Raw genomic sequence first — 54284 nt, forward strand, 5'->3', positions numbered from 1 at the left:
CGATCCCGACCCGCAGCGGGTCGCGCGCGGCTGGCTGGCGAACATGTCGCGCGGCGCCGACGAGCGCTTCCCCGACTTCGCGGCCTGGGCGGCCCACCCCGACCGGGACCGGGACGGCCTGCGCCTGGCCGCACGGCCCGAGGAGGTAGAACCGCTCGTCGTCGCGCTCGCGGCCCGGCTCGACCGGGAACCGCGCCCGACGACGACGCCCGGGGTGCCCCTGACCGGCAACGGGCTGCGCCAGGTCCTCCAGAACGCCCTCTACGCGGACGCCGCCTTCCCCGCCTTCGCCCGGCTGGCCAAGGCCGCCCAGGACCCGGCGGGAACCCCCGCGCTCCCGCCCGAGCTCGCGCAGCCCTTCCGTGACGAGGACGCCGCGGTCATGGTCGGCGTCATCTGCAACGACGTCGCCTGGCCGCACACCTCCCCGGACGGCTACCGGGCCGCGGTACGGGAGGACCGCGCCCGGTACCCGCTCACGGCCGGCATGCCCGTCAACCTGCTGCCCTGCTCCTTCTGGAAGACCGCCCCCGAGGAGGCGCCCACCCGTATCACCGACGACGGGCCGTCCAACGTCCTCATGCTCCAGAGCCTTCGGGATCCGGCGACACCGCTGGCCGGAGCCCTGAAGATGCGGGAGGCCCTCGGCGGCCGCGCCCGCATGGTGACGGTCGCGCAGGGCGGGCACGGGCTCTACCTCGGCAACGGCAACACGTGCGGCGACCGGGCCGTCACCGATTTCCTCACCACGGGCCGGCGTCCCGCACGCGACACGCACTGCCCGAACTGAGCGCCCCCCGCCGGTCCCTGTCACCCCTCGGCCTCTCCCCAGGCCGTCTCGTCCGGGGTGGCGGGGTCGCTCGTCGCCGCGTACAACGCGCATGCTGTCCAGCGGGAGGGTCCCGGAGGGGGCGGTGGACTTCTCCTGCTTGTGCAGGTGCCCGGTGTCGCGCAATGCGTGACGGCGGACCCGAGTGGGCCGGGGGCATCGTCAGCACGGCGATGCCGTGCAACCCGTACGACGCCGTCGCCTCCGCCGGGGTGACGCCCGGTCCGGTCGGCCGCTGTCGGACGGGCCGCGAGCGTCTTCCCCGGGCCGTTCCGGCGCGGCCATGTCACTCAATACCCATCCGTACTTGTGGGTACTGCGGCCGAATGGCGCCGGATTTGATAGTTCTGGACAGGTCCGGTGTTGGAAACCTGCGGGAAGGACTGGGCATGTTCGATCTACTACGCCCGGAAACCGTCATGTGCCCCTTCTGCAAGGCCACCGCCGCCGACGGGGTGGTGCGCACGCTGCGGACGGGTGCGGGCTCCCTCTCGGTGACCTGGCACGCCCTGAACTGCCCGCACTACGCGGCCGACCGGATCCTCGCCGACAAGGAGGGCTGAGAGCCCGTACCCGGGCGGCGTCACACCGCCGTGCCCGCCTCCGCACCGCTGGGCTCGGCCTCCCGCGCCGCCCGGCGGCGCAGCGCGTCCTCGTCGGTGTCCGCGTCGTACGAGAGCAGTTTCGGCAGCAGCGCGGCCAGCACCGCCACCGAGGCCACACAGGCCAGACCACCGCTCCAGAAGGCCGACCGGGTCCCGGTCCAGCCGGCCATGGTGCCCGCCCGGACCTGGCCGAGCTGCGGGCCCACGCTGTACGAGAGCACCTCGATGCCCGCGAGCCGGCCGCGCAGCTCCTCGGGGATCGTCTGGTTCCAGATCGTGGCGCGGCCCAGCCCGCTGAGCATGTCGGCCGCGCCCGCCACGGCGAGGCAGAGCAGCACCAGCCAGATGCCGGGCGCCACGCCGGCCGCGGCGATCGCCAGCCCCCACACCGTGGCACCGAACACCACCAGCAGCCCGTGCCGGCGCACGCGGGACACCCAGCCGCTGGTCAGCCCCAGCACCATCGAGCCCACCGCCCCCGCCGCGTACATCAGGCCCAGCGCCCACACCGCGTCCAGCTCGTCCGCGAGAAACGGGAAGATCGTGTTCGGGAAGGCGAAGAACATCGCCGCGAGGTCCACGGCGTACGTCCCCAGCAGCACCGGCCGGCTCCACGCGTAGCGGGCGCCCTCGGCGATCCCGCGCAGCGACGGACGCTCGGCGCCCTCGACGGGCGGAGCCGGACTGAGCCGCGAACACAGCAGTACGGACCCGAGGAAGCCCACCACGGTGACGGCGTAGGCCGAGGCGTGACCGGCGTAGGCGACGACCAGGCCGGCCAGAGCCGGGCCGAGGATCGCGCCGAACTGGTAGCGCAGCCCGTTCAGCGCGGCCGCGGCGGTCAGCTGGTCGTGCGGCACGATCCGCGCCATCAGCGAGTCCAGGGCCGGGCGCTGCAGCCCGGCCAGGGCCGACACGCCCGCCGCGACCACGTACAGCGGCCACAGCAGCGGATCCGGCAGCAGGGCGTTCACCAGCAGCACCAGAGCCAGTACCCCGAGCGCCGCCTCGGTCAGCAGGATCATCCTGCGCCGGTCGACCGCGTCCGCGAGCGCACCCCCGTACAGCCCGAAGACCACCAGCGGGACCAGCTCCACCGCGCCCATCGCGCCGACGGCCAGCGGCGAGTCGGTCAGGTGTTTGATCTGCAGCGGCAGCGCGATCATCGCCATGAAGGAGCCGAAGTACGTCACCGTCCCCTGGTAGAACAGGAGCCGGAAGTCGCGGCTGGAACGCCACGGGGCCAGGTCGGGCAGTACGGCCGCCCATCGGGAAGTGCTCACGGGATGCCATCGTGCGCGGCCGCCCCCGACCCAGGCAAAGGGTTTTTTCCGGATTCGTGCCGGGCACCCCCGGCCGGACCCCTGACCCGGCCTGCGCCGCCCGGCCGCCCCGGACGGGCGAATCCGGGGCGCGGCGCGTGGCATCGCGGGCCCGCCGTGGCACCCATGGACCATGCCGCCGGTGTCACCCTTCCTGCGTACGGCCGCGTCGTACGCCTGGCGCCTGCTGGTCGTCGGCGCCGCCGTCTATGTGGTCTTCGCCCTGCTCGGCCGCTTCCACGAGATCGCCGTCGCGGTCTTCCTCGGCCTCGTCGTGACCGCGCTGCTGTGGGTGCCCACCCGGCGCCTGGCCCGGGCCGTGCCCCGGACGATCGCCGTCGCCCTGACCCTCATGGGCAGCGCGCTGATCCTGCTGGGCGTGCTGACCCTGGTCGGCGAGGCGGTGGCGGGGGAGAGCACGACCCTGGCCCGGGAGTTCCGCGAGGGACTGGCCAGCATCGAGGCGTGGCTGGAGAAGCCGCCCTTCCGGCTGAACCCGGAGGCGCTCTCCGACGTCCAGTCCCGGATCGGCGAGTACCTCTCCAGCCACCGCTCCACGGTGCTCAGCCAGGCGGTCAGCGGAGCCGGGCGGCTCGTCCATGTCCTGACCGTCCTCGCCCTCGCGGTCTTCTGCTCGTTCTTCTTCCTCCACGGCGGCGACCGGCAGTGGGCGTGGTTCTGCGACCAGCTCCCCGAGACGGCGCGGGAGCGCGTGACGGTCGCCGGGCGCGCGGGCTGGCGCACCTTCACCGGATACACGCACGGGATCGTCGTGGTCGCGGCGACGAACGCGGTCCTCGTCGGGCTGGCCCTGTACTTCCTCGGGGTCCCGCTGGCCGTCCCGCTGGCGCTCCTGGAGTTCTTCGCGGCCTTCATCCCCCTCATCGGGTCACCGGTCGCGCTGGCGGTCGCCGCGGTCGTCGCCCTCGCCGCGAAGGGGCCGCTCGTCGCGGGGATCGTCGTCGCGCTGATCGTGATCATCGGTCAGATCGAGGGACACCTGCTCCATCCGCTGGTGATGAGCCGGGCGGTCCGCCTCCACCCGCTGGTCGTGGCGATCTCGGTGGTCGCGGGCGCGATCGCCGCCGGCGTGGTCGGTGCCGTGGTCGCGGTCCCGCTGGTCTCCGTCGTCTGGTCGGTCCACTCGGCCCTGCGCGCAGCGCGGCGCGAGGATGGGCGCGGCGATCGGCGGCCCGCCGGCGAGTGAACCCGCCCGCCGCTTCCTGCACAATCGCCTGATGAGCGATGAAGACCCCTACCTGTGGCTGGAAGACGTATCCGGCGAGGACGCCCTCGCCTGGGTCCGGGAGCGCAACGCCGAGACCGTGGACGCGCTGACCGGCGGCCCCGGCTTCAAGGTGCTCGAACAGGAGATGCGCGAGGTGCTGGACGACGACGGGCGGATCCCCCACGTCGTCCGCCGCGGCCGCCACCTCTACAACTTCTGGCAGGACGCCGACCACGTACGAGGCCTGTGGCGGCGCACCACCCTGGAGGAGTACCGCACGGACCGCCCGGCCTGGGAGGTGCTCCTGGACCTGGACGCGCTGGCCGAGGCCGAAGGGGAGAAGTGGGCGTGGGCCGGCAGCCGGGTCCTGGCCCCCGAGCACCGCCGCGCCCTGGTCCTGCTCTCCCGGGACGGCGCCGACGCCTGCGTCGTGCGCGAGTTCGACCTGGATTCCCTGGAGTTCGTCACGGACGGGTTCACGGTCGCGGAGGCCAAGACCCGGATCGGCTGGATCGATGACGACCGGGTCTGGATCGGCACCGACTTCGGTGCCGGCTCGATGTCCACGTCCGGCTATCCGCTCCAGGTGCGCCGCTGGCACCGCGGCACCCCCCTCGACGCCGCCGAGCTCGTCTACGAGGGCCGCCCTTGCGACCTGTCCGCCTCCGGCTGGCACGACGACACCCCCGGCTTCGAGCGGGACTTCGTCCACCGGCAGATCGACTTCTGGAACCAGGAGCTGTTCCTCCTGCCCGAGGACTCCTCCGGCGCACCCGTGAAGATCGACGTACCGGACGACGCGAGCGCCTCCGTCCACCGGGAGTGGCTGACCGTCACCACCAAGACGCCGTGGCTCGGCCACCCCGCGGGCAGCCTGCTCGCCTTTGACTTCGCCGCGTTCCTGGCGGGAGCGCGGCAGGCCGAGGTGCTGTTCACCCCGGACGAGCGCACCGCGCTCGCCGGGCACAGCTGGACCCGCAACCACCTCATCCTCGGTACCCGGGCCGACGTGTCCTCCGGCCTGGAGCTGCTCACCCCCGGCCCCGGCGGCTGGCGGCGCGCGCCGCTGCCCGGTCTGCCGCCGCTGTCCACCGCCTCGGTCACCTGTACCGACCCGGACGTGGGCGACGAGTACTTCCACCTCGTCACCGGCTTCCTCCAGCCCTCCACCCTCTACCGGGGCACGGCCGGCGGCGAGGACGACAGCGAGCCCGTCAAGCAGAGCCCGGCGCTCTTCGACACCGCCGGTCTCACCGTGAGCCAGTTCTTCGCGGCCTCCGCGGACGGCACCCGGGTCCCGTACTTCGTCGTCGGACCCGCGGAGCGGTCCGGCCCCGGCCCCACGCTGCTCTACGGGTACGGCGGCTTCGAGATCTCCATGGTCCCGTCGTACAGCGCGGTCACCGGCCGCGCCTGGCTCGCGCGCGGCGGCACCTACGTCGTCGCCGGCATCCGCGGCGGGCACGAGTACGGTCCCGCCTGGCACCGGGCGGCGCTCGGCGCGAACCGGGTCCGGGCGTACGAGGACTTCGCCGCCGTCGCCCGGGACCTCGTCGCCCGGGACATCACCACCCCGGCCCAGCTGGGCATCGAGGGCGGCAGCAACGGCGGCCTCCTCATGGGCGCGATGCTCACCCGCGAACCGGATCTGTTCGGCGCGGTCGTCGCGCACGTGCCGCTGCTGGACATGCTCCGTTTCCACAAGCTGCTCGCCGGCGCCAGCTGGATCGCCGAGTACGGCGACCCCGACGACCCCGCCGACCGGCCCCACCTGGAGGACATCTCCCCGTACCACCGGATCCGGACGGACGGGCCCGCGTACCCGCCGCTGCTCCTGCTGACCTCGACCCGCGACGACCGCGTCCACCCGGGGCACGCCCGCAAGATGGCCGCCCGGCTGCGCGAGGCGGGCCACCCCGTGCTGTTCCACGAGCACATCGGCGGCGGTCACGCGGGCGCGACCGACCACCGGCAGACGGCCTTCAACGAGGCCCTCGTCCACACCTTCCTGTGGGAGCGCCTGACCCCGTCGAAGTGAGCACCGGGCCGGGCAGGCACGCGCGCACCGCGTGCCCGGCCCGGGCCCGGTCCGGAAGGATCAGGAAGCGACGGACCGGGACCGGGACCGGGCCCGGCCCCGGGGGAGGAGGGCCGCGGCGGCGAGACCGGCGAGTCCCAGGACCGCCAGGGTGGCCATGGCGGCGCCGTAGGCGTGGGTGCTGAGACCGGCGACGAGGATGGTGCCGGCGACCGCCGTGCCGAGGGAGGAGCCAAGGTTCGACACGCTGCGCGACAGGCCGGAGATCTCGCCCTGCCGCTCCTCGGGGAAGCTCGACTGCACGATGTTGACCGAGGGGGTCAGCATCACGCCGAGGCCCAGGCCGATCAGCAGCAGTCCGGGTGCGAAGGCCCAGGGGTTCGGGGAGCCGCTCACCATGGCGAGCAGCAGGGAGATACCGGCGATCGTCACGACGAAGCCCGTCATGATGAGGGCGCGCTGCGCGTACCGCTGCGCCAGGCGTTCGGCGGCCAGCGACGTGGCGAGCAGGCCCAGGGTGGCGGCCGTGAAGATCACGCCGGTCCGGATCGCGTCGTAGCCTCGCACGACCTGGAGATAGGCCGCCACGGTGAACGACGTCCCCATGAGCAGCAGCCACTGGATGTTCTGCGTGACCAGACCGAGGTTGGAGGTGCGGTCGCGGAACAGGCTCGTCGACAGGAGCGGCTCCTTCCCCGCCCGCTCCTTGGCGCGTACCCACCGGAAGAACCACAGCAGCACGAGCGCACCGAGGACGAGCAGCCCGGCCATCAGCCAGACGTTGTCGTCGGCGGCCAGGATCCCCATGACGACGAGAATGAGGCCGACGGCCGACAGGACGGCTCCGCCTGTGTCGAAGGGGCGCGTGGGATCCGGTGGCAGCGGGTCTTCGATCCGTCGGCTCAGCAGGATGATCACGGCGATCACCAGGGCCTGGAAGACGAAGGCGGCCCGCCAGCCGATGCCCGAGGTGATGAGTCCCCCGATCAGCGGCCCCGCGGCCGCGCCGACGCCGCCGAGCGCCATGATGGTCCCGAACGCGCGGGCGCGCGAGGAGACTTCGGTGAAGAGCAGCGTCGTGAGGATGTAGACGGGCGGGATGAGCAGCGCCGTGCCGACGCCTTCCAGGATCGAGTTGCCGAGGATGAGGACGCCTAGGCCCGGGGCGGCAGCGCTGAGCAGAGCGCCGACGCCGTAGACCGTGAGACCGGCCAGGAAGCACCGCTTGCGGCCGTACCGGTCGGTGAGTTTGCCTCCCGGGATCATCAGCGCGGCCATCACCAGGAGGAAGATTGTGATGGTGATCTGCACGCCCTGGACGGTCGTGTCCAGGTCCGTGCTGATGTCGTTGATCATCACGTTCATGTTGGAACCGGCGAAGCTGCAGATGAACTGCGCGAGGGCGAGCGGGGCCAGTACGCCGCGCCGTGCGCCCGGCGTCCGGCCCGGAGCGGCGGGCTCAGCCACCGGCGCCGCCGCCTTCCTCCGCCCTGTCCAGCTGCTCGTCCAGGGCGAGGGCCGCCGCGATCAGCGCGAGGTGGGTGAACGCCTGGGGAAAGTTGCCCAGTTGCTCGCCCGACGGGCCGATCTCCTCGGCGAACAGGCCGACGTGGTTGGCGTAGGTGAGCATCTTGTCGAAGGCGTACCGCGCTTCCTGCGGCTTGCCGGCGCGGGCCAGCGCCTCCACGTAGAGGAAGCTGCAGAGGTTGAAGGTGCCCTCCGAGCCGCGCAGTCCGTCGGGGGAGGCCTCCGGGTTGTAGCGGTAGACCAGGCTGTCGCTGACCAGTTCGCGGTCCATGGCCTCAAGGGTGCTGAGCCAGATCGGGTCGGTGGGGGAGAGGAACCCGACCCGGGGCATGAGCAGGAGCGAGGCGTCCAGCACGTCGGTGTCGTAGTGCTGGACGAAGGCCTTCTTGTCCGCGTTCCAGCCGCGCTCGACGATCTGCGCGAAGACGGTGTCGCGGACCTTCGTCCACCGGTCGATGTCGGCGGGCCGGGCGAACGCGGAGGCGAGGCGGATGCCCCGCTCGAAGGCCACCCACGTCATGAGGCGGCTGAAGGTGAAGTTCTGGCGGCCGCCCCGGGTCTCCCAGATGCCCTCGTCGGCACGGTCCCAGTGGTCGGCGAGCCAGTCCAGGACGTTCGCGTACGCCATCCACCCCTTGATCCCGCCCATGTCGCGGGTCTGGGCCAGGGCGTCGGAGGCCTCGCCGTAGATGTCGAGCTGGATCTGGTCGGCGGCCGCGTTGCCGGCGCGCACCGGCTTGGAGCCCGCGTAGCCGTCGAGGTGGTCCAGGATCTCCTCGGTCAGATGGGGTTCGCCGTCGATGCGGTACATGATCTGCAGGGGCTCGCCCGAGGCGGTGCCGCCGGCTGCGAGCCGGTCGAGCAGCCAGCGGCGGAAGGCGGCTGCCTCCTCGACGAACCCGAGGTCGGTCAGGGCCTTGACGGAGAGGGAGGCGTCCCGGACCCAGGCGAAGCGGTAGTCCCAGTTGCGCTCGCCGCCGACCTGTTCGGGCAGTCCCATGGTGAGCGCGGCGATCGGCGCGCCGGTGGGGGCGTAGGTGAGCAGTTTGAGGGTGATAGCCGACCGGTGCACGATGTCGCGCCAGCGGCCGCGGTAGGTGCAGGAGCGCAGCCAGGTGTGCCAGAAGGTGCGGCAGGCCTGCAGTTCGGCGCTGATCCCTTCGGCCGACAGCGGAGGCGGTGCGGGGCCGTCTTCCGCGTCGCTGGTCAGCACCACGGCGGCCACTTCCCCGGCGGCCAGGGTGAAGCGGGAGGTGAGGTCCTCGCCGTCGCGCCGCAGCACGATGGGGCCGGCGGCCGTGGCGACCTGCAGGTGCAGCTGCGTGCCCGGCCCGCGGAAGACGACCGAGGTCCGGTCGAGCTCCTCGAACGTGTGGGGTGCGCGCCCGTAGTCGAACCGCGGGCGGCACTCGAGGTCGAAGTCCAGGCTGCCCCGCACCACGCGTACCACCCGTACCAGCCGGTGTCGCGGTGTCGGCGTGGTGGTGTCCAGCGGAACCATGAAGTCGGCGACCTCGCCGACTCCGCCGGGGCCCATGTACCGGGTGACCAGCACGGCCGTGTCCGCCTGGTAGAGCTGGCGGACCACGGTTCCGGGCTCGTGGGCGAGGTCGGCGGCGAGCCGGCAGTAGCCGCCGCGCTCGCTGTCGAGAAGGGACCCGAAGACGCTGGGGGAGTCGAACCGCGGTGTGCACCACCAGTCGACCGTGCCCTGCGAGGACACGAGCGCGGCGGTCTGGAGGTCGCCGACCATTCCGTGGTCGGCGATGGGCGGGTATGCGTTCACACGTGGCTCCCTCGCTCGGACCGGGATCCGGCACGTGGCCGGGGCGGCGCCTTCCCGGCCCGTGTCCCGGTGCCGCGACAGCCCGGGATCGCCAGGGTCTGCGGCGGCCGGGGCTGCCACCGTGCTTCGTCACCTCCAGCGTGCACCGCGGCCGTGACCACCGCACTCCGGACGGCCGGGGGCCTGAACGCCTGCGGACGGCCGGGGCCTACGCCCCTGCGGACGGCGCCCCCTGCGCGGTACGGAGAGTCTCGACCCGCTTCTCGATCGCGGTGATCAGGGCCTCGACCCTGGCCCGGAAGATCTCATCGTCCGTCACCTCGGCCAGCTGTGTGCTCAGGCGGGTGATGTTCGGGAATCCCCCGGCGTCGACCAGGCGGTACTCGCGGCTCCAGGAGGCCTCGTCGGCCGCCCGGACGTCCGGGTCGAACAGCAGGTAGGCGGCGCGCTGGCCGACGTACGCGAGGAGCGAGTCGCCGACCATGCGGTAGTGCACGGCAGCCTCGGCGCCGTCGAGCCCGGCCTCCATCACGGCGCCCAGGATGAGCTCGACCACCCGGAACTCGTTCGGCCGCCGGGTGGTCCGGCTGGCCATGGTCGACCCGACCACCGGGTACTTCAGCGCGACCTCCAGCGAGCCGTCCGCGAGCGCCCGCAGCCGCCCCTTCCAGCCGAGGCCCTCCGGGATGCTGTCGAGGACCTCGCCCAGCGTGCGGTCGGCGACGGACAGCAGGAGTTCGTCCTTGTCGCGGAAGTGCCGGTAGATCGCCGTCGGGTCGGCGCCGAGCTCCTCGCCGAGGCGGCGGACGGTGAAGGCGTCCTCGCTGCCGCGGGCCGCGATGCGCAGGCTCGCCTCGATGATCGCGTCCGGTGTGAGCTGGCTGCCCGCGCGCTTGGACCGGGCTGGTGTGTCGGATGACTTCGGCATGGTGCGGTCAGTGTATCGATTTGGAACGGAGCGAGCGCAACACCGTTGACAACAATGTTGCGCTCCCGTTCACTCCTCCTCAACAAACAAGCCGTGCGGGTCCGCCCGCCGAGCCGGAGGATGCGTCGATGTCCAAGAACAGGCAGCGGGCCGACACCGTATTCGTGGGCGGAAAGGTGTTCACCGGGACCGGTCCGGCCCCCGTCGACGCCGCCGTCGCCGTGGCCGGCGGGCGGATCCTCGCCGTCGCCGCCGAGAACGAGGTGCGCTCCCTCGCGGACACGGGCACCGAGGTCGTCGACCTGCGCGGCGGACTGCTCGCCCCCGGCTTCCAGGACGCGCACGTCCACCCGGTCGTGGCCGGCGTGCAGATGCTCGGCTGCGACCTGAGCGCGGAGCGCACCATCGACGGCTACCTCGCGGTCGTGGCCGGACACGCCCGGCGGCACCCCGGCGCGGAGTGGATCCGCGGCGGCGGCTGGTCCATGGACGCCTTCCCCGGCGGCACGCCGACGCGAGCCATGCTCGACGCGGTGGTACCCGACCGGCCCGTGATGCTCACCAACCGGGACGGGCACGGAGCCTGGGCCAACACCCGCGCCTTCGAACTGTCCGGCGTCGACCGCACCACCCCGGACCCGGTCGACGGCCGGATCGAGCGCGAGCCGGACGGAACCCCGGCCGGCACCCTCCAGGAGGGGGCCATGGACCTCGTCGCCCGCCACGTGCCCATCGCCACGCCGGACGAGGCGTACGCCGGCCTCCTCGCCGCGCAGGAGCACCTCTTCTCCCTCGGCGTGACCGGCTGGCAGGACGCGATGATCGGCGCGTTCCCCGGCAACCCCGACAACTACGACGTCTACCTGCGCGCCGCCCGCGAGGGCTCGCTGCGCGCACGTGTCGTCGGCGCCCTGTGGTGGGACCGCGAACGCGGCCTGGAACAGATCCCCGAACTGGAGGAACGCCGCCGCGCCGGCCGGGTCGGCCGCTTCGGCGCCACCAGCATCAAGATCATGCAGGACGGCATCGCCGAGAACTTCACGGCCGGCCTGCTGGAGCCCTACCTCGACCGCTGCGGCTGCGCCACGGCCAACTCCGGCCTGAGCTTCATCGACCCCGGACTGCTCAGCGAAGCCGTGACCCGGCTCGACCGCTCCGGCTTCCAGCTCCACTTCCACGCGCTCGGCGACCGCGCCGTGCGCGAGGTGCTCGACGCGCTCGCCGCGGCCCGCACGGCCAACGGGGCCAACGACAACCGCCACCACCTCGCCCACCTGCAACTCGTCCACCCCGACGACATCGGCCGGTTCGCCGCCCTCGGCGCCGCCGCCAACATCCAGGCGCTCTGGGCCGCCCACGAACCGCAGATGGACGAGCTCACCATCCCCTTCCTCGGACCCGAACGGGCCGCCCTCCAGTACCCGTTCGGGGACCTGCGGCGGGCAGGCGCCCGCCTCGTCGCGGGCAGCGACTGGTCAGTCAGCAGCCCCAACCCCCTCTGGGGCGTGCACGTGGCCGTCAACCGCGCCGTCCCCGTCGAGGACCTCGACCCGGCCCGGGCCTGCGGACCCATGCCGCCGTTCTTCCCGGAACAGGCCCTGACCCTCGCGCAGGCGCTGACCGCCTACACCGCGGGCAGCGCCTGGGTGAACCACCTCGACGACGTCACCGGCACCGTCGAGGCGGGCAAGTACGCCGACCTCGTCGTCCTCGACCGCGACCCCTTCGCCCACCCCGCCGCGGAGATCGCCGACACCCGGGTGCTGCGGACCTACCTCGACGGCGAACCCGTCTTCACCGCGAAGGACTGAACACCGCGCACCCACCGGGCAGCCACCGGCCGGCCCGCCACCGGCCGAGCACCACCCACCCCTCCACGCTCATCCCTCAGGGAGCCAGACGATGTCACCAGACACATCGGGAACGCCGCCGCGCCGGCGCCGCGCCATCCGCAACGCCGCGGCGGCCGCCCTCGCCGCCGGCATGCTGCTCGTCACCACCGCCTGCACCGGATCCGGCACCGCCGACCGGGGCCGGGGACCGGCCACAGCCTTCCAGCTCACCGACAAGACCCCCGCCGCCGTCGGCGACGTGGACTCCTTCACCTGGTCGATCTACGCCGAGCCGACCACCCTCGACTACGCGCACGCCTACGACTTCCCGCCCAACCAGATCCTCGCCAACGTCTGCGAGAGCCTGCTGCGCTGGAACCCCGACCTGACGACCTCGCCGAACCTCGCGACCTCGTACACCAACCCCACCCCCACCACCTGGGTCTACCAGATCCGCCCCGGCGTCCGCTTCCACGACGGCACGACGCTCACCGCCGACGACGTCGTGGCCTCCCTGCGCCGCAACCTCGACCCGCAGACGGCGAGCGTCTGGGCCAACCCCTTCCGCAACGTCAAGTCGGTCGACCGCACCGGGCCGCTGGAGGTCACCGTCACCCTGACGCAGCCCGACTCCACCTTCAACAAGTACCTCGCCGCAGGCCCCGGCACCGTGGAGTCCGCCGCCACCCTCGCCAAGTCCGGCAACGACTACGGCAATCCGCAGACCGGAGTGAACTGCACCGGCCCCTTCTCCTTCGGCTCGTGGACCTCCGGCCAGTCGCTCACGCTGGAGCGCTTCGGCGACTACTGGAATCCGGCGCTCAAGGCCAGGGCGGGCCAGGTGAAGTTCGTCTTCCTCGCCGACGCGACCACCCGCGTCAACGCCTTCCGGAGCGGCGAGGTCGACGGCGGCTGGATGGTCCCGGCGGACGCGTACGCCGGACTGCGCGACACCACGGCCGGAAAGCTCTACTTCGGCCGCAACACCACCGTCGCCGAAGAGGTGGTCAGCAACCTCAAGGGCCCGCTGGGCGACGCCCGGGTGCGCCGGGCCCTCCTCATGGCCATCGACCGCGAGGGCATCCTCAAGGCCGGCGTCGGCGGCGTCGGGGAGGTCGCCCACTCCCTCGTTACCGACAACCTCTGGAACGAGGCGCCCGCCGCGACCCGCGAGGCGATCCGGCGCGACCTCCCCCGCTACCCCTACGACCCCGCCAAGGCCAAGGCGCTCGCCGCCGAAGCCGGAGTGAACGGTCAGAAGGTCGTGATCGCGACGAGCCCGCTGGACTCCCAGACGACGATCATCACCCAGGCCGTCGCCCAGGCCGCCACGGCCATCGGCCTCAAGCCCCAGATCGACTCCGTCTCCGCCGAGAAGTACACGACGCTCTTCACCGACCCGGCCGCTCGCGAGGGCATCGACCTCTTCCTGACCTTCTGGAACACCTCCATCACCGACCCGCTCGACATGTACGGGGTCCTGCGGACCGACGCGTTCAGCAACTACGGCGGCTGGTCCGACCCCGCCTTCGACGCCGCCGTCGACCGGGCCGTCGCCAGCTACGACCCCGTCGAACACACCGCCGCCAACGCCGAGGCCCAGCGCATCGCCCTGCGCGAACTGCCCTGGCTGCCCCTCTACACCCAGCCCGTGAGCGTCTTCCTCGGCAAGCGGATCACCGGCGTCCAGCCCTCCATCGCCTACCTGTACTACCCGTGGGCCGCCGAGATCGGCGCGAGCGGATGACGGCCGTCGCGGCACGGGCCGCACGCGTCCTGCGCAGACTGGCCGGCATGGCGGCGACCCTGCTCGTCACCTCCTTCCTCGTCTTCTCCTCGCTGTTCCTGGCGCCCGGCGACCCCGCGTCCTTCCTGGTGAAGGGGCGCAGCGCCGGCCCCGGGGAACTCGCCGAGATCCGCCGCCAGTACGGCTTCGACGAGCCGTTCCTCGTCCGGTACTGGCACTGGCTGGAGGGCGTCCTGCAGGGCGACCTGGGCCGCTCGTACCTCCTGCACCAGGACGTCGCCCAGGTCATCTGGTCGCGGCTGCCCGCGTCCCTGCTGCTGATCGGCGTGTCGGCCCTGATGATCGGGGTCTTCGGGATCGGCGCCGGCATCGTCGGCGCCCTGCGCCGCGGATCGCGCACCGACCGCTCCCTGATGCTGCTGGTGACGGTGGGGGCCGCCGCGCCCGCCTTCGTCGCGGCCCTCCTGCTCCGATCGGTACTGGGCGTGCAGCTCGGCTGGTTCCCGACCATCGGCAACGGCACCGGCCTCCTCGACCGGCTCCACCACGTGGTCCTCCCGGCCGCCGCCCTGTCCGTGACCTTCGTGGCGCTGGTGACCCGGGTGACCCGCTCCGCGATGCTCGACGAACTGCGGCGCGAGCACGTCGAGGTCGCCCTGAGCCGCGGTACTCCCCGCCGGACCGTCATCCGGCGCCACGTCCTGCGCAACGCGCTGGGCCCGATCGTGACCGTCTCCGCCCTCCTCGTGTCCGGCATGCTCGTCAGCACGGCGATCGTCGAGACCGCCTTCGGGATGTCCGGAGTGGGCTCCCTGCTCGTCCAGTCGGTGGACCAGCTCGACTTCCAGGTCGTCCAGGCGATCGTGCTGCTGGTCGTGGCCGCCTTCGTCGTGGTCAACGCCCTCGTGGACCTGGTGCAGCCGCTGATCGATCCGCGCACGGCGGCTGCGGGGAGTGCACGATGAGCGCACACCCCGCACCGGCGGCCGGGGCCGCCCGCCGCCCCCTGGCCCGGCTGCGCGTCCTCGGCGGCGGCCCCCTCCGGCGGGCCTGCCTGGCACTCCTGGCCCTCTTCGTCCTGGTGGCACTGCTGGCGCCGTGGCTCACCCCCCACGACCCGACGTTCGGCAGGCTCGGCGACACCCTCCTGGGCCCGGGCCCCGACCACTGGCTGGGCACCGACCAAGGCGGCCGCGACACCCTCTCGGCCCTGATCGCCGGCACCCGCACCAGCCTCGCCGGACCCCTCGCCGTCGTGGTCTTCTCCACCGTCCTGGGCATCGCCGTCGGCCTGTTCACCGCCTGGCGCGGCGGATGGATCGACGCCGTGACCGGCCGGGTCCTCGACATCGTGTTCGCGTTCCCCGCGCTGCTGCTCGCCATCCTCGCGGTGGCCCTCTTCGGCAAGGGGATGACCGCGCCCGTCATCGCCATGGCCCTCGCCTACATGCCGTACACCGCGCGCCTGGTGCGCAGCCTGGCGGTGCAGGAGAAGGCCCGGCCCTACATCGCCGCCTACCGGGTCCAGGGGCACTCCGCCCTGTTCGTGACGGTCCGCAGGATGCTCCCCAACATCGCCCCGACCCTGCTCGCCCAGTCGACGGTGAACTTCGGATACGCCCTGCTCGACCTCGCCGCCCTCTCCTTCCTCGGACTCGGCGTCCAGCCGCCGACCCCCGACTGGGGCGCCATGATCAACCAAGGTCAGGCCGCCGTCCTCCAGGGACAGCCGCTGTCCGCGATCGCCCCGGCCGTGGCGGTCGTCCTGGTGGTCGTCGCCTTCAACGTCGTCGGGGAGAGCCTCGGCGACCGGCTCGCCGGGAGGGACTCCTGATGCCGCTGCTCGAATACGACGCGCTCAGCGTCACCCTGCCCGCCACGGCCCGGCCGATCCTCGACGGCATCGACCTGCACGTCGGCGCCGGCGAGGTCGTCGCCCTCGTCGGCGAGTCCGGCTCCGGCAAGTCGGTGACCGCCCGTGCCGCCCTCGGCCTGTTCCCGTCCGGCGCCGGCATCACGGGCCGGGTGAGCGTCGCAGGCACCGACCTCGTCGGAGCCGACGCCGCGAGCCTGCGCGACGTACGCACCGCCAAGGCCGCGATGGTCTACCAGGATCCCCGCGCCGCCATCAACCCCGTGCGCCGCGTGGGGGACTTCCTCACCGAGCCGCTGCGCCTGGCCCACGGCTGGTCCAGGACCCGGGCCGCCGTCCGGGCGGCCGAACTGCTCGACGCCGTCGGCCTGCCCGACCCCGCCCGGCACCTGAACCAGTACCCGCACGAGCTGTCCGGCGGCATGCTGCAGCGCGTGGTGATCGCCGCCGCCCTCACCACCGAACCACGGCTCCTGCTCTGCGACGAACCCACCACCGCCCTCGACGTCAGCACGCAGGCCGAGATCCTCGCCGTCCTGGGCCGGCTCCAGCGCGAACGCGGCCTCGGCCTGCTCCTGATCACCCACGACATCGAGCTCGCGGCCGCCGTCAGCGACCGGATCTACGTGATGTACGCGGGCAGGATCGTCGAGTCGGGGCCCGTCGGAGAGCTCTTCGCCGCACCCCGCCACCCGTACACCGCCGGCCTGCTCGGCTCCTCCCCGCCCCTGCACGGCCCGCTCGCCCGCCTCACCCCCATCCCCGGTGCCCCCATGGGCCTGCTGGAGTCCGCCCCCGGCTGCGCCTTCGCCCCCCGCTGCCGGTCCGCCGAGCCGGGCCGCTGCGACCGGTCCGCGCCCCGGCCGGAGCGGCACGGGCCGGCCGAGGTGGCCTGCCACCGCACCGCCGAACTGCCCCCGCACCGCGTGGAGTCGCCGCCCGCGGCGGCCTCCCTCGCGTCCCGCAAGGAGGACCGTTGACCACCGACCCCGTTCCCCCGCTCCTGGAGGTCAGCGGCCTGCGGAAGACCTACCGCACGGGCGGCACCGAGGTCGTCGCCGTCGACGACCTCTCCTTCACCCTCCGGCCCGGCGGCGCCCTCGGCATCGTCGGCGAATCCGGATCCGGGAAGACCACCACCGCCCGGATGCTCATCGGCCTCGAACGCCCCGACGCGGGCCGGATCCTCGTACAGGGCCGGCCGGCGGCCGACTCCGTCCGCGGGAAGGCGGCTCGGCTGGCCCGGGCCAAGGCCGTCCAGATCGTCTTCCAGGACCCCTACCTCTCACTCGACGCCCGGATGGGCATCGGCGCGACCATCGACGGCGTACTGAGGCTCCACGGCTCCCGCGACCGGGCCGCCCGGGCGGCCCGGGTCCGGGAGCTGCTGTCCCAAGTGGGCCTCGGCGACCGGGAGGCGGCCGCCCTGCCCCGCCACCTCTCGGGCGGGCAGCGCCAGCGCGCCGCGATCGCCCGGGCGCTCGCGGTCGAACCCGCCGTCCTCGTGCTCGACGAGGCGGTGTCCGCCCTGGACGTGTCCGTCCAGGCACAGGTCCTCAACCTGCTGTCGGACATCCGGCGCGACACCGGCATCGGGCTGGTCTTCGTCAGCCACGACCTGGCGGTGGTCCGCTACGTCTGCGACGAGGCCCTCGTCATGTACCGGGGCCGGACGATGGAACACCGCCCGGTCGCCGAACTCCTCGCCGCGCCCCGCGACCCGTACACCCGGCTGCTGCTGGCGTCGGTGCCCCGTCCGGGCTGGGACCCCGACTCCATCGGCTCGCGCCGGCGGGCCCTCGACCCGAAGCGCCTTCCGGCGTAGGCCGGGAAACGCCGGGCGAACACCGCCGGAACGCCGGATGACGGGAGAATGGCGTCCCGGGGGCCTCGCAGACATCCGTTCGGGGGATTCGGGGCGCCTGGCGCACGCGGAAGCCGGCCGCGTGCTCCACGATCGGCGGGTGCAACCCCGGAAGGAGGACCCCATGAGCACCCCGTTCGCGTCCGCCGCTCCCTACTACGCCCGCTACCGGCCCCCGTACCCGAGGGAGTTCCACACCCTGCTCGCGGACCGCTTCGCGTTCGACGGCTCCCAGACGGTACTGGACCTCGGCGCCGGCCCCGGCACGCTCGGCCTGCCCCTGGCCCCCCTGGCCGACCACGTGTACGCCGTCGACCCGGAGCCGGCGATGCTCGCCGAAGGGGCACGGCTCGCCGAGGAACGCGGCGTCACGAACATCTCGTGGCTGCGCGGCGACGACGCCTGCGTCACCCGGCTGTGCCTGCCCCGGATCGATCTGTGCGTCATCGGCAGGGCCTTCCGCCGGATGGACCGCGAGCGGGTCCTCGCCGACCTCGACGAGGTGCTCGCTCCCCGGGGCGGGGTCGCCGTCGTCGAGTCGCTGTACCGGCCCGGCGACCCGCGGCCGGCCTGGCTGACCGTGGTCGAGGAGGTACGCGAACGCTTCCTCGGACCCGGTCGGCCCGGCCAGCCCGGCCAGCCCGGGCAGTCAGGCCGGGACGACTGGGACGATCTGGTCGACCGGCTGGCGAAGTCGCCGCTCTCCCGCGTCGAGACCCACCAGTGGGACCAGCCCGTCCGCCACACCGTGGACCAGGTGATCGGCCTCCAGCTCTCCTTCTCCTCGTCGGGCCCGGACCGGCTGGGCGACCGCATGGCCGCCTTCGAGACGGAGCTGCGCCGGGCCCTGCTCGACCACGACCCCGGCGGCACCTACGCCCGGACCCTCCGCATCGGGGCCGCCGTCGCCACCAGGCCCCGGCGCTGAACCCGGCCGGGCCGCGACGCGGCCGCCCTAGCGACCGAGCGCGGCGAGGAGTTCGCGTTCGCGGCCGGAGCTCAGGCCGGCCCGGCGGGTGCGGTCCAGGCCCTGGGCGCGCTCCCACTCCAGGAGGTCCGCGATCATCTCCGCCCGCGGCCGGTGCCGCAGCCCGGCCGCGCGCGCCGCGGCTCCGCTGCGGGCGCAGAAGCCCGCCCACTGCGGGTCCGGCATCCACATGGCCAGCGACTCCGGCCCCATGAACGGTGCGACCTCCCGGTCCAGCAGCCACTGCGGGTCCGCCTCCGCGACGTCCCCGCTGTGACCGCCCACGCGGCGCGACAGGTCGACCCACTCGTCGAACGGCACGACGGGCCCCACGGCGTCGAAGGTCCCGACCGTGCCCTCCTGCGACAGGTCCAGCAACCAGCCCGCGAGATCGCGCACGTCCACCACCTGCGTCGGCAGGCCGGGGGAGCGCGGTACGAGCATGGGCCGGTCCACCGCGCGGGCGGCGCGGGCCACCCAGTACCCGGAGCGCCCGGTGTGGTCGCCCGGGCCGCCGATCAGGCCGGCCCTGGCGACGACGAGACGGTCGCCGACCGCCGCGCGCACCGCGGCCTCGCAGGCGACCTTGGCCTCCCCGTACTCCTCCCGCCCCGCGTACTGCTGCCCGGTGGGCGCCAGGAGCGCCGCCGACTCGTCGGCACCGACCGCGCCGTGGTCGGCGTAGGCGCTGACGGACGAGACGTACGTCCAGTGCCGGGTCCGCTCGGCCAGCGCCACGAGCGCGTCGCGCACGAACGCCGGCTGCCACGACACCTCCAGCACGGCGTCCCAGTCGCGGTCCACCAGTTCGGCGTAGGCGGACCGGTCCTTGCGGTCCGCCGTCACCAGCCGTGCCCCGGGGGCGACTTCGCCGCTCTCACCGCGCGCCAGGCACGTCACGTCGTGCCCGCGCCCCACCGCCTGCCGCGTGATCTCACGGCCCAGCCACGCGGTCCCGCCCAGTATCAGAAGATCCATCCGCCCACCCCAGCACACCGTCGGTCCGACCGCGACCCCGGTTCGCGGTCGGCGAAGCACCGGGTCCGGGGTCCGGGGTCCGCCCCGGTCTCACAGGTCGCGCCGCATGCACACGCGGGGCCACCGGTCCAGGCCGTGTGCCGCCTCGCGCGCGCGGATCTCCCACAGGCCGGGAGTGAGCGCGCCCTCGCCGAGGGCGCGGAATCCGCAGCGGACGTAGTACGGGGCGTTCCACGGGACCTCGGTGAAGGTGGTGAGCGTCAGCGCGGGCACGCCCCCGCCCACCGCGAACCCCGCCAGGTGATCCAGCAGGGCGCGGCCGATGCCCCGGCGGGCCTGGTCCGGGTGCACGGACACCTGCTCGACGTGGAGGTTGCCGTCCACGTGTTCGGCGATCAGATAGGCGACCGGGGCGTCGGCCCCGTCCACCGCCACCCAGGCGAGCCCCGCCTCCCGGTAGAAGGCCAGCTCGCCGACCGCCGGCGGCTCGTCGTCGGCGATCTCCGGCATGCCGATGTCCCGGAAACAGCGCCCGGCGGCCCTCTCGATGTCCTGGAGAGCGGTCAGTTCCTCCGGACGTACCACGCGTACAGGCATGCGGTCATTGTCCGTACGGAGCCGCCCGGAGGCACGCGGGTTTCCGCGGTCCCGTCCGGCCGGGTCGGTGGGGTGTGTGCTCCGTACGAGTTCACTTCCGGTGCCCGTTCGGCCCCAGGACCGAGCGCATGATCATCAGGTTGGCTCTCCATCGGTTTGATACGGCTATGCCACGAAAGCGACGGACACAACCGACCAAGGCGTGGGGCGCGGTGGCTGCGGTGACGGGGGCCATGCTGGTCGTCGCCGCAGCGCCCGGCAGGGCGCCCGATGCGGACACCGCGGACGCGAAGCCGGCGGGCCGCCCGCGGGAAGCGGCGGTCACCCTGCTGGTGGGGAGAGTGCTGGAGGGAGCCCACGGGGCCGGCGAAGGGCGGTGCGCGGCCCGGGTGTTGCGGCGCGGGCTGTGCGACGGCTGGCAGGAGCAGCGCGTACGGGCCACCTCGCGCGGGAGGGGATCCGTCCTGGAGGAGCCCGCTGTCGCCGACGCCGCCTGGGCGGAGGTGCTGCCCACCGACGCCGGCGGCCCCCTGGAGATCACGCTCACCGAACCGGGCCGCATCACGGACGTGACCGTGCACGACGGGCACGGCCGCCACCTGTCCGGTGAACTCGGCCCGCACGGCGACCGCTGGCTGAACACCGAGTCGCTGCGCGCGGGGGAGACGTACACCGTGCAGGTCGGCGCGCAGGACGCGGCCGGCAGCCCGGTCGGTGTGACCATGGCCTTCCGGACGGCGCCACCCGCGGACGGGGGCCGGCTGACCGTCGAGTTCGGGCCGGGCCCCGGCACGTACGGAGCCGGGGAGATCGTGACGGCCGCCCTCAGCAGGCCCGTCCCCGCCGGCGACCCCGTGGCGCGGGCCCGGCTGGAGCAGGCGCTGGAGGTGACCTCGGAGCCGCACGTGGAGGGCGCCTGGCACTGGGTGGACGAGTCGACCCTGCACTTCCGGCCCCGTACGTACTGGCCCGCGCACACGGTGGTCCGTGTGCGCAGCGGACTCGACGGGGTCGAGGTCGGGGACCACGCCTACGGCGGCCCCTCCGAGGACCTGCAGTTCACCATCGGGGACCGGATCGAGGCCGTCACCGACTCCGCCACCCACCGGATGACCGTGCGCCGCAACGGACGCGTCATCAGGACGATCCCCGTCACCACCGGCAAGGAGGGGTTCAGGACCCGCAGCGGCATCAAGGTCGTCCTGCGCAAGGAGTCCAAGGTCCGCATGCGCGGCGACACCGTCGGCATCAAGCGCGGCACCAAGGAGTTCTACGACCTGCCCGTCTCCTACGCGACACGGGTCACCTGGAGCGGCGAGTACATCCACGCCGCGCCCTGGTCGGTCGAGGCGCAGGGCGAGGAGAACGTCAGCCACGGCTGCACGGGCATGAGCACCGAGAATGCCGCATGGTTCTTCGAGACGGTCCGCGAGGGCGACATCGTGGAGGTGGTCAACAGCGGCGGAGAGAAGATGGCCCCCTTCGACAACGGCTTCGGCGACTGGAACGTGGACTGGCGCAGCTGGCTGGCCGGCAGCGCACTCGCCAACGTGGACGCGGCCCCGCCCGCTTCACCGCCCTCCCCGTCCCGCCTGCACCCCACCACCTGACCGGGGCGCCCGGCGCCCGGCCTGGCATACGATCACCACATGATCAGAGGAGTGATGTTCGACTTCTCCGGCACGCTGCTGCGCATCGAGTCGACCGAGGACTGGCTCGGCGCGGGCCTGGCGGCGACCGGCATCCGGCTGTCCGACGAGGAGTTCCGCGAGACGGCGGGGCGGCTGACGGAGTACGGAGCCCTGCCGGGCGGCTGCGCTCCCCGGCAGGTCCCCGCGCACCTCGAAGCCGTGTGGCACGAACGGGATGTGAGTGCCGGTCGGCACCGGGCGGCCTACGGCGGCCTGGCGCTGGCGGCCGGCCTGCCGGCGCCGGAGCTGGCCGGGGCGCTCTACGACCGCCATATGAGCCCCGCCGCCTGGCGGCCCTACGCCGACACCGCACCGACGCTGCGCGAACTGCGGCGGCGGGGCGTGCCGGTGGCCGTCGTGAGCAACATCGGATGGGACCTGCGGCCCATCTTCCGCACGCACGGCCTGGACGAACTGGTCGACGCGTACGTGCTCTCCTACGAGCTGGGCGTCCAGAAGCCCGACCCGCTGATCTTCCGGACCGCCTGCGACGCACTCGGCCTGCCGCCCGCCGAGGTGCTGATGGTCGGCGACGACCGCACCGCGGACGGCGGCGCCGCCGCGCTCGGCTGCCCGGTCCACTTCGTCGACCACCTGCCGGTCGACCGGCGGCCGCACGGCCTCACCCCGCTCCTGGACCTGCTGGGGTAGCCGCCGGCTCCGCGTCGCCGTCGACGTTCCACCGGGAGGGCAGCGGCCCGTCGCAGAAGACGCACACGAAGTCGTCCTCGCGCACGATGCCGAGCTCCCGGCAGGCGGGGCACCTGCGGAACACCACCTCGTGGGTGTACCCGCCCGGGTGCCCGATCCCGGCCGCGTCCAGCGCGTCCGCCACGGCCCCCCACGAGCCGGCGTCGGGGCAGTAGCCGGTCGACTGGTTGCTGACCTCGCCCACCGCCCACGCGCCGGACGCCCGGGAGAACCCCATCTCACCGGCGGCCAGGACCGGCGCGCCGCCCGCACACACGACGTGCTCGCTGCGGCGCGGCGCGAGCCGCAGCACACCGGCGGTGTCGACGACGAACGTGAACGGCTCGGCGAACTCCCGCGCGGGCAGCGCCGAGACCCAAGCCCCGAAATCCGCCGCCGACCGGATGCCGGGTCCCCCGCTCCCCGGCCGGACCAGCGCCAGGAGCCCCGCGGGCCCCACGTACCGGTAGGCCCGGCGGGGGACCCCTCGTATGCCCATGGGGACACCGTAAAGGACGCGCCCCGGCCGGAGCCGGGACGGCCTGTACCGGCTGCCGTTCGGGACTCCCACCTGCCCGTCCTGTACTCGCCGCGCGCCCGGGCGCCGTACCCGCGCACCGCCTGAGAAGGCCCCCGCCGACACATCCCGGCGGTGGACTGTGGTGTCCGCGCACATGGGAACGGGCTCCGGGCGTCGCCGATGATTCCCGTCATGACGAGCGCCATCCCTCCCGGCTCCCACGGGACAGCAGCCGCCGCAGGCATCGACCTGACGGGCCGTACCGCCCTGGTCACCGGGGCCGGGAGCGGGATCGGGCGGGCGTGCGCCACCGCGCTCGCCGGCGCCGGGGCCCGCGTGCACGTGGTGGACATCGACGCCGCCGCGGCCGAAGCCGTCGCCGAGGCGATCGGCGGCCGGGCCCACGTGGCCGACCTGGCGCGGGCCGCCCCCGTCGGGGAACTCCCCGACGAGGTCGACATCCTGGTCAACAACGCCGGACTCCAGCACGTCGCGCCGCTGACCGAATTCCCCCCGGACCGGTTCGAACTCCTCCAGCGGGTGATGGTCCACGCCCCGTTCCTCCTGCTCCGCCGCATCCTGCCGCACATGTACGCCCGGGGCTGGGGCCGCGTCGTCAACATCTCCAGCGTGCACGGCCTGCGGGCCAGCGCGTACAAGGCCGGATACGTGACCGCCAAGCACGCCCTCGAAGGGCTGAGCAAGGTCACGGCCGTCGAAGGCGCCCCGCACGGGGTCACCAGCAACTGCGTCAACCCCGGCTACGTCCGCACACCGCTGGTCGAGCGGCAGATCGCGGCCCAGGCCGCCGCCCACGGCATCGACGCCGACCGGGTCGTCACCGAGGTGATGCTCGGCCGCTCCGCCGTGAAACGGCTGATCGAACCGGAGGAGGTCGCCGCCGCCGTCCTGTGGCTCTGCGGCCCGCACACCGGCTGCCTCACCGGAGCATCGATCCCCCTGGACGGCGGCTGGACCGCGGCGTGACAAATGTAATGGCCTGTCAAGGTGCTTCTCCTTCTGGAGGTTGATGCCTGTTTCGTCCTGGGGGAGGAAGTTCCGCCGCGGGCCGGCGCGAAGAATCGAGGTGTACCGGTCACCGGCCCCACCGGGCCCGCGTCGAGGAGCCGCCATGAGCCACACCCGTCCCGCCGCCCGCCCCGCGCGGCGGCAGCTGCGCCGCGCCGCCTCGGCGACCGCCGTCGCCGTTGCCCTGCTGGCGGGCCTCGCCCCCGCCGCCGGTGCCGCAACCGCTGAGCCGGACGCCGCCCAGGCAGCGTCCGCCGGCCGCCGCCTCGACCGGGCCGCGCTCCAGGCCAGGCTCGACGCGGTCCGGGACGCGGGCGTGTACGGCATCTTCTCCGCGGCCCGCAACGGCCGCGAGCGCTTCGACGGGGCCGCCGGCGTCGCCGACCTCTCCACCGGGCGCCCGGTCCGCGCCGACCTCCGCCACCGCGTCGGCAGCGTCACCAAGACCTTCACCGCCGTCGCCGTGCTCCAGCAGAACGCCAAGGGCCGAATAGACCTGGACCGGCCGGTCGGCGACTACGTGCCCGAACTCCTGCCCGGCGAGCGCGGCCGCAAGGTGACCGTGCGCATGCTCCTCAACCACACCAGCGGCATCGAGGACTACATCGCGGACGCCTTCCCCTCCCTCCAGCAGGGCACCACCGCGAGCCTGGACGACCACCGCTTCCGGACGATCCGCCCCACCGAGCTGATCGGCTACGGCGTGGCCCGGCCGCAGCGGTTCGAACCCGGCACCGAGTGGAGCTACTCCAACACCAACTACCTGCTCCTGGGCGAGATCCTCCGCAAGGTGACCGGCCAGGACCCCGAGAAGCTCATCGCCAAGGACGTCATCCGGCGGGCCGGCCTGCGGGACACCTACTTCCCCGGCACCGACCCCTACATCCGCGGCGCCCACGCCCGCATGTACGAGAGCTTCTACGGGCTCATCGACCCGCCGCGCGACTACAGCGTCTACAACATGACCTGGGGCGGGACCGCCGGAGCCCTCGTCTCCACGCCGCAGGACCTGAACACCTTCTACCGGGCCCTGCTCACCGGCGACCTCCTGCCGCGCCGCCAGCTGGACCAGATGCGCACCACCATCGACATCAAGGACGAGACGGGCAAGGTGACCCTGCGCTACGGGCTCGGCATCTACTCCATGGACACGCCGTGCGGCCCGGCCTGGGGCCACGACGGCGGAGTCTGGGGCGCCGGCACCCAGGCCCTGTCCAGCCCGGACGGCACCCGGCAGTTCGCCCTCGGGTACAACCTGATGAAGTACCAGCGCATCAACGAGGCCGGCACCGGACTCGACCCGCACCCGGCCGACGCCGCCATGACCGACTACCGCGACCAGGCCCTGTGCGGCAGGACGGCGCCGAAGCCGCCGCAGGCGCCGAAGGTCCCGAAGAACGAGTCCGTCGAGGCCCCGGCACCCCTGGTCCCGGCCCTGCCGGTGCTGCCCGCGCGCTGAGCCGGCGTACGTCTCACCCGGCCGCTCCCTCCAGGGGCGGCCGGAGGCGGAGACGGGCGGCGAGCACGGCGACGTCGTCCTCGGCGTGCTGCGCGTCGAGGCCGGCGCAGACCGCGTCCACCACGTCCCCGACCCCGCAGCCCGCGGCCATGCGCAGGGCGGCGAGCCGGGCCAGGGACGTGTCGATGTCCTCGCCGCGGCGCTCCACCAGCCCGTCCGTGTAGAGCAGGACCGTCCGGTCCGCGGTGAAGGGCAGGGCGACGGTCTCGTACCCGCCGACCCCGGTGCCCAGCGGCGGGCCGACGGGCACGTCGAGGAGTTCCCCCGCGCCGTCCGCGGTGAAGACCGCCGGCGGCAGGTGCCCCGCGCTCGCGTACGCCGCCGTACCGCGGGCGGGATCGACCCGGACGATGAGGCAGGTCGCGGGGCGGCGGTCGTCCTCCGCGGCCGACAACGCGTCCAGCTGGCGCAGCACGCGGTGCGGGGCGAGATCGGTGGAGGCCACCTCCCGCAGGATGGAGCGGTAGGCGTTCATGTCCACGGCGGCCTCCAGGCCATGGCCCATGACATCCCCCACCACCAGCAGGGTGCGGCCGAAGTGGAGTCGTACGGTCTCGAACCAGTCGCCGCCGACGAGGGCGCGGGAGCCGAGCGGCAGGTAGCGGCTGGCGACCTCCAGGTTCGGATGCGGCCGGCCGGGCTCCGCGATCAGGGCCCGCTGGAGGTCGAGCGCGATCTTCTCGGTGGCCGCCAGCCGGCGCGCGTGGCCGACGTGCGCGCACGCCAGGCGCGCCGCGAAGTGCAGGGTCGCCGTCTCGTCCGCACTGAAGGCGCAGTCGGCGCGGGCCGCGAGCAGCCGTCCGTAGACCTCGCCCCGGCCGGCCAGCGGTACCGACACCACGTGTGCGGCCGCAGCCGCGGCCGCGGTGGCGACGTCCGCGCGGTCCAGGAGGCCGGCTGTGTCACCTGCGGCGCCCACACGACCGGCCCGGCCGCTCAGGCCGCCCCGGGCTCCGCCGGTCAGCTCCACGACCGCGGCATCGCACGGGCCGCGGACCAGGAACCCCGTCAGCTCCCGCCAGATCGTTCCTTCGTCGGAGGACGTCCCGATCCGCTCGGCGGCCTCCTCCATCACGCGCAGCCGCGCCTGCGGGCCGTCCCGGTCCGACGCCCTGGCCCGGTGCCCCGCACCGCAACCGGTTAGGAGGCGTCCACCTGCAGTACGGAGAGGACGTTCCCGGCGGGGTCCTTGAACCAGGCGATCGGGGGGCCGCCCTCGTTGCGGGAGATGCCCTTCGCGTCCTGTCCGAAGCCGTCGTAGCGCTCGAAGTCCACGCCGCGCGCACCGAGGTCGTCGACGGCCCGGTCGATGTCGGGCACCGGGAAGTTCAGCACGGTGAAGCTCGCCGGGGTGTGGTTGTCCTTCGGGTACACCAGCACGTCGGCGCCGCCGCCGAGGTGGAGGGACAGCATCCCGTTGTCCTCGGAGACCCGCAGGCCGAGCGTCGAGCCGTAGAAGTCCTTCGCGGTGTCGATGCTGTCGACCGAAAATCCGCTGAATGCCTTGCTGTCTTCCAGCATGTTCTCTCCTTCCGCCTGGTCCCGGTTCCGGGTTCCGGCCGAACGCGGCCCTCCCCGCCCCATGGTCCCCCCGAACGCGGGCAGCCGCACGGGCGGGCGGGCGGCTCGGGGAGGCCCGGTCAGAGCATGGGGTCCACGGGTTCCTCGCCGCCCATGTCGAGGCGGAACGGCGGGTACGCGTCCGTCATCAGGGAGGCGTAGGCGGTGACGCGGAGCACCCACCGGTTGAGGCCGATGATCAGGTCGAACAGGTCGCGCGGGTACTTCTCGGTGAAGGCCAGGGTGACGACCGCGATCAGGGCGAGGAGCCCGATCAGACCGCCGGCCGACCAGCCGCTGTGCACGGCTCCGGTGAAGATGGCGACCACGAGGTACTGGGGGATGGCGAGCAGCCACCACTTCACCAGGACCAGGCCGCGGGAGAGCCGCTCCGGGTACGCGATGTCCAGCCGGGCCGGATAGTCGGGCTCGGGGCCGAGGCTGAAGGGCGGGTACCGGTCGGTGCCGAGGGCGCCGTACGCGTAGTAGGAGACCCGCCAGGACCAGCGGAGCACTCCGAGGTTGAAGTCGAACAGCGGGCGCGGGTAGCGCTCGGTGAAGAGGATCGCGAAGAACGCGATCACGCTGATCACCAGGAACGCGAGCCACAGGAAGGCCAGCACGACGTAGTGGGGGATCGCGAGGATCCACTTGACCAGCCACAGCCAGCGCGAGAGCGGTGTGTCCAGCCGGGCCGACACGGTGACCGGAGGACAGGGGGTCTGCATGGTCATGCCGCTCACCTCATCGCCTCGCCCGGCCCTCCTCCATCTTGCGTCCCGTCCGCGCGCACCGCACCCACGCGGGGATCGGCCGCCCTCCCATTCCGGCAAGTACTTGCTAGAGTGGAAAGTAGATGCCGGGTCGGCAGGTTCGAGGTGCCCGGCGACGACGGGAGGGGACGTGCCGTGAACGAACAGGCAGACGCGGCCGCATCGTTGCAGGGGATCGCGCGGATCGAGGCGAAGGCGCGGGGCCGGAGCGGCTGGTACACGGCCTACCTCTGGATGTTCGCCGGGTGGCAGCTCGTGCTCGTCCCCGCGGTGCTGCTGTGGCACGGGCCGGTGGGGGCGACCGTCAGTGCGCTGGCCAATGCCGCTGTGGTCGTCGGACTGTCGTGGTTCGCCACGCGGCAGCCCGTGGTTCCGCGCGGCCACGTCGCCACGCACCTCTCGGTGATCGGGGCGTGGGCCGCCGCATACGTCCTGGCGCTCGTGCTCGGGCTGACCGTCTTCCCGGACAGCGTCCCCTTCGCGGTCGCTGCCGCCCTCGTGTGCGCGCTGCCTGCCGCTGTCGCCGCCCGGCGCGAGGTGCGCGCCGTATGACGCCGGAACCGGCGGCTGTGGTTCGGGGGCCCCATCCGCGCCACGGGCTGGAGCCGCTCCTCGCGTCGGCCGTGCGGCTGTCGGTCGTCGCGGCCCTCGCGGCCGTGGAGAAGGCCGAGTTCGGCTCCGTGCGCGACCTCGTGGAGATCACGGACTCGGCTTTGTCGAAGCAGGTCTCACGCCTGGAGGAGGCGGGCTGGGTGACGGTGGAGAAGGGCCAGGTGGGCCGGCGCCCCCGGACCTGGCTGCGGCTGACCGGTGAGGGGGGCACCGCCTACCGGCGTCACCTGGCGGCGCTGCGGGCCATCGCCGGGTCGCTGGACTGATACGGCCTAGCGGGCGGGCAGGTGGCGGCGCCTCGGGCAGGCCTGGGCCGCGGCCAGCAGGAGCTGGATCTGCTCGCCGACCTGGGACGCCTCGCTCACGGGCGCGGGGAAGGGCAGGCGGAGGTCGCGCTGGTTTCGGGCGTACTCGCAGCGCAGGGTGATGCCGTGGCGGTCGACGGCGAGGGGCAGGACGCGGACGGCGCCGTGCAGGAGCCAGGGGTCGGCCAGCCGGGTCAGGCGGGTCACCGCGTCCTGGTGGGCGTCCGTCAGGTGCGTCAGCAGCGAGCCCTCGTCGACGGCCAGCGGGTCCGGCTGGGCGAGGACGAGTTCGTCGAGGCCGACCTTCACCGTCACCTCCTGGGTCGCCAGGGTGACACGCGCCGCGTCGAGGCGCAGGTCGACGTCGTCCGTCGCGGCGTCCTGTCCGGACCGGGTGAGCCAGCCGGACAGGGTCACCCGGGCCCGCACCCGGTCGCGCACGGCGACGGGTGCGATGTCGGTGAACTCCACCAGCGCGGCGAGGGCCCCGCGCGGCGCGCACGCCACGTGCGCCGCCGGCAGGCTGTCGGCCGGCAGCCGCAGCCGCACCTGGCCTCTCGCGTTGACGGAGTGCAGGCCGACCAGGTCGTAGCGCAGCCCGTTCGTGGTGACGGTCAGTGAAACCGCGCGGGCGAGCACGGAACGGGTCTGCTCGGCGAGGGTCGCCTCGGCCGCGGGCAGGGCGGCAGCACACATCGGAACCTCCGGTTAGGTAAGGCTTGCCTAAACTAGCGGATGGGTGGGTGGTGTGGCCAGCCTCGAAAGTCGGCCAATGCCCTGGGCAATCGCCGGGTCGGCGGCCGGGTTGTGTGCACCGGCGTACGCCCCGAGCCGGAGGGCGCGACCTCGCGCCGAGGGGTGGGCCCGCCCTGGCCGGTCAGCGCATGGCGCCGGGCCGATGTTCTCCCGTGCGCCCCCCATGTGCCCCTGCGGAGGCTCCTGCCACCGCGCGTACGGTTCCGGGCCATGAGCGGATACGCGATGGAATCGGCCACCCCGGCGGAAATCAGCACCCAGGTCCTGCCCCCCTCCGATCAGTGGTCCACGGCCCCCGTGGTCCCGGCGCCGGTGTGTCGCTTCGAGAACTTCCTCGGCGCGGAACGTGCCGCCAGCCTCCTGTCGTACGCGATCTCCCGGGAAGCCGACTTCTCCGCGGGGACGGTCCTCGACCCCCTCTCCGGCCAGGTCTCCCACAAGGGCCGCAGCTCCCTCGTCCTCCCCGTGACCAGCTCGGTGTTCAGCGCGCACCTGGCGGACTGCCTGCCGCTGGTCCAGGAGGTCCTCGGCCACCGGGCGGCGCTCACACAGACCCTGACGGTCCTGACGTCGCACGGCGAAGGCGGCCACTACGGCATCCACACCGACGCCTCACGGGTCCGGGACGTCGGCACGGCCCTCTCCGCCGTGTACTACCTCCACCGCAGGCCGCGCGGCTTCGGCGGCGGCCAGCTCCGGCTGTACGACACCCTGCTCGCCGACGGCGGAGCCCGGCCCGCGGAGTCCTACCGCACCATCGAGCCCGAGCACGACACCATCGTGTTCTTCCCGGCCGGCGCCTTCCACGAGGTCGTCCCGTCCACCTGCCCCAGCGGGCACTTCGCCGACCACCGCTTCACCCTCACGACCTGGATCAGCGGTACCGGGGCCGCGGCGGCGGTACCCGACGACCCGTTCCGGATCTGGCCGTGGCTGGCCCATGCGGCCGAACGCACCCGCCCGCTCAACGACGTCGAGCACGACCACGACGGCGCCAGCCCCATCGCCCTTCCGGCCGCCGCCCCGGCCACCCGTCTCACCCTTCCCACGCCCCGCCGGACGCCGTAGCGGCGGGGCCCCGCACGCGGTGCCGCACCGGCACCGCTCCGCAGGGGCGCACCCTGCTCGTGGCGCCGTACCGCCGACCGGCCGCGGCCCTCCGACTCGCCCGAAAGGTCCCGGGCGCGACAGCATGGAGGGAGAGCGGGCGCTCGGCGGGACGGCCTCGGGAGGAGGCGGTACGGACAGTGACCAGACATCGCTTCGCGTTCTGCGGGGCCCAGCTCGCCGCCGTCTACGTCGCCGCCGACCAGGACCGGGAACTCCACCTGGCCGAGCTGACCGGAAACCGGGGCATCCTCTACGGCCTCCCCGCCATCCTCGCCGTCGCCGGCCATTCCCCCGCCGCCAACGCCTTCCGCTCCGGCCGCCCCCTGTGGCTGACGCCCAAGGAGCTCGCCACCTTCATCGAGGAGGACCCCCACCACTTCCCCACCCGGGTCGGGGACGGCACCCCGAACTCACCGGCCCGGATCTCGCTGGGCGCCCTGCCCCTGGGACACGGCGACCAGGAGCTCGGCTGCCTCGTCGTCGCCGGCGAGGTCGGGGAGGGCTTCAGCGCCGACGACCGCAGCCTGCTGGAGCTGTACGCCGACCAGGTGGCCGCCGGCCTCGAATCGGTCGCCGCCCGCTTCGCCGGGCGCAGGGCCCCGCAGGCACATCTCGTCCAGTCCCTGGTCCCCGACCAGGGCGGCGCCTTCATCCTGGACCTGGGAACCGGCCGCATGGAGGCCCACGCCCACGTGCTGGAACTGCTGGGCCTGTCTCCCGACCAGTTCGACGGGCAGGTGGAGACCTTGCTCGCCTGCGCCGTCCCCGACGACATGCCCGCGCTGATGGCGGTCGTGGAGCCGGACCGGCTGGCCGCCGCCGGACAGCAGCTGGCGTTCCGTATCCGCCGCCCGGGCGGCGAGTTTCGCTGGCTGGGCCTGCGCTGCCGGGTCGAGGTGGACGCCGACGGCACACCGCAGCGCGTCCTGGGCGTGGTGGCCGACGCCTCCTACCTGCGGCCCAGCGCCGACGAGGTGTCCCTCGTGCAGCGGCTGTCCGCCACGCTCGCGGGAGCGGCGACGATCCGGGAGGTCAGCCGACTGGCGGTCGAAGCCCTGCGCGAGCCGCTCGGCGCATCCCGCGTCGCGGTCGGCGAGCTGGAGCCCGAGCGCCTCATCGTCACCGCCCTCGACCCCCCGGAGACCGACGCCTGGCCCGAGGTCTGGCGCGCGGAATGGCGCTCCGAATGGCCCGATGTGCCACTAGGTGACCTGCCCACCCTGCAGAGCGCGCTCCGCGCCGGCCACATGAGCCTGTGGCCGCCCGGCGCGGCACTCGAACCCGGACTCCTGGGCGTGGGGCCCGGCGGCCTCGCCGTGCTGCCGCTGCCCGCCGAAGGCAGGATGGTCGGGGTGTGCCTCGTGGGCTGGGACGAGGAGCACCGGTTCGCACCGGAGGAACGGTCGCTGCTGACCGCGACGGCGGGGCTGGTGGGGCAGGCACTGGTACGGGCCCACGCGCTGGACGCGGGCCACGAACTCGCCACCATGCTCCAGCGCAGTCTGCTGCCCCGTAAGCTCCCCGAGCTGCCGGGCGGGGTCGCCGTCGCCCGATACCTGCCCGCGACCGCCGGACTGGAGGTCGGCGGGGACTGGTACGACGTCATCCCGCTCGGCGACGGTCACGTGGCGTTCGTCATCGGGGACGTCCAGGGGCACAGCGCCGGAGCCGCCACCATCATGGGCCAGATGCGCACCGCGGTCAGGGCGTACGCGGTCGAGGGCCACCCGCCCGACGTCGTCGTCGCGCGCGCCAACCGTCTGCTCGTCGGCATGGAGACCGACCTCTTCGCCACGTGCACGTACGTGGACCTCGACATGGAGGAGGGCATCGCCAGGGTCGTGCGCGCAGGTCACCTGCCGCCGGTGGTGCGCCACCCCGACGGCGTCACGGAGGAGATGACGGTCGAGGGCGGGCCGCCCCTGGGGGTGCTCGCGGAAGCCGAGTTCCCCATGACCGAGGCGGGGCTGCTCCCCGGAACCCTGCTCGTCCTGCTGACGGACGGCCTGGTCGAGTCGGCCCGGCTGCCCCTGGAGGAGGGCATGCGGCGGGTGTGCGAAGCGCTCATCGAGGCCGACCCGGTCGACGCCGGAGGAGTGGCGGACGACCTGGTCGGGAGCGTGGGCCGCCGGGACGACGACGTTGCCTTGCTGCTGCTGCGCTACGACGGAACCGCGGGTCGGCCCAAACGGAGTCACTGGACGGTGTGGCGCCTGCCCAAGGCGGTCCTGCACGCGCGCCGCTTCACCGCGCGCACGCTGCGCTCCTGGGGCGTGGTGGAGGAGCTCGACACGGCACTGCTGATCGTGTCCGAGCTGGTCACCAATGCGATCGCGCACACGCAGGGCGAGGTGGGGATGGACCTGACCCTCTCGACGGACCGGCTGCGGATCGCCGTGAACGACGCCTCGCCGCGCAGCCCCGTCAAACCGGTGTCGGTGAGCTGGGAATCGACCGGTGGCCGCGGCCTGCTCATCGTCGAGGCCACGGCGACGGCCTGGGGCTCGGTGCCGCTCAGCGGCGGCAAACAGGTCTGGGCCGAGATCCCCTGGCGCGCGCGGCCCGGCTGACACCGGCACGGCCGGGGCCCGCCCCCCGGGAGGCGCGGCCGAGCCCATGCACGGGCAACAGCGTCCGCGGGCCCGCCACCCGGTGTACCCGGACCCTGCGCCGCGCGGTCCGGCCCGCCGGAGGCGGATGGCAGGTCAGGCCGCGACAGCCGGCCGGGCGCACTGGCGGCAGGCGCGCGCCGAAGCGGCGATCCTGGCGTGGAAGGCGATGGCGACCGCGCCCGCAAGGGCGCAGAGCGGCCAGCGCGACGTCAGGAGCGACGCGGCGGCGAACGTGAACGCGCTCAGCGCCAGGGCGACCGCGGCGGTGGTGCCCGTCCACGCGACCATGACCGGCAGCCGGTCGGGGGTGGAGAGCCGACGGGCGAGCCGGCCGGTGGCGCCCAGGAACACCGCCGCCGCCAGTGCGGTGGCCGCGGCGGTGCCGCCCAGGTGGGCGAGCAGTACCTGGGCCGCGTACGGCAGTCGGTGCGCCGTGGGGCCGGCTGCGGCGAGCAGGTACCAGCAGGGGAGCAGGAGCGGCGCGAGCAGCAGGATCCTGCGGGAGGTGTGCCGGGCCTGGACGAGGGTGAGTTCGCGCTGGAAGTCGGGCGCGAGCTCGGCCACGCCGCCGAACTGCCGCACCGCCTCCAGCGCCGCCTCACGATCGGGCTCGCCCCCGGGGGCCAGCTCCGCCGCGGCGTCGAGCAGTCCCTCGCGCAGCTCGGCGAGCATCCGGGTCTTCTCGCGCTCCGCGCCCTGCAGTACGGCGGCCAGCTCGGCCACGTGGGCCGCGATGGGGTCGGTGCCGTCCACGCCGGCTGCGGTGGCGCCCGCCCCGGCCGCCCCGCCGGACCCGCTCGCCCGGCTCACGTCGCCGTCCGCGGCTGCACCGGTTCGAGCACGGAGCCGATGGCGGCGGTGAACTCCCGCCACACCTTCCGCTCCGTGTCCAGGCTGCGCCTGCCGGCGTCGGTCAGCTCGTAGCAGCGCCGCCGACGTTCGCCCACGGACTCCCAGGTGCTGGAGAGCAGGCCGAGTCGCTCCAGCCGGTTCAGCGCGGGGTAGATGGTGCCCTTGCGGAGCTCCAGCACGCCGTTGCTGCGCTCCTGCACGGCGGTGATCACCGCGTAGCCGTGCAGGGGGCCCGATTCGAGCACGGACAGCAGCAGACCGTCCAGGTGTCCGCGTACCTCACTCGCCTTCATGGTTAGGCAGCCTACCCAAACCGTGGAGCCGTCGTATAGGTTGCCTGGCAACCCATTGTCGGCCGATCCATCCATCCCCGGAGTGCCCAGGTGACCAAACTGCTGCTGTCCGTCCACGTCCTGGCCGCGATCCTGGCCATCGGCCCGATCGCGGTCGCGGCCTCGATGTTCCCGCGGTACACCCGCACACCGTCCGAGGACGCCGAGGGGCTGCAGACGGCGAAGGTGCTGCACCGGATCTGCCGCGGCTACACGCTCGTCGGTGTCGCCGTACCTGTCTTCGGTGTCGCCACCGGAGCCCGGCTCGGCGTCCTGACGGACGCCTGGCTGCTGGTCTCGATCGTGCTCACCGCGGCGGCTGCGGCCCTGCTCGCCCTGGCGATCCTGCCCGGGCAGCAGCGGCTGCTCGGCGGTCCGGAAAAGGCGGGCGCGGCCCGGCTGGCCATGGTCACCGGCGTGTTCAACCTGCTCTGGGCGGTCGTCGTCGTACTCATGATCGTCCGCCCCGGCTCCACCACGGGAGCGTGACCGGCGTGCGCGTCCTGCGGATCGCGGCCCAGGTGGAAGCCGCCTCCCTCGCCCTCCTCCTGGCCAACCTCATCACCGTGCACACCGAGGCGGTCGCCTCCCTGGGCGGCCCCGTGCACGGCACTGCCTACCTGGTCGTCATCCTCACCGTCCGGCGGGCGTCCGCCGACCCGGCGGCGAGGTGGCAGGCCTGGATCCCCGGCATCGGCGGCCTGCTGGCCCTGCGCCAACTCCGGTGCGCCTGACCCCGGATGCCGCCCGGGGTGTAGGTGAACCACCGGTTCGCGGGGTCTGGGAGCATGGCCCGATGGAACGCAAGCGGCAGACCGTCAGCTCCGGCTCCCCGCTGGAACCGCAGATCGGGTTCTCGCGGGCCGTCCGGCCCGCGACCACGTTCGTCGAGGTTGCCCGCTTCATCGACCCTGCCTGGCTGGTCGAAATCGAGGTCGACGCCGTTCTGCTCCGCCCGGTGCACTAGGCCGTGCGGCCGTCTCGGCCGGCATGGCCGATTGCGGATCGGAGTTCGATCCGGCACCGCCGCGCCGGTCGCAAGGTCCCGTGGGCGGTGCCGTGCAGGTACAGGGGTTCCTCACCGGTGCGGCGCACAGGGGGCACGGCCCCCAACAGGTCGCACGCGGGGAGTCATTGTGGCGGAGCCGACGGAGCCGCCCGGGCGACGGCGACGAGTTCGACCTCGAAGCCGTCGGTGTTCTCGAGGTAGGCGGCGTAGGTGCGGTCGCCGCCGGCGTGCGGGTGGCGGTCGGGGAACATCAGGCTCCATCCGTGCTGCCGGCCCTCCGTGACCAGGCGGTCCACCGTCTCGTGGTCCTCCACGTGGAACGCCAGGTGGTTCAGCCCGGCCCGGCACCGGTCGTGGCGCTCGGCCGTGAGGGCCGGGGACTGCTCGAACACCAGATAGGTGGCTCCGAGCCGCCAGCTCCGCCCGTCGCTCCAGCTCTGGAACGGCACGTAGCCCATGGACTCCAGCAGCCAGCCGAAGGAGGCAACGGCCCGGCCGAGGTCCGGCACCCAGATCTCGACGTGGTGCAGCATCCCGGTGGTCGTGGACGGCGGCGGCATGTGGGACATCGCCCGCCACCTCCTTCCTCGTTGCGGCGCTGACGCGCCGACTGCGTCCCCATGATGGCGCATGCCGTCGGACGGGGTCGCGCAACCCTTCGGACACCCCGTGGGTCTTCCCGGGCGAGGCACATGGCGATGGGGGAGCTCCGTGGGAGTGCGCGGCGTGGTGAAGGATGTCGGCGAATTCCTGGTGGAGCTGGTCGGTGAAGCGGTGGCCGAGGCGGTGCTGAGCCTGCTCGCCTGTGCGCTGCTCGGCCTGCTGGCCCTGACCGTGTACGTGAGCTGGTCCTTCAGCCCCCGCGCCACCCTCGCGGGGGCGGGGTTGCTGAGCCTCGCCGTGGCGCACGGCGCCTGGCGGACCTTCCGCGCCCCGGCGAAGGGCCGCCGTCGGCGCGGACTCGCGGCCGTCACGACGGTCGTCTTCACCGTCACCGCGGCGGCGGCCGGCTTCCTGGCGTTCTACGCCTCCGGCTGCGGCTGTCTCTGAGTGGGCGGCCGCCCGGTGCGTACGGGGTGTCGGCGCACAGGGTCAGGTACCGCAGCGCGGGGTCGGTGTTCGTGACCAGGCTGCGGTGGCGGGAGCACGGGGTGCTCCCGTCCAGCACTCCGGTCAGCGGCGCGCCGGCTTCGCCCGGCGCGCTGTGCGGCACGGGTGCAGGCCTTCGGGTCGGCTCCGGCCGCTGGGCCCGGAGGGGCCGTGCGCGTCGGCGGGCCGGTTCGGCCGGGCGAAGCCTTCCACGCCGTGGCCGAAGAGGGCGTGCGTCTCCCGGTCGCGGTGTTCCGTCTCGCCCGTGGCGTGGAACAGGTTCAAGACGGGTTCAGGGCTACGAAGTGCCCGTGCAGGGTTTGCCGGGTCCGGCCCGGTCCCGCGCTCGAACAGCATCGCGTGTACGGGGCCCAGGAGGTACAGGACCGCGTCCAACTCCCCGTCGAACCGGCCGACCTCCGGCGAACCGGCTCAGGCGGGCGTGTCGCTCCGGGGTGACGCTCGGCTCAGGTCGGACTGTCGCCCTCGATCGGGACGGACAAGTGGTCGGCCAGGGTGGTGAGGGCCGCGCCCAGGGGGAGCGCGACCCGGGTCACGGCGTGGCGGTCGCCGCGGGTGGGGTCCCGGTTGACGATCAGGACCGGTTTGCCGGCCTGCGCCGCCTGCCGGACGAAGCGCAGGCCTGACATCACTGTCAGCGAGGAGCCCAGGACCAGCAGCGACGCAGCGCCGTCGACCAGCTCGCGGCAGCGTTCGACCCGTCCCGGGGGAACCGTTTCGCCGAAGAACACCACGTCCGGTTTCAGGACGCCGCCGCACTGCGCGCACGGCACCACCGCGAAGTCCCCGACCTGTTCGTCGGTGAGGTCGGCGTCGCCGTCCGGGTTCAGTCGGGCGGCCACCGGCTCGAAGCCCGCGTTGGCCTCCTCCAGCCGCCGCGCGAGCTCGCGGCGCGAGCCGACGGCGCCGCAGGCCAGGCATACGACCCGGTCCAGGCTGCCGTGGAGTTCCACCACGTCCTCGCTGCCGGCCGCCTGGTGCAGGCCGTCGACGTTCTGGGTGATCACCCCGGAGAGCAGCCCGTGCCGCTCGAACGCCGTGACGGCCCGGTGACCGGCGTTGGGCCTGGCGCGGCCGAAGGTCCGCCAGCCGAGGTGGCTGCGCGCCCAGTACCGGCGCCGGGCCCGGGCGCTCGCGGTGAACTCCTGGTAGGTCATCGGGGTGTGCCGGCGCAGGCTCCCGCCCTCGCCCCGGTAGTCGGGGATGCCCGACTCCGTGGAGATGCCCGCCCCGCTGAGCACCAGCACGCCGCCGGCCCGCAGCGCGTCGGCGACCGGCCCCGGATCCGTGGTTCCGGGCGGCAGGTCCTCGGTGGGCGTCCAGCTCAGAGTGGGGCGCGTGCGCATGCGACCAGCGTACGGAACGGGCGACGGACACCGGCCTGCCGGCGTTGCGACGCGGGTGGCCGGAACTCGTCCGGGCCAGGTGAACACAGGGCTACTTCCTGGTAACTTGCGCGAGTTGATCAAGGTCGGAGGCGTGGCCGACCCCCGCTCCCGGCCTGAGCCGCCCCCCCAGTCAAGGAACCACATTGGCACGCACCGTCCGTACGACGGCCCTCGTCTCCACCTCGGCCCTCGCCCTCGGCATGTCCCTCCTCGGCGCCGCCGCCCCCGCCCGCGCCGCAGAAGCGCCCACACCGCACCTGGACTCGGTCGAGCAGACCCTGCGGCGGGTCTCCCCGGGTCTGGAGGGCTCGGTCTGGGAACGCACCTCCGGCAACCGGCTCGGCTCCACCACGCCCGGCGGCGCCGACTGGCTGCTCCAGACGCCCGGCTGCTGGGGCGACGCGGCATGCACCGACCGGCCCGGATCGCGCCGTCTCCTGGACAAGATGCGCCAGGACATCGCCGCCGCCCGGGAGACGGTCGACATATCGACGCTCGCGCCCTTCCCCAACGGCGGTTACCAGGAGGCCATCGTCGCGGGCCTGAAGGAGTCCGCCCAGAAGGGCAACCGGCTCAAGGTGCGCGTCATGGTGGGCGCCGCGCCCATCTACCACTCCACCGTGATCCCCTCGTCCTACCGGGACGAGCTGCTCGCGAAGCTCGGCCCGGCCGCCGCGGCCAACATCACCCTCAACGTCGCCTCGATGACCACCTCGAAGACCTCCTTCTCCTGGAACCACTCCAAGCTGGTCGTGGTGGACGGCGGATCGGTGATCACCGGCGGCATCAACAGCTGGAAGGACGACTACCTCGAGACCACCCACCCGGTCGCCGACGTCGACCTCGCGCTGTCCGGCCCCGCCGCCGGCTCCGCGGGCCGCTACCTGGACTCCCTGTGGGACTGGACCTGCCGCAACAGGAGCAGCTGGAGCTCGGTCTGGTTCGCCGCTTCGCCCGGTGCGGACTGCATGCCCTCCCTGCCCCGGCCCGCCGCCCTGGCGGGCGGCGGGAACGTGCCCGCGCTCGCCGTCGGCGGTCTCGGCGTCGGCATCCGCCAGAACGACCCCACCTCGTCCTTCCGCCCCGTCCTGCCCTCGGCCGGCGACACCAAGTGCGGGATCGGGGTGCCCGACAAGACCAACGCCGACCGGGACTACGACACCGTCAACCCGGAGGAGAGCGCCCTGCGCGCCCTCGTCTCCAGCGCGACCTCGCACATCGAGATCTCCCAGCAGGACGTGCACGCCACCTGCCCGCCGCTGCCCCGCTACGACGTGCGCCTCTACGACGCCCTCGCCGCGAAGCTCGCCTCCGGCGTGAAGGTCCGCATCGTCGTGAGCGACCCGGCGAACCGCGGCACGATCGGCAGCGGGGGCTACTCGCAGATCAAGTCCCTCAACGAGGTGAGTGACGCCCTGCGCGGCCGGGTGGCCGCCCTGACCGGTGACGGCGGCCGGGCGAGGACGGCCATGTGCGAGAACCTCCAGCTGGCCACGTTCCGGGCGTCCGACCGGCCGACGTGGGCGGACGGCAAGCCGTACGCCCAGCACCACAAGCTGGTCTCCGTGGACGGATCGGCCTTCTACATCGGTTCCAAGAACCTGTACCCGTCCTGGCTGCAGGACTTCGGCTACGTCGTCGAGAGCCCCGACGCGGCCGGACAGCTCAAGAGCGACCTGCTGGACCCGCAGTGGCGCTACTCGCAGGCCACCGCGACCTACGACTACGCCCGCGGCCTCTGCCAGGGCTGACGCGACGCGACGCGCCGGCGGCGCGCCACCGCCACCGACGCGCCGCCGCCGGGTCGCCCTTCGTGGTGCCCCGGCGGTGTGCGCCGCCACCCGGCCTACAGCGCGGGAGGGCCCGTGTGCACCGAGGTGTCGGCATCCCGGAGCTCGGCGAGCAGCTCGCTCTGCCCGACCAGCAGTTCGGTGAGGATGCGTCGTGCGGCTCTCAGGAGTTCCGCCACATCGCCGCCGGCGAGGGCGTAACTGACCGTCGAACCGTCGCGTATGGAGACCACGATGCCGGACCGGCGCAGCACCGCCAGTTGTTGCGAGAGGTTGGACGGCTCGATCTCGATTTCGTTCAGCAGCTCGCGCACGGGTACGGGGCCGTTCTGAAGGAGTTCGAGTACGCGGATCCGGACGGGGTGTCCGAGCATCCGGAAGAACTCCGCCTTGGCCTGGTACAGCGGGACCTGCATGTGGCAACGCTCCTACCCGGGTTCTGACCTATGGACGGGGACGGCGTTCGGTTCCGCCGGCCCGCCCCCGGTGACCATGACCAGCCATTCTCCTGTACCCCGGCTCCGCCCCACGCTCCGGTGACAGCATTCGGATGTGCCGAGTTGAAGATTTCTTCAACTCCTGGGCAAAAAAAGAGTCGGGGTACAGGAAGGCGGCTAGAGCTCCAGATCCGCCTCGATGCGCTTGAGCTGGTGCCGGGCCATGGCCAGGTTCGACTTCGCCTTGTCCAGGACGATGTAGAGGAACAGGCCGTTCCCCCCGCGCCCCTTGAGCAGCCGGATGAGGTGGTACTGGCTGCCGAGGGTGATCAGTACGTCCTCGATGTCCTCCTTGATGCCCAGCATCTCCATGGTGCGGGCCTTCGCCCGGATCACATCGGTGTTACCCGCGGCGGCGACCGTCAGGTCGAGGTCCTTGCCGCCCCCCAGCGTGCCGAGGGCCATGCCGCTCGTGTAGTCGACCAACGCCGCCCCCACGCTCCCCTCGATCGAGGTCATCGCCTCTTTCAGGGACGTCTCCACGTTCACCATCGTTGCAGCCTCCTCGTTTTCACGGCCCTGGCCGGCTTCACGTCTCCGGCCTGGTTGCACGGGGGACGCTACGCGCTGGAGGCCAGGTACGTGGCGAACATCAGGTATTCCGGCAGGATATGGACCTCCGTCCGCTAGGGTGCGAGCCCGTGATCACCCGACTGCCCGAAAAAGAACGGGAGTCGGCGCCGGGGCGGGCTCCCGCGCCGGACGGGCAGGAGGCCCGGCGCAGGAGATCCGTGCAGTTCGGAGCCGGGCGGTACGTCGGCCGCGACCCCCGACGGCCCCAAGGTGCGTGCGCACCGCCCCGGTTGCGGGGTTTGGCCGACAGGCGCCGGTCACCCCGGCCGCGGGAGCGGGCCGCCTGGCCAGCGCCGGGTGCCCGGTCGCCGCTACAACTGGTACCCGCCGGACACCTCGATGTCCTGGGCGGTGATCCAGCGGCCGTCGTCGCCGACCAGCGCCGCGATCAGCGAGCCGACGTCGTCGGGCTCCCCGACCCGGCCGAAGGCGGTCTTCGCCGCGATGGCCGGTACGACCTCCGGGAAGCGGGTGAACGCGTCGTCGGCGAGCCGGGTACGGGTGGCGCCGGGCGAGACCGCGTTGCCGCGGATGCCGCGCGCACTGAACTCCTTGGCCATGTAGCGCGTCAGCACGGTCAGACCGCCCTTCATCGCCGCGTACGTCGCGTAGCCGGGCTCCAGCCCGGAGGTCGCGGACGCCGCGTTGCTGCTCACGTTGACGACGGAACCGCCGTCGGCCATCAGCGGCAGGAGCCGCTGGGTCAGGAAGTACGGGCCCTTGAGCAGGACGCGCATCAGCAGGTCGAATTGCTCCTCGGTGGTGTCCTCGATCAGCGAGGTCTGCGCGATGCCGGCGTTGTTGACCAGGTGGTCGAAGGTGTCGCGGTCCCACGTCGTGCGCAGGGCGTCGGCCACACAGTCTCGGAAGCCGTCGAAGCGGGAGCTGTCGCCGAGGTCCAGGCGGAGCGCGACGGCCGTGCCGCCCGCCTTCTCGACGGCGGCCACGGTGTCCACCGCACCCTGCTCGTTGCGGCCGTAGGTCAGGATCACCCCGATCCCGCGCGCGGCGATCCGGATGGCGGCGCTCTGTCCGATGCCGGAGCTGGCACCAGTGACGATGGCTACCTGCATGATGGCCCTCCTGGGAGTCCGATGGGATTCGATACCTCCATTGGACGCCTCTGACCTGCTGTTCCAGTAGAACGATCGTCCAGCAGACTTGCCTGATCCTCCCGCACGCGGGATGCCGGGGCGGATCCTGTGCTGCACTGGAACCATGGATCTGGAAGACCTGCGGACCCTGCTCGCCCGGCACGCGCGCCCCGACGCGACCACGTCCGTCGACGGGGTGCTCGTATCGAAGGTCGACCGGTCGGACGCACCGGAGCCGGCGACCACCGGCACCGTGCTCGCCGTCATCGCGCAGGGCGCCAAGCGCCTCGCAATCGGGGACCGGGTCCTGGAGTACGGCGCCGGGCAGTACCTCGTGGCCTCCGTGGACCTGCCGGTCACCGGACAGTTCCTGCGCGTCGGCCCCGACCGTCCGGCCCTCGGCTTCGGCCTGGTCCTGGAGCCCTCCGACATCGCCGAGCTCCTGCTGCTCGCCGGCCCGGGGGACGTCCCCCGGGCCGGAGGCACCGCCGTGCCGGCCCTCGCCGTCTGCGACGCGCCCGACGAACTGCTCGACGCGGTGGTGCGGTTGCTGCGGCTCCTGGACCGGCCCCGTGACCGTGCCGTGCTCGCGCCGCTGATCAAGCGCGAGATCCTGTGGCGGGTGATGACCGGGGAGCAGGGTGGCACCGTACGCCAGCTCGGTCTCGCCGACAGCGGCCTGAGCCATGTGGCGCGGGCGGTGGCGTGGATCCGCAGCCACTACGCGCAGCCGTTCCGGGTCGAGGACCTGGCCCGGCTCTCCGGCATGAGCCAGTCCGCCTTCTACCGGAACTTCCAGGCGGTCACCGCGATGAGCCCGGTCCGCTTCCAGAAGCAGATCCGGCTCCAGGAAGCCCGCCTGCTGCTCGCAGCCCGGCCCGGCGATGTCACGGGCGTCGCCCACCGCGTCGGCTACGACAGCCCGTCGCAGTTCAGCCGCGAGTACCGGCGGCAGTTCGGTACGCCTCCCAGCCGGGACGCCACCCGCCTGCGGCTCGACGCCCCGGGAGCCCCGGCAGGAGAGCCGGCCGTCGTCAACGGGGGTGTTGTCAGTGGTGATCGGTACGGTCGGCACACTTGATCGCTGAGGAGCGCCCACCATGAGATCTCCGGCCGAGCTGGACCACGTCCGCTGGCACGACCTGACCCACGCCCACGGCCCTGCCGAGGACGTGCCCGAGCTGATCAGGGCGCTCTACGCGGACGAGGACGACACGGTCGGCGAGGCGGTCCACGAGCTGTACGGCACCATCCACCACCAGGGCACCGTCTACCCGGCCTCGGCCCCCGCCGTGCCCTTCCTCGCCCACGCCGTGCTCCACGCCCCGGGCAGGCGCGACGAGTTGCTGATGCTGCTCGCCGCCCTGGCCGAGCACGACCCGGAGCACACCGAGTCGCCGTCCTGGCCGGGCAGTTCGGTCGCCGCGATCTGCGCCGAGCTCGCCCGCGTGCTCCCGGACCTGCTCCCCTGCCTGGGTGACCCCGAGCGCTCGGTCCGCAGGGCTGCGCTCCGGGTGGTCGCCGCCGCGGCCGGTCAGCTGCCGCCCGAGGTGCGGGCCACGGCCGAGCGCCGGGTCGACGAGCTGTACGCCACCGATCCCGTCGCGGCGGTACGGGCGGACGCCCTGGTCGTCCTCGACCGGTTCGGCCGCGAGAGCGCGGCGTTCGACAGCCCGCTGCCCGAGGTCAGGCTTGCCGCCGCCATGCTCGCCGCCGAACGGTCCGGGCCGCCGTACGAGAAGCAGCTGGTGGAGGTCCTCGCCGAGGACGGTGCCGAAGCGGACCCGGGCGACGACGGTTTCCCCTGGGCGGGCACCACGTCGCAGGAGGACCGGCTCACCGGCCTCCTCATCCGCGACGCGGACGCGGGACTCGCCGCGGCCGCCCGCTGGATCGCGGCCGGAGACCCCGGTGCACGCGGATCCCGGCTCGGCCGGCAGATCGCGGAGACCTGGCGCGACCGGGAGGCCGAGGTGCTGGCCCTGATGCTCGCCGCCCTGCCGCACCAGCGGGACACCCGCGCCGCGGCCCACTGCCTCACCACCATCGGCGCATGGATCGAGCGCCTGCCCGAGCCCGGCGCCGACCTCAGGGACGCGCTGTACGGCCACGCCCGCGGGGAGGAGGAGACCGCCGCACCCGCGCTCCTCGCCCTGGTGCGCTCACGCGACCCCCGCGCCCTGGAGCTGGTGCTGGGCGACCCCGGCCCGGAGGCCCTCAGTGCGGCCGCCTCGTGCTTCCCCGAGGCCGCCGACCGGCTGATACCCGCGATGCGCCGTACGCTGGCCGCCGGCGCCACGGGAAACGGGGCCATCGCCCTGATCGACGCCCTGGCGCAGTGCGGCGCCGCCGCACGGCAGGCGCAGCCGGAACTGCTCGACTGCCTGCGCACCCGCCGCGCGGCCGTCGTCGCCGCCCGCCGGATCGGCCGGGGCGGCGTCGTGACACCGGAGATCACCTCCCTGCTCCACGATGCCGCGCAGAGCACCGACTCCTCGCTCAGCGCCGCGGCCGTCGTGGCCCACCACCGGCTGACCGGCGAGGCGGCACCGGCACTCCGCGTCTTCGAGGGGCTGCTCACGGCGCAGGGTCCCGTTCACTGGCACCTGAGCAGCCTCCAGTCGCTCGGCAGCGCCGCAGCTCCACTGCTGCCGCTCGTCGAGCCGCTGCTGGCGGCCAGGTACGAGTGGACCCGTATGGCGGCCGCCGAGGCCCACCACAGGATCACCGGTTCTCCGGAGCGGGCCGTCCCGATCCTCGCCGCCCTGGTCGGCCCCACCCCGGTCGGGCTGTGCGCGCTGAAGGCCCTCGCCGCCATCGGCGGGGTCCCCGATGAACTGCGCCCGACCCTGCGGTCCTTCGCCTTCTCGCCGCTGCGACTGCTCTCCGCGATGCCCTTCTCTCAGGTGCACCCGGACGAAGAACTCCGCACCCTCGCCCGGGCCTTGCTCACGGCCGACTGACCCGCCCCGGTGCGGTCGCAGTGGTGCGCCGGCGTGCGATCACCGTGGGGGAGAGGTGCGATGGAAGCACGCAGCACCGAAGTCCCCCACCAGCCGGGAGGCGAGACCTGTGACCACACGTCCTGAAGCCGTCACCGCCGTCACCGCCGTCACCGCCGGCACTGTCGGCGCGGCCCGCCGCAGGGCGAGGGCGGTGAGCGTTCTCGGGGTCCTCTGCCTCCTGCTGGCCCTCGCCCCCGCGGCGCGGGCCGGCTCCGGCGGCCTCGCCGCCCCCGCACCGCCCTGCACCCCGGGATGGCTGTGCGGATGGACCGGCCCCGCGTACACGGGTGTGGCCAGCCTCGTGGCGCAGGACATGCCCCGGTACCCCGAGACGACCGCCTACGTCGGCTTCAACGACGCCGCGTCGGTGTGGAACGCGGGCAGGACGTGGAGCGCGGACGGCGTGCGCCGGGGCCGTTGCGTCACCGTGTACAACAAGCCCGACTACTCCGGATCGCGCCTGACGGTCCAGCCCGGCCAGGGGATTCCGCAGCTCGCGGCGTCCTTCGGCCACGTACGCTCCAGCCGCTTCCACACCTGCCGGCTGTCCTGAGCCCGGCCCCGCCACGGCATGGACGCCGCGCCGTGCGGCGGGGTGGCCGATATCCTGATGTCCTCCCGGGGGCTCTCCTCACGAAGGGCAGCACGATGAACCGGCAGACCAACCGGCATCGGCGTTACCTGCTTCTCGCGGCACCGCTCCTCGCCTCCGCGGTCGGCCTCACCCCGGCCTTCGCGGCCCAGGGCCGCCCACAGACCGAGCCGGGAGCCGCACCCGCGGCACCCTCCTGCGAGCTGGTCGTGGCCGGCGGTGGCAAGCCGGGCGGCGACCCGCGCTACAAGCTCCACCTCGGAGGGTTCCCCGCGAAGCAGCCGGTCCGCGTCGACGGACCGAAGACGTCCTTCCGGGCCACGGTGAACGGCAAGGGCGAACTGGACCGGTCGGGCGTCAACCACGGCGCGTACCGCGTCACGTTCAAGGCCCGCGGGTCCCAGAAGGACGTACGCGTCACCTGCGCCGCCCCGCCCGCCGACAAGCAGGGCAGCGGCAAGCAGGGCGTGAAGGTCGGCAAGGTCGAGGTGGTCGTCCTGACACCGCCCGGAACCGTCATCGACTGCGCCAGCCCGACGACGGCGGAGTTCGACGGCAAGATCACGGCCACCGGGCCGGGAAAGGTCCGGTTCCACTGGACCTTCACGGGCGGGTCCAAGCCGGTCTCACCCGGCTCGGCCGACTTCCCCGCCGGTACCACGACGCAGGCCCTGCTGCACGTGGCCGAGGTACCGGCCCGGCCGAACGCCTCGACGGTGACCGTCTACGCCACGCTGCACCTGCCCGATCAGAAGAAGAGCGCACGGAGCGGACCGGTGACGTTCACCTGCGAGAAGTAGGGACCGGGAAGTGACATAGCCCGTCCCCGGCGTCACTTAACGTGTTTAAAGCGATGGATAGTGGAAACGCTGAGTAGCCACAAGGTGTAAAGGTCAAGGCGAAAGGCGGGATTCATGTCCATGAGCATTGCAATCATCCTCGTCGTGGTGGCGATGGCCATCGCCGCGATCGCGCTCGTCCCGGAGGTTGCACCCGCGCAACCCGACCAGACCGCAGCGCGATCCGGTGGCGAGGAGCCCGGCAGGACCGACCCGGGCCGGCCCCCTGCCCGCCGACTGCGCACCATCCCACCGCAGCAGACCAGGGAACACCGGCGCAGCTTCGGCTGATTCGGTGAGCCCGGTCGCCCGCCCGCCCGCCCGGCCCGCTCCGGGCGGGCGGGCGGGCGTTACGCCGCCCCACGGGAGGCGGTGGACAGGGACCGGTGCAGGGCCAGCACGCTCAGCCCGAACATCACGACGCCCAGCGGGACATGGAGCCCCGGCACGTGCGCTATGCCGATGACCACCTGCAGCGAGGCGAGTGCGAGGAAACCGGAGGCGTGCAGAACCGGCCGCGGCGATCCGCCGCCCGGCCGCCACGCCAGCACCGCCGCGAGCACGTACAGCATCGACGCGCCGTACATCACGCGCGCTCCGACACTGTGCAGCACCTCGCCGTAGGACGTGGACAGCAGCAGGCCCGCGGTGACCGCCTGGAAGAGCAGGGACAGGGTCTGCAAGGCGATCGCGACACCCTGGAAGGTGAGCCTGCCCGGTGCTGTCGTCGTCTGCGTGGTCATGATCTGGTCCCCTCTTCTGCCTCACGGCTGTGGATCATTGGTGTCTCGACGGTCTGACGACGTGGCCCCGCGAAATGTGAGGCGGGGCCCGCCTCACATTTCGGGGCCGTGTCCCGTCGTAGCGGCGAGAGAGGAGCGCACGTGACGAGCGAGGGAGCAGCCACCACCATGAACACCCCATCCGGGCCCGGGCCCGGGCACCGCGAGGCCACGCCGGAGCTGAACGCGATCGTCGGAGAGCGGCGCCGGCTGATCAACCTCGGCTACCGCCTGCTCGGTTCGCTGGCCGAGGCCGAGGACGTCGTACAGGAGACGTACACCCGCTGGTACGCGATGTCCCCGGAGCAGCAGGAGGCCATCGAGTCGCCCGGCGCCTGGCTGACGACCGTCGCCGGCCGCATCTGCCTCGACGTGCTCGGTTCGGCGCGGGCCCGGCGCGAGCGCTACGTCGGCGCGTGGATACCCGAACCGCTGCCCGACCGCGGGGAGTGGTTCGCCGGGCGGACGGGCGGCGGCGGTTGCGAACCGGCCGACCCCGCCGACCAGGTCACCCTGGACGAGTCCGTGAACATGGCCTTCCTCGTCCTCCTGGAGTCGATGACGCCGGCCGAACGCGTGGCGTTCATCCTGCACGACGTCTTCCGGTACCCCTTCGCCGAGGTCGCCGAGATCGTCGGCCGCACACCCGCGGCCTGCCGGCAGTTGGCGTCGTCGGCCCGGCGACGGATCGGCGAGGGGCGGCCTCAGCCGGCTCCGGCCGCCGGCCAGGCCACTCTGGTACGGCACTTCAAGGAGGCGTGGGAGTCCAAGGACATCGAGGCACTCGTCGGACTCCTCGACCCCGGCGCCGTCATGACCGCCGACGGCGGTGGCATGGTCGGCACGGTCCTGCGCCCCGTCGAGGGCGGCAGGAACATCGCCCAGTACCTGATCCACATCGCCGACAAGGCCCGTGGGCTGGAGCTCCTGGAGCGGACGGTCAACGGCCGGCCCGGCCTCGTCGCCCAGCACACCGGCGTACCGGTGACGGTGGCCGCCTTCGAGATCACCGAGGGCCGCGTCAGCCGTATCTGGGCGGTCCGCAACCCGGAGAAGCTCCGCGCATGGACCGAGAGCTGAGCCGGGAATGAGTCCCGCCGATGGTGCAGGCGGTGGGCCCGCGGTCGACGCGGGCCCACCGCCTGGCCGCCGACTACCCCGTGGAGCCCAGACGCGGGGGCGCCGGGCGGCGGTACGCCGGGGGCCCGAGGGGAGGCCGTGCCGCCGCGGTCGCCGCGCGCAGGAGACGCTCCACGGCGCGGGAGCGGTGGGTGAGCCTGAGACGGCGCCCCTGCCGGGGCCACCAGTCCAGGGCGGCCAGGAAACCGGAGTCGCAGAAGGTGACCCGCGAGCAGTCCAGCACCAGGCCGGTATGGCCGTTGTCGGCCGCCGAAGCCAGGAACGCCCGCAGCGGAGCCGCGCTGAAGTGGTCGATCTCGCCCGCGAGGTGGACGACCAGGGTGGTGCCGAGGGTGGTGCAGGAGTGGATGAGTATGACGCCGGGCGCGGTGTCCGCGCCCGAGTCGTGCACGGTGAGCGGGGCCTCCGCCGCGAGAGGGGCGGACAGTATCGGGGCGGTGCTTGAGGTATTCACGTCCCCATCAACGCCTCCCGGAGGGGGTCGGGAAACGAATGGCGCGTCCCATTCACCCCATGCGACCAGCGGAGATCCCCGGTCGGGGGAAAGATTCCACCCGGACGGGGCAGGCGGGTGCCCGTACGGGAACCGAACTCCCCCGACCGGGCGCGGCTGCGGCTGTCGTGCCCGGTCGGCTCGACGACGTTCCGGTCAGACCCGCCAGGTCAGCCATGGGTCCTCACGGCAGTCCTGTTGGAAGGCGGGATCGCTCGTACCGCCCCCGACCCGGGCCGCCACGCACTTGCCGCTGTTGACGTTGACCAGCTGCCACGCGTCCGAGGCCGCGTGGAAACGCATCGTCCACAACTGGTCGGGGAACAGCCCCTGCCGGTCACCGCACAAGTACTGGGTGACGGTGGCGTCGTTGGTGACCCGGGCCGCGTCCACGGACAGGCACAGGCCGCTGAACCGGTTGCGGATCGAGTACACGGTCCCCGCCGGTCCGCTGGACTCCTTCGTGAGGTGCCACAGCTGTTCGTGCTGCTCACCGCAGTCGGCCAGGGCCAGGGGATCGGCCGGCGTGGTGCTGTCCGGCGGTACGGACAGACACCTGCGGCTGCCCGTGTTGGCCAGCCGGACCAGACCGGCGGCCGGTACGGACGGTTCGGCCCCGGCGGGGGGCGTCTGCGGGGCCGAGGGGGCGGGCGGGGTCGGCCCGCCGCCGCCCGGCGCAGGAGCGTACGGGGACGCCGGCCCGGACGCGGGCGGCGTCGGACCGGTCGCCCGCCCGGACGGCGCCGGCGCGGACGCGGACGCGGGGGCGGAGCCCGACGGCCCGGTGGACGGGGTCCCGGAACCGGGCGCGGGACCGGCCGGCGCACCGCCGGGGAGCGGCGCGTACGGCTGTACGGGACCTGCCCCGACCGGAACGACCAGTGGCTGCCGGCCCCCGAGAACGACCAGTACCACCGCGGCGATCGTGACGACGCCCAGCACCGCCGCCGCGACGAGACCGGTACGGCCGGGCGCGGGCCGGCCGGCAGGCGGGACGACCACGGCGAGCGGGCCGGCGGAGCCGGGGAACCGGGAGGCCTCGGCCGGGGTGGCGGGCACGGCGGTGACCGGTGCCGCCGTCGGGCGGTCGGTGCGCTCCAGGACCACGCCCTCGATCGGCCCCTCGTACGCGCGGCGCTCCTCGTCCAGGTCGTGCTCCAGGCGCTGCACCTCCGACCGGGCGTACTCCAACACGTCGGCGGTCCGGGCGAGTTCGAGGGCCGGCCCGCCTTTCCCCGGGAGCAGTGCCCTGCGTTCGTAGGCCGTGGGAACCGCCGGTGGTGCCGTGCCCCGGAGCGAGGTGATCCGCAGGGCCGCCGCGCGGGCGGCCCACACCGCCGCGAGCTGCTCCATCGCACGGTCCAGCAGCCCGCCCGCGGTGTCGCCGACCCCGTGCTCGGCCGTCGGCTGCGGCTCCGCGGCAGGCGCCTGTGCCTGCGCCTGTGCCTGCGCCGCCGGGCCGGCCTGCCGGGGCCGGTCCGCGGTGTCCTCCTGCTCCGCCAGCAGGGTGGCGATCACCGTGGCCAGCTTCCGCACGATCCGTTCCGACTCCGCCAGATCCGCCTCCGCGCGCCGCAGCGCCTCGTCCAGCCGGGGCGGGGGCCCGGCCTCCGCCCCGGCGGCCAGGGCCGCGTCATGCAGTCGCCCCGCCCGGCGCAGCATGGCCTCGCGGCCCCGCCCGTCGCGCACCCGGTCCCGTACCACCGCGTTGAGCCGGCCCCTCGGGATGATCCGTGCCCCGGAGCGGTACTCGCCCCAGCTGGTCTTGCCCCCGCCGTACCGCTGGGCCATCTCGCGCACGGTGAGCCCGGCGGTGAGCTCGACCAGGAACCGGGCCAGCTCGTCCGCCGGCCCCGTCACACCTTTCATGGCCCCCTGCGGGCGTCCCGCTCGCGCCATGCTTCCCCCTGATCCGTCCGCGGACAACCGAGGTTGTCCGACCTCCTGCGACCGGCTGAGCAGCCCCTTCGTCCCCGGGCCCCACCGGACAACTCCGCCACCCGGCAATGTCCGGGACCACGGAACACCGGCCGCTCGGCACCGTCCAGCGGAAGGCGTGCGGTTGTCTCGAATCCACCGCGCAAACGTCCACCCGCCCGGCATCGCCCGGACCGGCCGGCCGTCCGAGATGAGGAAGAACGGTCCACGGACCACCGGACGACAACGGACATCGGAGGAATTCCATGGCTCTGGCCATCAGGACCAGGCTGGCCCTGGCGAGCGCGCTGGCCGGCTGCGCGCTGGCGATGACGCCCACCTCGGCGTCGGCGACCGAGATCCACCAGGACCTGGGGACGCTGACCAACTACACGTCCGACGACAAGTGGAAGAGCACGGTCAACGTGAACGGCCGATGGAACACCTCGTGCACCCGAGTGGCGGCGCGCAGCGGTGTCAACGGCTGGCCCGCCCACCCGTGGCGCACCTCGATCCGGCGTGCGAGCGACACCTCCGGGGTCTTCTGGAGCTCGTACCTGGCGGGCGCGGGCAGGCTGTGCATCGAGAACAAGGACACCGGCGCCTGGGCCGACTACTACACCCGGGTGACGGCAGGTCAGACGACCAGGCTGTCCGGGATCTTCGTCGACCACTGGGCCTGGTAGCGGTCGACGGCGTGCGGAAGCCGATCTTTGCCAGGGGACTGCCGGTCACGCTCGTGGTCCTGACGGCGCTGGGCTGCACAGGCCCCGCCGGGGAGCGGCCGGCGGGAGACCCCGGCCGCTCCGACCGGGGCCGGGCCGCCGTACTGGCGGAGGGCCAATGGGCCGGGAGCGAATGGCAGTTGGTACGCAACCGGAAGGACTCCGGATCCTCTTGCGTGGGGGTCCGGCTGGCCGGGCTGGACAGCATGCTCGAATGCGACATGACGGTCGGGGAGAGCGCCTTCAACGTGGCGATCCAGAAGTTCCCGGACGGCACCGTGGTCGCGTTCGGGCTGGCCCGGCCGGACGTGCGCGAGATCCGGGTGGAGCGCAGGGGCACGGGTACGGAAGGGGTCGCGACGATCGCCGCCCCCGAGGGCGGCGGGCCGAGGCTCGTCGTGGTGCTGGGCAGCCCCGAGCGGCCGGTGGTGGACATGTCGTACACGGCCGGTGGCGAGCACCAGTCCCTGCGCACCACGTTCAAGGACGTCAACGACGAGACCGACGGAGGGGAACCACATGCGTAAGACCACGATCCTGACCTCGACCGTGGCCGTGCTGGCCACACTGGCCCTGGGGACCGGCCCGGCCGGTGCGGCGCCGACCGGGGCCGCCGGCACCCGTGCCGGCGACGTCGCCGCCGCCACGCCCGGGTGCACGACGTTCCGGTTCTGGCGGGGCGAGGGGCGGACCGAGGGGGAGATCTGCGACGGCCACGCCACGGGCTGGGTCCGCGACGACAAGGCGGACGGACGCTGCCCGTTCACCCGCTTCTACAGCCTGTGGGACGACCAGACGGTGGACGGTCCGCAGGTCGGCCCCAAGGGCGCGGTGCGGTACTTCACCGTGTACCCGCCCCGGGGACAGGTCTTCGCCCGCTACGCCTCGATCGAGTGGCGCAGCTGCTGACGGCCCCGCCGTCGGCATGAGCCGGTGCTCCGGGGCGCTGATGCCCCGGAGCACCGGTGCTCCGGATCCGGCCCTCCCGGGGGAGGGGGCCGGCCCCGGTCGCGCGGTCGCCGAGCTCCCCGCTCAGGCGTGGTCCGTGCGTTGCCAGGTCAGGGACAGGGTCAGGCCGTGGCCCGGGTGCAGCGGTTCGAGCCGCAGGAGGTCGGGGGCGAGGAGGGTCGCGCGGCGGCGCAGTTCCCGGCCCGGGGTGAACGGCCACGTGCCGACGGCGACGCGGTGCACGGCTTCGTCGCCCTCGGTCCTGAACCGCCCCGTGTAGGCGAACGTCCGCCCGAGGCGCAGGGGGCGTTCGAGGTGCATCTCCATCACCGTCGACACGGTCCCGTCCGCCGTGTAGACGAGGATGCCGCTCGCGGCGGCGGGGACGGGCCGGGAGCGCCAGAGAACGCTCGAGCCGGTGAGCTCCCAGGAACCCACCAGCGCGCCCAGCGGCAATCCGCTCATGTGCCCAACCCCGTGTGTGTCGCGGCCGCGTCGCGCAGACCGCGGAGCGGTTGCGCCCTGCCGATCATGGCGTGAGCCGCCGCGTCCGCGCGCGGGGCGCGCCCGTCGGCAGTGCCTGTATTCCTTCTGCGGTGCACGGATCGTCGAGCGGCCGGGGGCGGGTCGGCCAGTGTTCAGGGGCGGGGGAGTGCCCCGGCCACGACGGTCTGGGAGACGCCGATGGAGGTCCGCCCGTCCTCGATGTCCCACAGCGTGTTCTGCAGCAGCCGTGCCAGTGTCCAGCCGGCCGCGCGCGGACGGTCCAGTCCGAGCGCCTCGGTCAACAGGTCGAAGCGGCGCCGTACCACCCGGCGCGCGTCCCCCGCGGCGTGGAGCTTGTCCCAACCGGTGTCCAGCGCCGGCCACAGGTCGAAACCCGGATCGCCGACAAGGGGTTCGGGGTCGATGGCCAGCCACGGCTCGCGCCCGGCGGCCAGTACGTTGCCGTAGTGCAGGTCCCAGTGCAGCATCCGGTCGCCCGGCTCGCCGACCAGCTCGGCGACGGTCGAGGCCCAGTCGCGCAGCCGCCGCCGGTCGGCGGGGTCCGTCAGGGCGGTGGCGGCCGCCGGCACGGACGCCACCATGCCGCGTGCGGTGTCACCGAGGCGGCGCAGGCCCTCGGGCGCGGGTACGGAGTGCAACCGGCCCATGATCGCGCCCAGGATGCCCATGGCCACGTCGTCGTCCTCGACGCACGCCAGGGTGCGTGAGGGGTCCAGGCGTTCCAGCAGCATGGCGCTGCTCTCCGGGTCGTGGTCGAGCAGCCGGACGATGCCGGCGCCGTTCCACGCCCGCAGCCCGATCAGCGCGGCGGTCGTCTCCTCGCGGGGCATCTGGAGTTTGAGTGCGGCGCAGGTGCCGTCCGTGCGGCGCACCGGCACCACCAGCGAAGCCTCGCCGGAAGCGATGCCGCCGTCGCGCTCCAGCCCCCACCGGTCGAGGAGCTCCGCCACGCGTACGGGCAGCCGGGCGATCCAGGCCAGCTCCTCGGCACCACCGTTCCTCGTGTACGACGCGACCAGGGTGTCAGGAACCTCGATGCCCTGCGGTAAACCCATGCGGGTGTCCTTTCGGGGAGGGTGCGGCCGTCCCGATGTCGAGGGCCTGCTCGCGGCGGCCGCGGCCACCGCGGGGGGCTAAGGGACCCGCCACACGTTGGCGAAGGCCGCGTTCTCGATGGAACGCCGCTGGCGCACGGCCTCCAGTTCCATCACCGCGTCGTTGACAGCCGCCACCACCGTCGCCACCGCTTCGTCGTCCGGGCCCGCATCGTCGTGGGGGCCTTCACCCCGGCGGATGCCGATGGCCGCGGCGAGACCCCCGAGGACGGGCTCGTCCGCCTGCCAGCGGCTCTGCGCAAGACGCCGGGCGGGTGTGTCGACGAGCTCCATGCGCT

The 54284-nt window shown here is 73.4% G+C and carries 57 protein-coding genes (2 of these 57 running past the window's edge); 33 read left to right on the forward strand and 24 right to left on the reverse strand.

Annotation, left to right across the window (positions count from 1 at the left end):
* Window positions 1-790, forward strand: the 3' portion of a protein-coding gene (locus E6U81_RS04185; RefSeq protein WP_136228695.1) for an alpha/beta hydrolase. The gene continues 722 nt to the left of window position 1, outside the view; the window shows 790 of its 1512 coding nt (coding positions 723-1512); its start codon lies beyond the left edge, outside the window; it ends in the stop codon at window positions 788-790.
* Window positions 791-1218: 428 nt separating this feature from the next.
* Window positions 1219-1392, forward strand: coding sequence for a hypothetical protein (locus E6U81_RS39630; RefSeq protein WP_158714903.1), 174 nt, complete (start codon window positions 1219-1221; stop codon window positions 1390-1392).
* Window positions 1393-1412: 20 nt separating this feature from the next.
* Here E6U81_RS39630 and E6U81_RS04190 read toward each other — a convergent pair whose 3' ends face one another.
* Complete coding sequence (locus tag E6U81_RS04190; RefSeq protein ID WP_136228696.1) at window positions 1413-2717, reverse strand: MFS transporter; 1305 nt, start codon at window positions 2715-2717, stop codon at window positions 1413-1415.
* 172 nt (window positions 2718-2889) lie between these two features.
* Between E6U81_RS04190 and E6U81_RS04195 the strand changes: the two genes are divergently transcribed.
* The gene (locus E6U81_RS04195; protein WP_136228697.1) at window positions 2890-3963 is read left to right on the forward strand and encodes an AI-2E family transporter; all 1074 of its coding nucleotides are present in this window, start codon (window positions 2890-2892) and stop codon (window positions 3961-3963) included.
* A 31-nt stretch (window positions 3964-3994) separates the two neighbouring features.
* Window positions 3995-6022, forward strand: a complete 2028-nt coding sequence (locus tag E6U81_RS04200) for a prolyl oligopeptidase family serine peptidase (RefSeq protein ID WP_136228698.1) — start codon at window positions 3995-3997, stop codon at window positions 6020-6022.
* A gap of 60 nt (window positions 6023-6082) precedes the next feature.
* Here E6U81_RS04200 and E6U81_RS04205 read toward each other — a convergent pair whose 3' ends face one another.
* From E6U81_RS04205 to E6U81_RS04215, 3 genes are all read right to left on the reverse strand, one after another.
* Window positions 6083-7489, reverse strand: a complete 1407-nt coding sequence (locus E6U81_RS04205) for an MFS transporter (RefSeq protein WP_136228699.1) — start codon at window positions 7487-7489, stop codon at window positions 6083-6085.
* The gene (locus tag E6U81_RS04210; RefSeq protein ID WP_136228700.1) at window positions 7482-9335 is read right to left on the reverse strand and encodes a glycoside hydrolase family 15 protein; all 1854 of its coding nucleotides are present in this window, start codon (window positions 9333-9335) and stop codon (window positions 7482-7484) included. Before E6U81_RS04210 ends, E6U81_RS04205 begins: the two co-directional genes overlap by 8 nt.
* Window positions 9336-9543: 208 nt before the next feature.
* Entirely contained in the window at window positions 9544-10263 is a 720-nt protein-coding gene (locus tag E6U81_RS04215) for a helix-turn-helix domain-containing protein (protein ID WP_136228701.1), read from the reverse strand.
* A 128-nt stretch (window positions 10264-10391) separates the two neighbouring features.
* On the opposite strand from E6U81_RS04215, the gene E6U81_RS04220 reads away from it, so the two are divergent.
* From E6U81_RS04220 to E6U81_RS04250, 7 genes are all read left to right on the forward strand, one after another.
* Window positions 10392-12074 carry an amidohydrolase gene (locus tag E6U81_RS04220; RefSeq protein ID WP_136228702.1) on the forward strand — a complete coding sequence of 561 codons (1683 nt, stop codon included), beginning with the start codon at window positions 10392-10394 and terminating at the stop codon, window positions 12072-12074.
* Window positions 12075-12165: 91 nt separating this feature from the next.
* The gene (locus E6U81_RS04225; RefSeq protein WP_240803620.1) at window positions 12166-13842 is read left to right on the forward strand and encodes an ABC transporter substrate-binding protein; all 1677 of its coding nucleotides are present in this window, start codon (window positions 12166-12168) and stop codon (window positions 13840-13842) included.
* Window positions 13839-14807 (forward strand): ABC transporter permease, encoded by a 969-nt coding sequence (locus E6U81_RS04230; protein ID WP_168714547.1) that lies wholly within the window; start codon window positions 13839-13841, stop codon window positions 14805-14807. Before E6U81_RS04225 ends, E6U81_RS04230 begins: the two co-directional genes overlap by 4 nt.
* Window positions 14804-15676, forward strand: coding sequence for an ABC transporter permease (locus tag E6U81_RS04235; protein WP_136228704.1), 873 nt, complete (start codon window positions 14804-14806; stop codon window positions 15674-15676). The genes E6U81_RS04230 and E6U81_RS04235 overlap by 4 nt, the downstream gene beginning before the upstream one ends.
* Window positions 15676-16695, forward strand: coding sequence for an ABC transporter ATP-binding protein (locus tag E6U81_RS04240; RefSeq protein ID WP_136228705.1), 1020 nt, complete (start codon window positions 15676-15678; stop codon window positions 16693-16695). Before E6U81_RS04235 ends, E6U81_RS04240 begins: the two co-directional genes overlap by 1 nt.
* Window positions 16692-17540, forward strand: a complete 849-nt coding sequence (locus tag E6U81_RS04245) for an ATP-binding cassette domain-containing protein (protein ID WP_136228706.1) — start codon at window positions 16692-16694, stop codon at window positions 17538-17540. The genes E6U81_RS04240 and E6U81_RS04245 overlap by 4 nt, the downstream gene beginning before the upstream one ends.
* Window positions 17541-17703: 163 nt before the next feature.
* Window positions 17704-18507 carry a class I SAM-dependent methyltransferase gene (locus tag E6U81_RS04250; RefSeq protein WP_136228707.1) on the forward strand — a complete coding sequence of 268 codons (804 nt, stop codon included), beginning with the start codon at window positions 17704-17706 and terminating at the stop codon, window positions 18505-18507.
* A 27-nt stretch (window positions 18508-18534) separates the two neighbouring features.
* Here the strand turns inward: E6U81_RS04250 and E6U81_RS04255 are convergent, their stop codons facing one another.
* Window positions 18535-19524: an NAD-dependent epimerase/dehydratase family protein gene (locus E6U81_RS04255; RefSeq protein WP_136228708.1), complete on the reverse strand. Its 990-nt coding sequence runs from the start codon at window positions 19522-19524 to the stop codon at window positions 18535-18537.
* Between the two features lie 90 nt (window positions 19525-19614).
* Window positions 19615-20121 (reverse strand): GNAT family N-acetyltransferase, encoded by a 507-nt coding sequence (locus tag E6U81_RS04260; RefSeq protein ID WP_136228709.1) that lies wholly within the window; start codon window positions 20119-20121, stop codon window positions 19615-19617.
* 167 nt (window positions 20122-20288) lie between these two features.
* Here E6U81_RS04260 and E6U81_RS04265 point away from each other — a divergent pair, with 167 nt between their 5' ends.
* Together E6U81_RS04265 and E6U81_RS04270 are read left to right on the forward strand one after the other, a co-directional pair.
* Window positions 20289-21731: an Ig-like domain-containing protein gene (locus tag E6U81_RS04265; RefSeq protein ID WP_240803621.1), complete on the forward strand. Its 1443-nt coding sequence runs from the start codon at window positions 20289-20291 to the stop codon at window positions 21729-21731.
* Window positions 21732-21770: 39 nt separating this feature from the next.
* Complete coding sequence (locus tag E6U81_RS04270) at window positions 21771-22463, forward strand: HAD-IA family hydrolase (RefSeq protein WP_136228710.1); 693 nt, start codon at window positions 21771-21773, stop codon at window positions 22461-22463.
* Here E6U81_RS04270 and E6U81_RS04275 read toward each other — a convergent pair.
* Complete coding sequence (locus E6U81_RS04275; protein ID WP_136228711.1) at window positions 22435-23001, reverse strand: hypothetical protein; 567 nt, start codon at window positions 22999-23001, stop codon at window positions 22435-22437. The genes E6U81_RS04270 and E6U81_RS04275 overlap by 29 nt on opposite strands.
* A 213-nt stretch (window positions 23002-23214) precedes the next feature.
* Here E6U81_RS04275 and E6U81_RS04280 point away from each other — a divergent pair, with 213 nt between their 5' ends.
* Window positions 23215-24009, forward strand: a complete 795-nt coding sequence (locus E6U81_RS04280; RefSeq protein ID WP_136228712.1) for a 3-hydroxybutyrate dehydrogenase — start codon at window positions 23215-23217, stop codon at window positions 24007-24009.
* Between the two features lie 145 nt (window positions 24010-24154).
* Window positions 24155-25510 carry a serine hydrolase domain-containing protein gene (locus E6U81_RS04285; protein ID WP_136228713.1) on the forward strand — a complete coding sequence of 452 codons (1356 nt, stop codon included), beginning with the start codon at window positions 24155-24157 and terminating at the stop codon, window positions 25508-25510.
* A 13-nt stretch (window positions 25511-25523) separates the two neighbouring features.
* On the opposite strand, the gene E6U81_RS04290 is transcribed toward E6U81_RS04285, so the two are convergent.
* The 3 genes from E6U81_RS04290 to E6U81_RS04300 form a co-directional block, all read right to left on the reverse strand.
* On the reverse strand, window positions 25524-26642 hold the full coding sequence (locus E6U81_RS04290; protein WP_136228923.1) for a PP2C family protein-serine/threonine phosphatase: 1119 nt from the start codon (window positions 26640-26642) through the stop codon (window positions 25524-25526).
* A gap of 68 nt (window positions 26643-26710) precedes the next feature.
* Entirely contained in the window at window positions 26711-27091 is a 381-nt protein-coding gene (locus tag E6U81_RS04295) for a VOC family protein (RefSeq protein ID WP_136228714.1), read from the reverse strand.
* Window positions 27092-27210: 119 nt separating this feature from the next.
* Window positions 27211-27864, reverse strand: coding sequence for a DUF4389 domain-containing protein (locus E6U81_RS04300; protein WP_136228715.1), 654 nt, complete (start codon window positions 27862-27864; stop codon window positions 27211-27213).
* 174 nt (window positions 27865-28038) lie between these two features.
* Here E6U81_RS04300 and E6U81_RS04305 point away from each other — a divergent pair, with 174 nt between their 5' ends.
* Window positions 28039-28455 (forward strand): hypothetical protein, encoded by a 417-nt coding sequence (locus E6U81_RS04305; protein ID WP_136228716.1) that lies wholly within the window; start codon window positions 28039-28041, stop codon window positions 28453-28455.
* Entirely contained in the window at window positions 28452-28781 is a 330-nt protein-coding gene (locus tag E6U81_RS04310) for a transcriptional regulator (RefSeq protein WP_136228717.1), read from the forward strand. Before E6U81_RS04305 ends, E6U81_RS04310 begins: the two co-directional genes overlap by 4 nt.
* 6 nt (window positions 28782-28787) lie before the next feature.
* Here E6U81_RS04310 and E6U81_RS04315 read toward each other — a convergent pair whose 3' ends face one another.
* Entirely contained in the window at window positions 28788-29516 is a 729-nt protein-coding gene (locus tag E6U81_RS04315; RefSeq protein ID WP_136228718.1) for a DUF2470 domain-containing protein, read from the reverse strand.
* 270 nt (window positions 29517-29786) lie between these two features.
* Here E6U81_RS04315 and E6U81_RS41640 point away from each other — a divergent pair, with 270 nt between their 5' ends.
* On the forward strand, window positions 29787-30644 hold the full coding sequence (locus E6U81_RS41640) for a 2OG-Fe(II) oxygenase (protein ID WP_168714548.1): 858 nt from the start codon (window positions 29787-29789) through the stop codon (window positions 30642-30644).
* A 59-nt stretch (window positions 30645-30703) separates the two neighbouring features.
* Window positions 30704-33256, forward strand: a complete 2553-nt coding sequence (locus tag E6U81_RS04325; protein WP_136228720.1) for a SpoIIE family protein phosphatase — start codon at window positions 30704-30706, stop codon at window positions 33254-33256.
* Between the two features lie 135 nt (window positions 33257-33391).
* Here the strand turns inward: E6U81_RS04325 and E6U81_RS04330 are convergent, their stop codons facing one another.
* Complete coding sequence (locus E6U81_RS04330; protein ID WP_240803622.1) at window positions 33392-34108, reverse strand: permease prefix domain 1-containing protein; 717 nt, start codon at window positions 34106-34108, stop codon at window positions 33392-33394.
* Window positions 34105-34443, reverse strand: coding sequence for a helix-turn-helix transcriptional regulator (locus E6U81_RS04335; protein ID WP_206309834.1), 339 nt, complete (start codon window positions 34441-34443; stop codon window positions 34105-34107). Before E6U81_RS04335 ends, E6U81_RS04330 begins: the two co-directional genes overlap by 4 nt.
* Window positions 34444-34533: 90 nt before the next feature.
* Here E6U81_RS04335 and E6U81_RS04340 point away from each other — a divergent pair, with 90 nt between their 5' ends.
* The 3 genes from E6U81_RS04340 to E6U81_RS39635 all read left to right on the forward strand — a co-directional run bounded on the left by E6U81_RS04340 (window position 34534) and on the right by E6U81_RS39635 (window position 35449).
* Window positions 34534-34971 carry a hypothetical protein gene (locus E6U81_RS04340; protein WP_136228721.1) on the forward strand — a complete coding sequence of 146 codons (438 nt, stop codon included), beginning with the start codon at window positions 34534-34536 and terminating at the stop codon, window positions 34969-34971.
* A 5-nt stretch (window positions 34972-34976) separates the two neighbouring features.
* A complete protein-coding gene (locus tag E6U81_RS04345) occupies window positions 34977-35216 on the forward strand; it encodes a DUF3817 domain-containing protein (RefSeq protein WP_136228926.1) in 240 nt (79 codons plus the stop codon).
* 62 nt (window positions 35217-35278) lie between these two features.
* On the forward strand, window positions 35279-35449 hold the full coding sequence (locus E6U81_RS39635; RefSeq protein ID WP_168714549.1) for a hypothetical protein: 171 nt from the start codon (window positions 35279-35281) through the stop codon (window positions 35447-35449).
* Between the two features lie 164 nt (window positions 35450-35613).
* On the opposite strand, the gene E6U81_RS04350 is transcribed toward E6U81_RS39635, so the two are convergent.
* The gene (locus E6U81_RS04350) at window positions 35614-36051 is read right to left on the reverse strand and encodes a VOC family protein (RefSeq protein WP_136228927.1); all 438 of its coding nucleotides are present in this window, start codon (window positions 36049-36051) and stop codon (window positions 35614-35616) included.
* A gap of 166 nt (window positions 36052-36217) precedes the next feature.
* Between E6U81_RS04350 and E6U81_RS04355 the strand changes: the two genes are divergently transcribed.
* Window positions 36218-36541, forward strand: coding sequence for a lysine transporter LysE (locus tag E6U81_RS04355; RefSeq protein WP_240803623.1), 324 nt, complete (start codon window positions 36218-36220; stop codon window positions 36539-36541).
* A gap of 506 nt (window positions 36542-37047) precedes the next feature.
* Here the strand turns inward: E6U81_RS04355 and E6U81_RS04360 are convergent.
* Window positions 37048-37947, reverse strand: coding sequence for an NAD-dependent protein deacetylase (locus tag E6U81_RS04360; protein ID WP_136228723.1), 900 nt, complete (start codon window positions 37945-37947; stop codon window positions 37048-37050).
* Window positions 37948-38132: 185 nt separating this feature from the next.
* On the opposite strand from E6U81_RS04360, the gene E6U81_RS04365 reads away from it, so the two are divergent.
* Window positions 38133-39740 carry a phospholipase D-like domain-containing protein gene (locus E6U81_RS04365; RefSeq protein WP_240803624.1) on the forward strand — a complete coding sequence of 536 codons (1608 nt, stop codon included), beginning with the start codon at window positions 38133-38135 and terminating at the stop codon, window positions 39738-39740.
* Between the two features lie 95 nt (window positions 39741-39835).
* Here the strand turns inward: E6U81_RS04365 and E6U81_RS04370 are convergent, their stop codons facing one another.
* The 3 genes from E6U81_RS04370 to E6U81_RS04380 all read right to left on the reverse strand — a co-directional run bounded on the left by E6U81_RS04370 (window position 39836) and on the right by E6U81_RS04380 (window position 41922).
* Window positions 39836-40195 carry a metalloregulator ArsR/SmtB family transcription factor gene (locus E6U81_RS04370; RefSeq protein ID WP_136228724.1) on the reverse strand — a complete coding sequence of 120 codons (360 nt, stop codon included), beginning with the start codon at window positions 40193-40195 and terminating at the stop codon, window positions 39836-39838.
* 198 nt (window positions 40196-40393) lie between these two features.
* Window positions 40394-40768 (reverse strand): hypothetical protein, encoded by a 375-nt coding sequence (locus E6U81_RS04375; RefSeq protein WP_030848047.1) that lies wholly within the window; start codon window positions 40766-40768, stop codon window positions 40394-40396.
* A gap of 392 nt (window positions 40769-41160) precedes the next feature.
* On the reverse strand, window positions 41161-41922 hold the full coding sequence (locus E6U81_RS04380) for an SDR family oxidoreductase (protein WP_136228725.1): 762 nt from the start codon (window positions 41920-41922) through the stop codon (window positions 41161-41163).
* Window positions 41923-42067: 145 nt separating this feature from the next.
* Between E6U81_RS04380 and E6U81_RS04385 the strand changes: the two genes are divergently transcribed.
* From E6U81_RS04385 to E6U81_RS04400, 5 genes are all read left to right on the forward strand, one after another.
* Window positions 42068-43024 (forward strand): AraC family transcriptional regulator, encoded by a 957-nt coding sequence (locus tag E6U81_RS04385; protein ID WP_136228726.1) that lies wholly within the window; start codon window positions 42068-42070, stop codon window positions 43022-43024.
* A 19-nt stretch (window positions 43025-43043) separates the two neighbouring features.
* Entirely contained in the window at window positions 43044-44906 is a 1863-nt protein-coding gene (locus tag E6U81_RS39640; protein ID WP_168714550.1) for a hypothetical protein, read from the forward strand.
* 109 nt (window positions 44907-45015) lie between these two features.
* Window positions 45016-45501, forward strand: a complete 486-nt coding sequence (locus E6U81_RS04390; RefSeq protein WP_168714551.1) for a peptidase inhibitor family I36 protein — start codon at window positions 45016-45018, stop codon at window positions 45499-45501.
* A gap of 95 nt (window positions 45502-45596) precedes the next feature.
* Window positions 45597-46340, forward strand: a complete 744-nt coding sequence (locus tag E6U81_RS04395; RefSeq protein WP_136228728.1) for a hypothetical protein — start codon at window positions 45597-45599, stop codon at window positions 46338-46340.
* A gap of 120 nt (window positions 46341-46460) precedes the next feature.
* Window positions 46461-46670, forward strand: a complete 210-nt coding sequence (locus tag E6U81_RS04400) for a hypothetical protein (RefSeq protein WP_136228729.1) — start codon at window positions 46461-46463, stop codon at window positions 46668-46670.
* A 59-nt stretch (window positions 46671-46729) separates the two neighbouring features.
* Here E6U81_RS04400 and E6U81_RS04405 read toward each other — a convergent pair whose 3' ends face one another.
* A complete protein-coding gene (locus E6U81_RS04405) occupies window positions 46730-47122 on the reverse strand; it encodes a hypothetical protein (RefSeq protein ID WP_136228730.1) in 393 nt (130 codons plus the stop codon).
* A gap of 168 nt (window positions 47123-47290) precedes the next feature.
* Between E6U81_RS04405 and sigJ the strand changes: the two genes are divergently transcribed.
* Window positions 47291-48241: an RNA polymerase sigma factor SigJ gene (sigJ, locus tag E6U81_RS04410; protein ID WP_136228731.1), complete on the forward strand. Its 951-nt coding sequence runs from the start codon at window positions 47291-47293 to the stop codon at window positions 48239-48241.
* 73 nt (window positions 48242-48314) lie between these two features.
* Here sigJ and E6U81_RS04415 read toward each other — a convergent pair whose 3' ends face one another.
* Both E6U81_RS04415 and E6U81_RS04420 read right to left on the reverse strand, forming a co-directional pair.
* Window positions 48315-48755 (reverse strand): STAS domain-containing protein, encoded by a 441-nt coding sequence (locus tag E6U81_RS04415; protein WP_168714552.1) that lies wholly within the window; start codon window positions 48753-48755, stop codon window positions 48315-48317.
* 195 nt (window positions 48756-48950) lie between these two features.
* Window positions 48951-50663 (reverse strand): RICIN domain-containing protein, encoded by a 1713-nt coding sequence (locus E6U81_RS04420; protein ID WP_136228733.1) that lies wholly within the window; start codon window positions 50661-50663, stop codon window positions 48951-48953.
* 314 nt (window positions 50664-50977) lie between these two features.
* Between E6U81_RS04420 and E6U81_RS04425 the strand changes: the two genes are divergently transcribed.
* The 3 genes from E6U81_RS04425 to E6U81_RS04435 are packed head-to-tail and all read left to right on the forward strand — an operon-like array spanning window position 50978 to window position 52345.
* Complete coding sequence (locus tag E6U81_RS04425; RefSeq protein WP_136228734.1) at window positions 50978-51397, forward strand: hypothetical protein; 420 nt, start codon at window positions 50978-50980, stop codon at window positions 51395-51397.
* Between the two features lie 11 nt (window positions 51398-51408).
* On the forward strand, window positions 51409-51963 hold the full coding sequence (locus tag E6U81_RS04430; RefSeq protein WP_136228735.1) for a hypothetical protein: 555 nt from the start codon (window positions 51409-51411) through the stop codon (window positions 51961-51963).
* Window positions 51956-52345: a hypothetical protein gene (locus tag E6U81_RS04435; protein ID WP_136228736.1), complete on the forward strand. Its 390-nt coding sequence runs from the start codon at window positions 51956-51958 to the stop codon at window positions 52343-52345. Before E6U81_RS04430 ends, E6U81_RS04435 begins: the two co-directional genes overlap by 8 nt.
* Before the next feature lie 123 nt (window positions 52346-52468).
* Here E6U81_RS04435 and E6U81_RS04440 read toward each other — a convergent pair whose 3' ends face one another.
* From E6U81_RS04440 to E6U81_RS04450, 3 genes are all read right to left on the reverse strand, one after another.
* Window positions 52469-52849 carry a lipocalin-like domain-containing protein gene (locus tag E6U81_RS04440; protein WP_136228737.1) on the reverse strand — a complete coding sequence of 127 codons (381 nt, stop codon included), beginning with the start codon at window positions 52847-52849 and terminating at the stop codon, window positions 52469-52471.
* A gap of 173 nt (window positions 52850-53022) precedes the next feature.
* On the reverse strand, window positions 53023-53946 hold the full coding sequence (locus E6U81_RS04445; protein ID WP_136228738.1) for an aminoglycoside phosphotransferase family protein: 924 nt from the start codon (window positions 53944-53946) through the stop codon (window positions 53023-53025).
* A 78-nt stretch (window positions 53947-54024) separates the two neighbouring features.
* Window positions 54025-54284: the final stretch of a GPP34 family phosphoprotein gene (locus E6U81_RS04450; protein ID WP_136228739.1), read on the reverse strand. The gene runs 349 nt beyond the window's last position; only the last 260 of its 609 coding nucleotides appear in the window; its start codon lies beyond the right edge, outside the window; it ends in the stop codon at window positions 54025-54027.

The organism is Streptomyces sp. A0592 (genome assembly GCF_004795115.1).
Classification (GTDB): Bacteria; Actinomycetota; Actinomycetes; order Streptomycetales; family Streptomycetaceae; genus Streptomyces; species Streptomyces erythrochromogenes.

Excerpts from the sequence above, each read along its gene's own strand:
- E6U81_RS04310 (WP_136228717.1), top strand. The coding sequence starts at position 28,452 with ATGACGCCGGAACCGGCGGCTGTGGTTCGGGGGCCCCATCCGCGCCAC.
- E6U81_RS04440 (WP_136228737.1), bottom strand. The coding sequence starts at position 52,849 with ATGAGCGGATTGCCGCTGGGCGCGCTGGTGGGTTCCTGGGAGCTCACC.
- E6U81_RS39630 (WP_158714903.1), top strand. The coding sequence starts at position 1,219 with ATGTTCGATCTACTACGCCCGGAAACCGTCATGTGCCCCTTCTGCAAG.
- E6U81_RS04265 (WP_240803621.1), top strand. The coding sequence starts at position 20,289 with ATGCCACGAAAGCGACGGACACAACCGACCAAGGCGTGGGGCGCGGTG.
- E6U81_RS04360 (WP_136228723.1), bottom strand. The coding sequence starts at position 37,947 with ATGCGCACGCGCCCCACTCTGAGCTGGACGCCCACCGAGGACCTGCCG.
- E6U81_RS04420 (WP_136228733.1), bottom strand. The coding sequence starts at position 50,663 with ATGAAAGGTGTGACGGGGCCGGCGGACGAGCTGGCCCGGTTCCTGGTC.
- E6U81_RS04240 (WP_136228705.1), top strand. The coding sequence starts at position 15,676 with ATGCCGCTGCTCGAATACGACGCGCTCAGCGTCACCCTGCCCGCCACG.
- E6U81_RS04270 (WP_136228710.1), top strand. The coding sequence starts at position 21,771 with ATGATCAGAGGAGTGATGTTCGACTTCTCCGGCACGCTGCTGCGCATC.
- E6U81_RS04290 (WP_136228923.1), bottom strand. The coding sequence starts at position 26,642 with ATGGAGGAGGCCGCCGAGCGGATCGGGACGTCCTCCGACGAAGGAACG.
- E6U81_RS04435 (WP_136228736.1), top strand. The coding sequence starts at position 51,956 with ATGCGTAAGACCACGATCCTGACCTCGACCGTGGCCGTGCTGGCCACA.
- E6U81_RS04255 (WP_136228708.1), bottom strand. The coding sequence starts at position 19,524 with ATGGATCTTCTGATACTGGGCGGGACCGCGTGGCTGGGCCGTGAGATC.
- E6U81_RS04215 (WP_136228701.1), bottom strand. The coding sequence starts at position 10,263 with ATGCCGAAGTCATCCGACACACCAGCCCGGTCCAAGCGCGCGGGCAGC.
- E6U81_RS04195 (WP_136228697.1), top strand. The coding sequence starts at position 2,890 with ATGCCGCCGGTGTCACCCTTCCTGCGTACGGCCGCGTCGTACGCCTGG.
- E6U81_RS04250 (WP_136228707.1), top strand. The coding sequence starts at position 17,704 with ATGAGCACCCCGTTCGCGTCCGCCGCTCCCTACTACGCCCGCTACCGG.
- E6U81_RS04380 (WP_136228725.1), bottom strand. The coding sequence starts at position 41,922 with ATGCAGGTAGCCATCGTCACTGGTGCCAGCTCCGGCATCGGACAGAGC.
- E6U81_RS04295 (WP_136228714.1), bottom strand. The coding sequence starts at position 27,091 with ATGCTGGAAGACAGCAAGGCATTCAGCGGATTTTCGGTCGACAGCATC.
- E6U81_RS04395 (WP_136228728.1), top strand. The coding sequence starts at position 45,597 with ATGAACCGGCAGACCAACCGGCATCGGCGTTACCTGCTTCTCGCGGCA.
- E6U81_RS04385 (WP_136228726.1), top strand. The coding sequence starts at position 42,068 with ATGGATCTGGAAGACCTGCGGACCCTGCTCGCCCGGCACGCGCGCCCC.
- E6U81_RS04400 (WP_136228729.1), top strand. The coding sequence starts at position 46,461 with ATGAGCATTGCAATCATCCTCGTCGTGGTGGCGATGGCCATCGCCGCG.
- E6U81_RS39640 (WP_168714550.1), top strand. The coding sequence starts at position 43,044 with ATGAGATCTCCGGCCGAGCTGGACCACGTCCGCTGGCACGACCTGACC.
- E6U81_RS04370 (WP_136228724.1), bottom strand. The coding sequence starts at position 40,195 with ATGCAGGTCCCGCTGTACCAGGCCAAGGCGGAGTTCTTCCGGATGCTC.
- E6U81_RS04405 (WP_136228730.1), bottom strand. The coding sequence starts at position 47,122 with ATGACCACGCAGACGACGACAGCACCGGGCAGGCTCACCTTCCAGGGT.
- E6U81_RS04220 (WP_136228702.1), top strand. The coding sequence starts at position 10,392 with ATGTCCAAGAACAGGCAGCGGGCCGACACCGTATTCGTGGGCGGAAAG.
- E6U81_RS04315 (WP_136228718.1), bottom strand. The coding sequence starts at position 29,516 with ATGTGTGCTGCCGCCCTGCCCGCGGCCGAGGCGACCCTCGCCGAGCAG.
- sigJ (WP_136228731.1), top strand. The coding sequence starts at position 47,291 with ATGAACACCCCATCCGGGCCCGGGCCCGGGCACCGCGAGGCCACGCCG.
- E6U81_RS04285 (WP_136228713.1), top strand. The coding sequence starts at position 24,155 with ATGAGCCACACCCGTCCCGCCGCCCGCCCCGCGCGGCGGCAGCTGCGC.
- E6U81_RS04445 (WP_136228738.1), bottom strand. The coding sequence starts at position 53,946 with ATGGGTTTACCGCAGGGCATCGAGGTTCCTGACACCCTGGTCGCGTCG.
- E6U81_RS04235 (WP_136228704.1), top strand. The coding sequence starts at position 14,804 with ATGAGCGCACACCCCGCACCGGCGGCCGGGGCCGCCCGCCGCCCCCTG.
- E6U81_RS04275 (WP_136228711.1), bottom strand. The coding sequence starts at position 23,001 with ATGGGCATACGAGGGGTCCCCCGCCGGGCCTACCGGTACGTGGGGCCC.
- E6U81_RS04335 (WP_206309834.1), bottom strand. The coding sequence starts at position 34,443 with ATGAAGGCGAGTGAGGTACGCGGACACCTGGACGGTCTGCTGCTGTCC.
- E6U81_RS04350 (WP_136228927.1), bottom strand. The coding sequence starts at position 36,051 with ATGCCGCCGCCGTCCACGACCACCGGGATGCTGCACCACGTCGAGATC.
- E6U81_RS04200 (WP_136228698.1), top strand. The coding sequence starts at position 3,995 with ATGAGCGATGAAGACCCCTACCTGTGGCTGGAAGACGTATCCGGCGAG.
- E6U81_RS04260 (WP_136228709.1), bottom strand. The coding sequence starts at position 20,121 with ATGCCTGTACGCGTGGTACGTCCGGAGGAACTGACCGCTCTCCAGGAC.
- E6U81_RS04300 (WP_136228715.1), bottom strand. The coding sequence starts at position 27,864 with ATGACCATGCAGACCCCCTGTCCTCCGGTCACCGTGTCGGCCCGGCTG.
- E6U81_RS04225 (WP_240803620.1), top strand. The coding sequence starts at position 12,166 with ATGTCACCAGACACATCGGGAACGCCGCCGCGCCGGCGCCGCGCCATC.
- E6U81_RS39635 (WP_168714549.1), top strand. The coding sequence starts at position 35,279 with ATGGAACGCAAGCGGCAGACCGTCAGCTCCGGCTCCCCGCTGGAACCG.
- E6U81_RS04425 (WP_136228734.1), top strand. The coding sequence starts at position 50,978 with ATGGCTCTGGCCATCAGGACCAGGCTGGCCCTGGCGAGCGCGCTGGCC.
- E6U81_RS04375 (WP_030848047.1), bottom strand. The coding sequence starts at position 40,768 with ATGGTGAACGTGGAGACGTCCCTGAAAGAGGCGATGACCTCGATCGAG.
- E6U81_RS04280 (WP_136228712.1), top strand. The coding sequence starts at position 23,215 with ATGACGAGCGCCATCCCTCCCGGCTCCCACGGGACAGCAGCCGCCGCA.
- E6U81_RS04230 (WP_168714547.1), top strand. The coding sequence starts at position 13,839 with ATGACGGCCGTCGCGGCACGGGCCGCACGCGTCCTGCGCAGACTGGCC.
- E6U81_RS41640 (WP_168714548.1), top strand. The coding sequence starts at position 29,787 with ATGAGCGGATACGCGATGGAATCGGCCACCCCGGCGGAAATCAGCACC.